The 49,811-nt window shown below is 37.3% G+C and carries 47 protein-coding genes and 3 tRNA genes; 20 read left to right on the top strand and 30 right to left on the bottom strand.

Annotated features, from left to right (window positions below; all coding sequences use genetic code 11):
* Positions 1–382: 382 nt before the first annotated feature.
* The 3 genes from GNY06_RS04455 to GNY06_RS04445 form a co-directional block, all read right to left on the bottom strand.
* Positions 383–466: transfer RNA gene (locus GNY06_RS04455), tRNA-Leu, on the bottom strand.
* Positions 467–475: 9 nt separating this feature from the next.
* A tRNA-Gly gene (locus GNY06_RS04450) sits at positions 476–548 on the bottom strand.
* Between the two features lie 5 nt (positions 549–553).
* A tRNA-Leu gene (locus tag GNY06_RS04445) sits at positions 554–635 on the bottom strand.
* A 177-nt stretch (positions 636–812) separates the two neighbouring features.
* Between GNY06_RS04445 and GNY06_RS04440 the strand changes: the two genes are divergently transcribed.
* Complete coding sequence (locus tag GNY06_RS04440) at positions 813–1,196, top strand: DUF3127 domain-containing protein (protein ID WP_166518982.1); 384 nt, start codon at positions 813–815, stop codon at positions 1,194–1,196.
* Positions 1,197–1,257: 61 nt separating this feature from the next.
* Positions 1,258–1,893: a leucyl/phenylalanyl-tRNA--protein transferase gene (gene aat / locus GNY06_RS04435; protein ID WP_166518981.1), complete on the top strand. Its 636-nt coding sequence runs from the start codon at positions 1,258–1,260 to the stop codon at positions 1,891–1,893.
* Positions 1,894–2,216: 323 nt separating this feature from the next.
* Here aat and mnmA read toward each other — a convergent pair whose 3' ends face one another.
* The 5 genes from mnmA to hemA form a co-directional block, all read right to left on the bottom strand.
* Positions 2,217–3,401, bottom strand: coding sequence for a tRNA 2-thiouridine(34) synthase MnmA (gene mnmA, locus GNY06_RS04430; protein WP_166518980.1), 1,185 nt, complete (start codon positions 3,399–3,401; stop codon positions 2,217–2,219).
* Positions 3,402–3,496: 95 nt separating this feature from the next.
* On the bottom strand, positions 3,497–4,522 hold the full coding sequence (hemE, locus tag GNY06_RS04425) for a uroporphyrinogen decarboxylase (protein WP_166518979.1): 1,026 nt from the start codon (positions 4,520–4,522) through the stop codon (positions 3,497–3,499).
* Positions 4,515–5,177 (bottom strand): uroporphyrinogen-III synthase, encoded by a 663-nt coding sequence (locus tag GNY06_RS04420; protein ID WP_166518978.1) that lies wholly within the window; start codon positions 5,175–5,177, stop codon positions 4,515–4,517. The genes hemE and GNY06_RS04420 overlap by 8 nt, the downstream gene beginning before the upstream one ends.
* Positions 5,178–5,180: 3 nt before the next feature.
* Positions 5,181–6,083 carry a hydroxymethylbilane synthase gene (hemC, locus tag GNY06_RS04415; RefSeq protein ID WP_166518977.1) on the bottom strand — a complete coding sequence of 301 codons (903 nt, stop codon included), beginning with the start codon at positions 6,081–6,083 and terminating at the stop codon, positions 5,181–5,183.
* Entirely contained in the window at positions 6,070–7,341 is a 1,272-nt protein-coding gene (gene hemA, locus GNY06_RS04410) for a glutamyl-tRNA reductase (RefSeq protein ID WP_166518985.1), read from the bottom strand. Before hemA ends, hemC begins: the two co-directional genes overlap by 14 nt.
* A 183-nt stretch (positions 7,342–7,524) precedes the next feature.
* Between hemA and GNY06_RS04405 the strand changes: the two genes are divergently transcribed.
* Positions 7,525–8,145, top strand: a complete 621-nt coding sequence (locus tag GNY06_RS04405) for a hypothetical protein (protein ID WP_166518976.1) — start codon at positions 7,525–7,527, stop codon at positions 8,143–8,145.
* Positions 8,146–8,577, top strand: coding sequence for a nucleoside deaminase (locus GNY06_RS04400; RefSeq protein ID WP_166518975.1), 432 nt, complete (start codon positions 8,146–8,148; stop codon positions 8,575–8,577). It abuts the gene before it with no gap.
* Here GNY06_RS04400 and GNY06_RS04395 read toward each other — a convergent pair.
* From GNY06_RS04395 to GNY06_RS04380, 4 genes are all read right to left on the bottom strand, one after another.
* Entirely contained in the window at positions 8,561–9,097 is a 537-nt protein-coding gene (locus GNY06_RS04395; protein WP_166518974.1) for a GNAT family N-acetyltransferase, read from the bottom strand. The two genes, GNY06_RS04400 and GNY06_RS04395, sit on opposite strands and share 17 nt — an antisense overlap.
* Positions 9,098–9,104: 7 nt before the next feature.
* Positions 9,105–9,863, bottom strand: coding sequence for a type III pantothenate kinase (locus GNY06_RS04390; RefSeq protein ID WP_166518973.1), 759 nt, complete (start codon positions 9,861–9,863; stop codon positions 9,105–9,107).
* Positions 9,864–9,867: 4 nt separating this feature from the next.
* A complete protein-coding gene (locus GNY06_RS04385) occupies positions 9,868–11,715 on the bottom strand; it encodes a M1 family metallopeptidase (RefSeq protein ID WP_166518972.1) in 1,848 nt (615 codons plus the stop codon).
* 109 nt (positions 11,716–11,824) lie between these two features.
* Positions 11,825–13,069, bottom strand: a complete 1,245-nt coding sequence (locus GNY06_RS04380) for a DUF445 domain-containing protein (protein WP_166518971.1) — start codon at positions 13,067–13,069, stop codon at positions 11,825–11,827.
* A 113-nt stretch (positions 13,070–13,182) separates the two neighbouring features.
* Between GNY06_RS04380 and msrB the strand changes: the two genes are divergently transcribed.
* Together msrB and GNY06_RS04370 are read left to right on the top strand one after the other, a co-directional pair.
* Positions 13,183–13,626: a peptide-methionine (R)-S-oxide reductase MsrB gene (msrB, locus tag GNY06_RS04375; RefSeq protein WP_166518970.1), complete on the top strand. Its 444-nt coding sequence runs from the start codon at positions 13,183–13,185 to the stop codon at positions 13,624–13,626.
* A 107-nt stretch (positions 13,627–13,733) separates the two neighbouring features.
* A complete protein-coding gene (locus GNY06_RS04370; RefSeq protein WP_166518969.1) occupies positions 13,734–14,519 on the top strand; it encodes a murein L,D-transpeptidase catalytic domain family protein in 786 nt (261 codons plus the stop codon).
* A gap of 189 nt (positions 14,520–14,708) precedes the next feature.
* Here the strand turns inward: GNY06_RS04370 and GNY06_RS04365 are convergent, their stop codons facing one another.
* The gene (locus GNY06_RS04365; RefSeq protein WP_166518968.1) at positions 14,709–15,251 is read right to left on the bottom strand and encodes an isoprenylcysteine carboxyl methyltransferase family protein; all 543 of its coding nucleotides are present in this window, start codon (positions 15,249–15,251) and stop codon (positions 14,709–14,711) included.
* Between the two features lie 462 nt (positions 15,252–15,713).
* On the opposite strand from GNY06_RS04365, the gene GNY06_RS04360 reads away from it, so the two are divergent.
* From GNY06_RS04360 to GNY06_RS04335, 6 genes are all read left to right on the top strand, one after another.
* Positions 15,714–16,043: a HesB/IscA family protein gene (locus GNY06_RS04360; RefSeq protein WP_166518967.1), complete on the top strand. Its 330-nt coding sequence runs from the start codon at positions 15,714–15,716 to the stop codon at positions 16,041–16,043.
* 68 nt (positions 16,044–16,111) lie between these two features.
* A complete protein-coding gene (gene sufB / locus GNY06_RS04355) occupies positions 16,112–17,560 on the top strand; it encodes a Fe-S cluster assembly protein SufB (RefSeq protein ID WP_166518966.1) in 1,449 nt (482 codons plus the stop codon).
* 28 nt (positions 17,561–17,588) lie between these two features.
* Positions 17,589–18,326 carry a Fe-S cluster assembly ATPase SufC gene (gene sufC / locus GNY06_RS04350; protein ID WP_166518965.1) on the top strand — a complete coding sequence of 246 codons (738 nt, stop codon included), beginning with the start codon at positions 17,589–17,591 and terminating at the stop codon, positions 18,324–18,326.
* Positions 18,327–18,383: 57 nt separating this feature from the next.
* Complete coding sequence (gene sufD / locus GNY06_RS04345; RefSeq protein WP_166518964.1) at positions 18,384–19,688, top strand: Fe-S cluster assembly protein SufD; 1,305 nt, start codon at positions 18,384–18,386, stop codon at positions 19,686–19,688.
* 43 nt (positions 19,689–19,731) lie between these two features.
* Positions 19,732–20,253 (top strand): hypothetical protein, encoded by a 522-nt coding sequence (locus GNY06_RS04340; RefSeq protein WP_166518963.1) that lies wholly within the window; start codon positions 19,732–19,734, stop codon positions 20,251–20,253.
* Positions 20,254–20,259: 6 nt separating this feature from the next.
* The gene (locus GNY06_RS04335) at positions 20,260–21,480 is read left to right on the top strand and encodes an aminotransferase class V-fold PLP-dependent enzyme (RefSeq protein ID WP_166518962.1); all 1,221 of its coding nucleotides are present in this window, start codon (positions 20,260–20,262) and stop codon (positions 21,478–21,480) included.
* Positions 21,481–21,628: 148 nt separating this feature from the next.
* On the opposite strand, the gene GNY06_RS04330 is transcribed toward GNY06_RS04335, so the two are convergent.
* Genes GNY06_RS04330 through mutL form a run of 4 tightly spaced genes read right to left on the bottom strand, consistent with a single transcriptional unit; the run spans position 21,629 to position 25,506 of the window.
* Positions 21,629–21,916, bottom strand: coding sequence for a hypothetical protein (locus GNY06_RS04330; RefSeq protein ID WP_166518961.1), 288 nt, complete (start codon positions 21,914–21,916; stop codon positions 21,629–21,631).
* Between the two features lie 53 nt (positions 21,917–21,969).
* Positions 21,970–22,956, bottom strand: coding sequence for an endonuclease/exonuclease/phosphatase family protein (locus GNY06_RS04325; protein ID WP_166518960.1), 987 nt, complete (start codon positions 22,954–22,956; stop codon positions 21,970–21,972).
* Positions 22,953–23,726, bottom strand: a complete 774-nt coding sequence (locus tag GNY06_RS04320) for a rhomboid family intramembrane serine protease (RefSeq protein ID WP_166518959.1) — start codon at positions 23,724–23,726, stop codon at positions 22,953–22,955. The genes GNY06_RS04325 and GNY06_RS04320 overlap by 4 nt, the downstream gene beginning before the upstream one ends.
* A 4-nt stretch (positions 23,727–23,730) precedes the next feature.
* On the bottom strand, positions 23,731–25,506 hold the full coding sequence (mutL, locus tag GNY06_RS04315; protein WP_166518958.1) for a DNA mismatch repair endonuclease MutL: 1,776 nt from the start codon (positions 25,504–25,506) through the stop codon (positions 23,731–23,733).
* 138 nt (positions 25,507–25,644) lie between these two features.
* On the opposite strand from mutL, the gene GNY06_RS04310 reads away from it, so the two are divergent.
* Positions 25,645–27,186: a glycine--tRNA ligase gene (locus tag GNY06_RS04310; protein ID WP_166518957.1), complete on the top strand. Its 1,542-nt coding sequence runs from the start codon at positions 25,645–25,647 to the stop codon at positions 27,184–27,186.
* Positions 27,187–27,482: 296 nt separating this feature from the next.
* Positions 27,483–29,168 (top strand): DUF6909 family protein, encoded by a 1,686-nt coding sequence (locus tag GNY06_RS04305; protein ID WP_166518956.1) that lies wholly within the window; start codon positions 27,483–27,485, stop codon positions 29,166–29,168.
* A gap of 66 nt (positions 29,169–29,234) precedes the next feature.
* Here the strand turns inward: GNY06_RS04305 and GNY06_RS04300 are convergent, their stop codons facing one another.
* From GNY06_RS04300 to GNY06_RS04270, 7 genes are all read right to left on the bottom strand, one after another.
* Entirely contained in the window at positions 29,235–29,624 is a 390-nt protein-coding gene (locus GNY06_RS04300; protein ID WP_166518955.1) for a hypothetical protein, read from the bottom strand.
* A 9-nt stretch (positions 29,625–29,633) separates the two neighbouring features.
* A complete protein-coding gene (locus tag GNY06_RS04295) occupies positions 29,634–31,031 on the bottom strand; it encodes a nucleoside recognition domain-containing protein (protein WP_166518954.1) in 1,398 nt (465 codons plus the stop codon).
* A gap of 150 nt (positions 31,032–31,181) precedes the next feature.
* Positions 31,182–31,691: a DUF6973 domain-containing protein gene (locus tag GNY06_RS04290; RefSeq protein WP_166518953.1), complete on the bottom strand. Its 510-nt coding sequence runs from the start codon at positions 31,689–31,691 to the stop codon at positions 31,182–31,184.
* 11 nt (positions 31,692–31,702) lie between these two features.
* A complete protein-coding gene (gene accD, locus GNY06_RS04285; RefSeq protein WP_166518952.1) occupies positions 31,703–32,560 on the bottom strand; it encodes an acetyl-CoA carboxylase, carboxyltransferase subunit beta in 858 nt (285 codons plus the stop codon).
* A 62-nt stretch (positions 32,561–32,622) separates the two neighbouring features.
* On the bottom strand, positions 32,623–33,693 hold the full coding sequence (fbaA, locus tag GNY06_RS04280; RefSeq protein ID WP_166518951.1) for a class II fructose-bisphosphate aldolase: 1,071 nt from the start codon (positions 33,691–33,693) through the stop codon (positions 32,623–32,625).
* A 221-nt stretch (positions 33,694–33,914) separates the two neighbouring features.
* Positions 33,915–34,775 carry an NAD kinase gene (locus tag GNY06_RS04275; protein WP_166518950.1) on the bottom strand — a complete coding sequence of 287 codons (861 nt, stop codon included), beginning with the start codon at positions 34,773–34,775 and terminating at the stop codon, positions 33,915–33,917.
* Between the two features lie 3 nt (positions 34,776–34,778).
* A complete protein-coding gene (locus GNY06_RS04270) occupies positions 34,779–35,432 on the bottom strand; it encodes a CBS domain-containing protein (protein WP_166518949.1) in 654 nt (217 codons plus the stop codon).
* Between the two features lie 495 nt (positions 35,433–35,927).
* Here GNY06_RS04270 and GNY06_RS04265 point away from each other — a divergent pair, with 495 nt between their 5' ends.
* On the top strand, positions 35,928–36,071 hold the full coding sequence (locus tag GNY06_RS04265; protein ID WP_166518948.1) for a hypothetical protein: 144 nt from the start codon (positions 35,928–35,930) through the stop codon (positions 36,069–36,071).
* 111 nt (positions 36,072–36,182) lie between these two features.
* Here the strand turns inward: GNY06_RS04265 and GNY06_RS04260 are convergent, their stop codons facing one another.
* From GNY06_RS04260 to GNY06_RS04245, 4 genes are all read right to left on the bottom strand, one after another.
* Positions 36,183–36,782 (bottom strand): 50S ribosomal protein L25/general stress protein Ctc, encoded by a 600-nt coding sequence (locus GNY06_RS04260; protein WP_166518947.1) that lies wholly within the window; start codon positions 36,780–36,782, stop codon positions 36,183–36,185.
* Between the two features lie 56 nt (positions 36,783–36,838).
* Positions 36,839–37,780, bottom strand: coding sequence for a ribose-phosphate pyrophosphokinase (locus GNY06_RS04255; RefSeq protein ID WP_166518984.1), 942 nt, complete (start codon positions 37,778–37,780; stop codon positions 36,839–36,841).
* 73 nt (positions 37,781–37,853) lie between these two features.
* Positions 37,854–39,416: an SGNH/GDSL hydrolase family protein gene (locus tag GNY06_RS04250; RefSeq protein WP_166518946.1), complete on the bottom strand. Its 1,563-nt coding sequence runs from the start codon at positions 39,414–39,416 to the stop codon at positions 37,854–37,856.
* A 10-nt stretch (positions 39,417–39,426) separates the two neighbouring features.
* The gene (locus GNY06_RS04245; RefSeq protein WP_166518945.1) at positions 39,427–40,662 is read right to left on the bottom strand and encodes an OmpP1/FadL family transporter; all 1,236 of its coding nucleotides are present in this window, start codon (positions 40,660–40,662) and stop codon (positions 39,427–39,429) included.
* A gap of 344 nt (positions 40,663–41,006) precedes the next feature.
* Between GNY06_RS04245 and GNY06_RS04240 the strand changes: the two genes are divergently transcribed.
* The 4 genes from GNY06_RS04240 to GNY06_RS04225 are packed head-to-tail and all read left to right on the top strand — an operon-like array spanning position 41,007 to position 46,769.
* Positions 41,007–42,347 (top strand): PSP1 domain-containing protein, encoded by a 1,341-nt coding sequence (locus GNY06_RS04240; RefSeq protein ID WP_166518944.1) that lies wholly within the window; start codon positions 41,007–41,009, stop codon positions 42,345–42,347.
* Positions 42,334–42,804 (top strand): gliding motility lipoprotein GldH, encoded by a 471-nt coding sequence (locus GNY06_RS04235; protein ID WP_166518943.1) that lies wholly within the window; start codon positions 42,334–42,336, stop codon positions 42,802–42,804. Before GNY06_RS04240 ends, GNY06_RS04235 begins: the two co-directional genes overlap by 14 nt.
* A gap of 6 nt (positions 42,805–42,810) precedes the next feature.
* On the top strand, positions 42,811–45,195 hold the full coding sequence (locus GNY06_RS04230) for a transglycosylase domain-containing protein (RefSeq protein ID WP_166518942.1): 2,385 nt from the start codon (positions 42,811–42,813) through the stop codon (positions 45,193–45,195).
* 35 nt (positions 45,196–45,230) lie between these two features.
* Positions 45,231–46,769 carry a protein adenylyltransferase SelO gene (locus tag GNY06_RS04225; RefSeq protein ID WP_166518983.1) on the top strand — a complete coding sequence of 513 codons (1,539 nt, stop codon included), beginning with the start codon at positions 45,231–45,233 and terminating at the stop codon, positions 46,767–46,769.
* A gap of 931 nt (positions 46,770–47,700) precedes the next feature.
* On the opposite strand, the gene nth is transcribed toward GNY06_RS04225, so the two are convergent.
* Complete coding sequence (gene nth, locus GNY06_RS04220) at positions 47,701–48,321, bottom strand: endonuclease III (protein WP_166518941.1); 621 nt, start codon at positions 48,319–48,321, stop codon at positions 47,701–47,703.
* A gap of 34 nt (positions 48,322–48,355) precedes the next feature.
* On the opposite strand from nth, the gene bcp reads away from it, so the two are divergent.
* Complete coding sequence (gene bcp, locus GNY06_RS04215) at positions 48,356–48,805, top strand: thioredoxin-dependent thiol peroxidase (RefSeq protein WP_166518940.1); 450 nt, start codon at positions 48,356–48,358, stop codon at positions 48,803–48,805.
* A 654-nt stretch (positions 48,806–49,459) separates the two neighbouring features.
* On the opposite strand, the gene GNY06_RS04210 is transcribed toward bcp, so the two are convergent.
* A complete protein-coding gene (locus tag GNY06_RS04210) occupies positions 49,460–49,798 on the bottom strand; it encodes an IS1 family transposase (protein WP_317163743.1) in 339 nt (112 codons plus the stop codon).
* Between the last annotated feature and the right edge of the window lie 13 nt (positions 49,799–49,811).

The following is a 49,811-nucleotide window of genomic DNA, read 5'->3' as shown; positions in this document are numbered from 1 at the left end:
TGTATGCCCCTTTTTCCTTTCATCCTCAATAATGGAATATGCTATCCTTACCAAAGGCTCTTCTTTATTGCCTTCGATAGATTTAAACAATCTGGTAAGTAGGGTTTGGTTCATTTATTTGGTATAACTTTAAAATGCAAATTTAGACATTCAAATTTACATTCTAAATATATATAAATAATTTAAGGTTAATTCAAAAATAAATTATCTGTCTTTTACGGGAGTAGTGTTTAAATTTTTCAGATAATGCTGTAAAAATTTCTTGATATGAGAATTACGGAAATATTTAGTAGAAACTAATTATATGGATAAAACAATAGCCTCTTTCGTTCCCCCTAAAAATAAAAAACCCTCTGTTAACCGAAGTTACAGAGGGTTTATGTACCCCAGACGGGACTTGAACCCGTACGCCCAAATGGGCACAGGATTTTAAGTCCTGCGTGTCTACCAATTCCACCACCAGGGTGTAGACTAGAGCGAAAAACGGGATTCGAACCCGCGACCCCAACCTTGGCAAGGTTGTGCTCTACCAACTGAGCTATTTTCGCAATTGTGCGGATGAAGGGACTCGAACCCCCACGCCTCTCGGCACCAGATCCTAAGTCTGGCGTGGCTACCAATTACACCACATCCGCATATCTTTAAAGAACGTCTCTTCTTTTTTGTGATTGCAAATATATAGACTTTTTGTTCTTACTTCCAAATGATTTTTTCTAAAATTTTATTTTTTACTAAAACCCATAAAAACCTGTTTCGACCTCCTTCTGCTTCACTGCAATTTTATTACCTTTACAACCGTAAAAAATATCGAAATGGAGTTAATAGGTACAGTGAAAAAAATATTTGATGTTCAGACTTTTAGCAGTGGTTTTCAGAAAAGAGAGCTTATTCTTTTGACGCAGGAGCAGTACCCACAGCCTATTAGTATTGAATTTTTATCAGATAAAATAGATTTGCTCAATACTATTTCAGAGGGTGAGCAGGTGAAGATTGGGATTAACATTAGAGGTAGAGAATGGCAGGCTCCGGATGGGCAAATAAAATATTTTAACTCGATTACCGGATGGAGAATGGAAAAGGTAACTCAAAATTTTAATGAGCCTACCCAGGCTACTCCACTTCAGTCGAACCAGTCTACGGCAAGTCAGGATACCAATGTATTTGGTGATGATGACGATGATGATTTACCATTCTAATTTAAGAACTTTATAAAACCTTACAAATCCTACCCAGCTAAAGTAGGATTTTTATTTTGCAATGTATCCGCTTAATCCTAATGAAATATCTTTTCCCGATCCGAGCTTGTATCACCCCCAAGATGGTCTTATAGCCTATGGAGGAGATCTCTCTGTGGAAAGAATTTGGTTTGCTTATCAGCAGGGAATTTTCCCATGGTTTAATCCGGGGCAGGAAATACTTTGGTGGTGCCCCGACCCACGCTTTGTGTTGTTTCCCTCGGAAATAAAAGTTTCCAAATCTATGCGTAAGGTTTTTAAAGATGGGATTTTTTCCTTTACCGAGAATCAGTGTTTTGAAGAGGTTATCCGGCATTGTAAAAATATTTATAGAGAGCATCAGGAGGGGACCTGGATTACCTCCGAAATGGAGCAGGCCTATATAAGGCTGCATAGATTGGGAAAAGCCAAAAGTGTAGAAGTGTGGAGAGAAGGTAAGCTCGTAGGTGGTTTTTATGGTCTTGATATGGGCAGTGTTTTTTGTGGAGAAAGTATGTTTGCCAAGGTGAGTAATGCTTCTAAAGCCGGCTTTATTTATTTTGTACATAAATACCAGTATCAATATAGGGTAATAGACTGTCAGGTCTATACGGAGCATTTGCAGAGTTTAGGTGCCAGAATGATTAATAAATTGGAGTATTTAAGCTTTTTACAATAAATCAAGCATGTTTTTTCCTGGCTAAAACAAAAAAACTGCTAGCGAAATTCGCTGCAGTTTGAAATAAATCTAATAAAAAGTAAAAATGAAAGGCTACAAATTTACGATATTCATAGTATAACTTCCAAATTTATTTTTAAAATTTTATTAATCCCTAATATATAGTTTGTTAGTGGTGGAAATCCATACTATAAATGACTTGAAAGAATAGAGCAAGGGGTTGTTTTTTAACAAAACGCCGTGTCTATTCTTGTTAAAAGACCTGAAATAAACTATTTTTAAAATTTCGGCATATTAAAATCCTCCAGTTGATCCTTACTTTGTTAGGAAATAACCCCACTTCCTAGGGTTTCTTCTCCGTCATACCATGCAGCAAATTGTCCAGCAGCAATAGCGGATTGAGGCTGATCAAAATCTATGTAAAAAGCCTCCTCAAATCTGTATATTCTAGCTTTTTGCAGGGCTTGTCTATAGCGTATTCTGGCCATCACCTCGCGACTCTCTCCTTTTTTCAAGCTTAGATCTGGCCTTACCCAATGTACCTCATCAGGATGAATTCTTAAGACACTTCTATACAGACCAGGAAAAGAATGCCCCTCCCCTACGTATAAGATATTGCGTTCCATATCTCGAGAGATGACAAAACAAGATTCTTTATGACCGCCGATCCCCAGCCCTTTGCTTTGCCCTATGGTATAATACTGTGCTCCTTGGTGTTTACCTATAACCTTACCCTCTTCTTTGCGGTATTTTATTTCGGAGGACAGAAATTCTAGCTCTTCTTGTTTTGAGCTAAAGGAGGGAAGGTTTTGTTGAAAACCCGAAAAATTTCTGAATATTTCTACGATATCGCCTTCTTTAGGTTGAAGCTGTTGCTTTAAAAATTCGGGTAAACTTACTTTGCCAATAAAACAAAGTCCTTGGGAATCTTTTTTATCGGCAGTGACCAAACCTATTTCTTTCGCAATTTCGCGTACCTGAGGTTTTGTGAGGTGTCCTATAGGGAATAAGGCTTTTGAGAGTTGCTCTTGGCTGAGTTGGCATAAAAAATAAGATTGGTCTTTATTCTGGTCTTTTCCGGCTAACAGGCGATAAATAGTCTCCCCTCCTTTATCTATAGAGTCTATTTGTGCATAATGGCCTGTGGCAACCTTATCCGCGCCAAGGGAAAGGGCGATATCCATAAAAGCTTCAAATTTTACCTCTCGATTACACAAAATATCAGGATTGGGGGTACGCCCTTTCTCGTATTCCGAAAACATGTAGTCGACAATACGTTTCTTATAAAGTTCGCTCATGTCGATGACCTGAAAAGGTATGCCTAACTTTTGTGCTACCATCAGGGCGTCATTACTATCCTCTATCCAGGGACATTCATCCTCTAGGGTTACCGAAGCATCGTTCCAGTTACGCATAAAAAGCCCCACCACTTCATGTCCTTGTTGCTGTAGCAAATAGGCCGCTACACTGGAGTCTACGCCTCCGGATAATCCCACTACAATCTTCATCTGAGAAAAATTTTTGCAAAGTTACGATAACTTAGCCTTTTCGAAGAAAGCCTTTCCATTGAAATCATCAAATCTTTACAATGGGAAAAACTATTTTAGGCCTTCCACTCTACTACTGCCTTAATAAAGGCTTCAGCATTTTCTAAGGGAATATTAGGCAGGATACCGTGCCCTAAATTGGCGATATAGCGATCTTTGCCGAAACGGCGAATCATGTCGTCAACCATGTTTCGAATGATTTTTGGTGAAGAGTGTAATCTTGCAGGATCGAAATTCCCTTGTAACGTGATTTTGTTTCCGGTTAGTTTTCGTGCGATTTCAGGCGTAACAGTCCAATCCACTCCGAGAGCTGAAGCTTTAGAATGAGACATTTCTTCTAAGGCGTACCAACAGCCTTTTGCAAAAACAATGACTTCCGTGATGGGGCGCAAGGCCTCTACAATCTGTTGGATATACTGCCATGAAAATACACTATAGTCTGCAGGCGAAAGCATCCCTCCCCAAGAGTCGAAAATCTGAACAGCAGAGACACCTTTTTCGACTTTCCTTTTTAAATAAGCAATCGTAGTATCAGTAATTTTTTGTAGTAAAAGATGTGCTGCCGAAGGATGTTGGAAACAAAATGACTTTGCCATATCAAAAGATTTACTGCCTTTTCCTTCCACGCAATAGCACAAAATAGTCCAAGGGCTGCCAGCAAAACCAATGAGTGGAATTTCATGATTAAGTTGTTCCAAGGTTAAAGTAATCGCTTCAAAAACATAGTTTAGCTTGTCGTTTACCTCAGGTACTTGAATTTTCTCCACAGCCTCAGGTGTCCGGATAGGTTCATCTAACCACGGGCCTATCCCCTCTTTCATTTTAAAATCTATTCCCATAGCCTGAGGGATCACCAGGATATCCGAAAATAAAATAGCGGCATCTAAAGGAAACCTTCTGATCGGTTGCATGGTGATTTCTGCTGCGAGTTCGGGTGTCTGACAACGGGTAAAGAAATCGTATTTATTGCGGAGCGCTATAAACTCAGGAAGATATCTACCTGCTTGCCTCATCATCCATACCGGAGGTCGCTCTACGGTCTCTCCCTTTAGGGCTCTTAAATATAAATCGTTTTTAATCATTATAATTGTCTTTTATGACCTGAAGAAGGTCTTCTAAAGTTTCTTTTTTACTGGTTATTACTTTATTGGAGGATAAATTTCGTAAAAATTTTGCGGTGGTTTCTCCAATAGCGAAGAGTCTTTGGTGGTTTATTTTATTTTTTTTCAAAAAACTCTCTACTCCCGAAGGGCTGAAAAACACCAGGGCTTCGGTGGGTTTGTGCCATTCTGGGTAGAGTAAAATAGTCTCATAAACCACATTCTCTATCCATTCAAAACCCGCTGCTGTTAATTCCTGTTTTAGGGTAGGTAATGCTTTTGAGCCGCAGAAATGCATGATTTTCGTCGGTCTCATACAGTTTTTCATTTTAGAGGAGAGTTCCTGGGCATTTTTTGCAGTGATTTCAACAGATAAGCCTAAACCCTTTAGGGCTTCTCGGGCTTTTTCACCTACCGTATAGCATTTCGTATTTTCGGGAAAATTAATTTTCCCTTCGACTGATCTTACGCCTTGGATGCTCGTAAAAACAAAATGATGGCAATCTCTGGTGTCCATTATTTCACTGGAAGATCTAAAGCCTATCACAGGCAGAAAAAAAAGCTCGAAACCATCGCCCAATTTTTGCTGGATATATGCTTTAGGCAATTCTTTTGTAAAAAGAATACGAGGTTCCATGTTTTATAATTGTTTTTTTAGCGCTTCCATAATCGCTTGTCCTCCTTGTGATAATGCTTTATGAGCGAAATGTAGACCTAAGCCCTTACGCCATTTCACCTGCTCTTTCAGTTCTATTTTTTTTAATCCATCAAGAGAAGCCAGTCGGCCTTCAAAATAGAGATCATTCCCCATAATAGTTGCACGTGCACCTATGGGAGCTGTACAGCCTCCTTCCATATGACGAAGAAACTCTCGTTCCACTTGAATGCACTGGTAAGTTTCCGGGTGAGTGATTTGATTTAAAATTTCTATCAGTTGTAAATTGTCCGCTAGAGCTGTACAGCAGATCACTCCTTGGGAAGGGGCTTGCAGAAGGAAAGGTACGAGTTCATATTCAATCTCTAGCTTCATTCTTTTGATGCCAGCCAGTGATAGTAGAGTCGCATCGGCAAGTCCCTCTTCTAACTTTTTCAGTCGGGTTTGTACATTTCCCCGAATATCATAAAAAAGGGTATTTGGATACTCGTTTTTCCAAAAAGCTTTCCTGCGCAGACTGCTCGTGGCAATTGACAAATCGGCGATATTCTTATTTTTTGCTTTAGAATTCCGAATTAAAATATCTTCTGGGTAATCTCTTTCCAGCACGGCAGCGAGTTTTACGCCTTCTGGGAGTAAGGTAGGAACATCTTTAAGCGAATGAACAGCGATGTCTACTTCTCTATTGAGCAGGGCAATATCTAAATCTTTAGTAAAAATACCCGTAATGCCTAGGCTGTAGAGAGGTTTGTTCAGATTCTTGTCTCCAGTTGATAGTACAGGCACCAATTCAGACGCATAGCCTTTAGATTGAAGCTGGTGGGCAATTTTTTCTGCTTGCCACATTGCCAGTGGGCTATTTCTTGTTCCAATCTTAATGTTCTTCATAACTATCTGCCTTAGGTTGAAGGTTGAGGATATCATCCAAAAGTTTGGAAACCTCATCTGATCGATGAGGGTTCTCTATGATATATTTTGCAAAGCGATTGGTGATTTTCTGGATCATTTTATGTGTTAGTAACAGATCGCTTTCATCCAGTCCTCCGTTTTTCTTAATCGCTTTTTGAATTTCATTTTGTTCAATTCTTTTAAGATTGTTTTTAAAGAAATGAATATGGGGAGCCATTTTTCGTTTTTTTTCCCATTCAATAAAATCTTTAGACATCTCTTTTATAATTATCTCTGCTTTAGGAATTTCTTTTTTTCGCTGTTCCAGGGTTTCCTGAATCTGAGCGGATAGGGTGTCGACATCAATTAACTCTATCCCCTTTAGCTGTGCGATATTTTTGTCTACATTCTTAGGGATAGATAGGTCTATTACAAGTAGATCTTTGGGGGGGATATTCTCCGCGAATAGAATAGGCTTTGCAGCTCCCGTGGCCACAATGAGAATATCAGTTTGCTTCAATTCTAGGGAGAAGTTCTCAAAATTAATATGAGGGATCTGATATTTCTGAGCAATTTTTTCTGCCTTTTCTGAGGTTCTGTTGGCGATTTTTACTTTAGGCTTATAAACATGTTTTACTAAATTTTCTATTGTATTTTGTCCGATCTCTCCTACTCCTAGAAGTAAAATGTTTTTCTCACCCAGCTGCTTCTGGGTCTTCAATATATAGTGTACAGCTGCATAGGATACGGATGCGGCACCATTACTAATGCCGGTCTCATTTTTTATTCTTTTAGAAACCTGTATAGAAGAGTTAATCGCTCGCTCTAGATAGGCATTAGAATGCTGCTTGTACTCTTTAAATCTCTTATAGGCATTTTTAATCTGAGAAATAATTTCAAAATCCCCTAAAATCTGACTTTCTAGCCCTGCTGCTACTCTGAAGAGGTGATCTAAAGCATCTGTACCTTTTTTGACGGTTACAAATTGCATAAAGTCCATTAACTGTACCCCTACTGTATCACAAAATAATTGTGCTACAAACATATAATTATGAGTCGTGGTATAAATCTCTGTTCTATTACATGTGGACACCACAAAGGCATCCCCCATATCGCGATCGTGAATTTGGTTGACAAAACTTTTGATATGATCGTCAAAAAAGGCGAATCTTCCTCTGGTAACAGCATCGGCCTTCTCAAAACTAATACTAAGAACCGCAAATTGTGAGGTTTGATATGTATTCAACTTAGCACCCATAATATCAGGCTGCAAATTTACGCTATTAATTCTGAAAAAGAATTGATATATGCCAACAGGTGAATGACTTTCATTATATTTCATTAATTTAGAATAGTTACAAATTACAACACCATTGAAGACCGTTTTTTTTGAAGTCCTATCATAGAAGAGTATTGCATATATTTGATACTACTATTTGATATGAAAAGAATATTATTTTTTTATTTTTTGCTACTTTCTATTATTTCATTTGGACAGCAAAATGAATATTTTAAGGAGGTTAAGCAATTGTATGACGACTATCAGTTAAAGATAGATCATGAATTTAAGCACCAATATGCGTTGATAAAAATTCCTGAAGAAAAAGTTAAGCTAGAGGCGGAATATCGTTACCTTATCTATCAATTGAATAAGGTTAGAAATTATGTGTATCTAGGGGTATTAATACGAACCAAAAATCAGGAGCAGCTTTCTCTTATTAAAAAATCGATTTCAGAAATAAAAGAATTGGCTATAGACAAGCAAAACGATCAGCAAGCAGAATTTCCCGGAGGTATGGAACGTTTAAAAAAAATAATTGAAGAATCTTTTTATTTTAATGCATTTGTCGATCCGCAAACCACTTTAAAAAGTATTACTACTTTTGTAGTCGAAAAAGACGGAAGCATTAGCCACGTAGAATCAGAGGGAGAGAACGCAATATTCAACAGACAAACAGAAATATGCTTATATCTCCTTCCAGAAAAATTTATACCGGCTCAGTCACAGGGAAAAGCAGTTCGATCCCTATTTAAATTGCCTATCACCATGAAATTTGAGTAGATGTTTACAGATGATTATTTTATGAATATAGCCTTTCAGCAGGCACAAATAGCATATGAAAAAGACGAAGTGCCTGTGGGTTGTGTGATCGTTCATAACAACCGCATTATTGCCAAGGCTCATAATCTCACTGAGCAGTTGAACGATGTCACGGCTCATGCAGAAATGCAGGCTATTACAGCAGCAGCCAATCTATTAGGAGGTAAGTATCTAATCGATTGTAGCCTATATGTAACCCTCGAACCTTGTGTAATGTGTGGTGGCGCTTTAACCTGGGCGCAACTCTCAAGATTAGTCATTGCGGCTGAGGATGCGCAAAGGGGCTTTCTTCATAAAGGGTTAGCACTACATCCTAAAACGCAAATAATCACCGGAATTATGGCAGAGGAGAGTGCTTTGCTCCTCAAAAATTTTTTCAAGTCGAAGCGTTAGCAATAAAAGAAAACATGAGTACATCCATATATTGATTTCCCTTTTTCACATGATCTTTTAATAAAGCTTCTCGTTGCATACCTATCTTTTTCATTACCTTTCCGGAGGCTATATTATGAAGTAAAAAAGAAGCATAAATTTTATGAAATCCCAGCTTTTTAATTCCAAAATCGAGGACGGCTTGGGCAGCTTCTGTAGCAAATCCTTTCCCCCAAAAAGGAAGGGCTATCCAGTAACCCAATTCTGCCTTATCATCTTCGGTATCATGTAGCCCTATGGAGCCGATTATTTTACCATTTTTTTTCCGAATAGCAAAGTTATAAGCCGTTTTTGCTTTAAAGGCTTCTTCCGACATTATAATCCAATTTTGTGCATCAGCCAAGGTATAGGGATAAGGAATATGGGAGGTGTTTTCTGAAATTACCTTTTCTTGCAGATATTCCACAATAAGAGGAATATCTGTTTTTTCCAGTGAGGAAAGGATGAGGCGCGGGGTTTCTAATTTGGGAAAATGCTTCATTTTATAATTATAAATTTTTTCCTAAGTAATAGAGCCCTTTAAGAGTATGCAGCCGGTCGGCCATATTGATTTTAGGAGTTAAGGGTTTATAGATATGGGATACGCCTCCTGTGGCGATAACAAAGCAATTCTCATTTACCTCTTCATTAATCCGGTCTATAAAACCTTCTACCATTCCCAGAAATCCATAAATCATACCGCTTTGCATGCATGAAACCGTATCTAAACCTAATATGGATTTTGGTCTTTTTAGTTCAATTTCCGGAAGCTGTGCTGTTTGATGAATAAGAGAGTTGAGAGAAGTAATAATCCCAGGTGCTATTATAACACCCATAGTTTCTCCATTTTCGGCAATACAACTCACGGTTAGCGCCGTACCAAAGTCTAAAATAATCTTTTTTCTTTCAGGATAGAGCATATGTGCTGCCACAAGGTTAGCATAGATGTCTGTGCCCATTTGCTTGGACTTTGCTTTTATCTGTGCAGGGGTATTGCGATCTACCAGAATAGGTTTCTTAGCATGAATTTTATGGATAGCTTTGGAAATATCATAAGTAAGCTGAGGTACCACCGATCCGATGATTACCTTCTCAATATCCTCAAGGGCTATATTATAATACTGGTATAAGGTAAGAAACTGCACAAAAAATTCATCACATGTATGGTAAGGCTTGGTATTGATGACCCAGGAGACATTACAATGGTCTTCCTCAAAAAAACCAAAACGTATATTGGTGTTTCCAATATTGATAACTATTGCTTTCATAAGATTATTTTACCTCGATAATATTGTCCTCAGGATTCACATCTGCTAAGCGCTGACTAAAGTCTATACCCATAGCTTGAATTTGCGACTTGGTATAGGGAACTGTAATTTCATATTCCTTTTGAGTCCAGTTCCAGTAGGGCATTACGTTAATAGAGCCGTAAATGTCTTTTTCTTTGGGTGTCCGCATCATATTGAGCGGAATATGGAAGGTGAGTATTTCTCTATTTTTGGTTAAGATATTAAAATCTATAGGCATGGGAAGGCTACCATTATTGACCAATGTGATGGTAGTGGATGCTATATTGTACTTAACGCTTTTTATACTATAGTCAATGGTTTTGGTCGTATTGATCCAGTAGTTGTGGAACCACTTGAGATCCATACCCGAAATTTTTTGTGCAATATGCATGAAATCTCGATCTGTAGGGTGTTTCATATTCCATTCTTCATAATATTGCTTCAATACTTTAGAGAGATTTTGCTCTCCCATAATATAGCCGAGTTGCACCAGAAAAAGTTCTCCTTTTATATAAGAGGCATAGGTATAAGCCGTTCCATCGTCGTGATGATCTCCCAGCCAGGAAGCAGGTTCTTCTTTTCCTGTTCTAATGAATTTACGGTAGTCGTAAAGGGTATTGATAAAGGGATTGGGCTCGGGTTTTAAAGGAGGGAAAAGCTGATTTAAAATATAATGTTGGGCATAACTTGCAAAACCCTCGTCCATCCAAGGTCTTACGCTTTCGTTGGTGGCTAGCATCTGTTGATACCAAGAATGAGCTCCTTCGTGAAACATAGTGTCGCAAAGATTCTTTAGAGAGTCTGTTTCCCCTAAAATTATGCTGCACATTCCATATTCCATACCTCCGTCACCGCCCTGTATAAAGGTGTAATTAGGCCATGCATAGGCCCCGAATTGTGTTTCCATCATTTGGAAAAACTTAGTCACATAGGATTTGGCCTCTTCCCAGTATTTGGTTTTATCCGATTTTTGGTATACAAAATATACCTTAGGCCCACCTAGTACTGAGAATTCCTCTACACTATAATCTCTGTCAGCGGCCCAAGCAAAATCTAGAATGTTTTTCGCTGTCCATTTCCAGACGACTTTATTTTTCTGATCAGCATTAATCGTAGCGGAACTGGTATATCCTAAGACTTCGGAAGGATTTTCCAGTTGACCTCCTGCTCCGATAATATAATTTTTATCAATTTTTATATGAACATCAAAGTCTGAAAACGGGGCATGAAACTCTCGGCCAATATAATCAAAAGTAGCCCAGCCATCGTAATCGTATTCGCTAATTTTAGGATACCATTGCGTCATGGTTAAATCTATGCCTTCCTTATTATTTCTACCACTTCGGCGGATTTGCATCGGAATATGGGCATCCCATTCCATTGATAAAACTGTAGAGCTACCCGGCGGTATGGTTTCGTTAAGATAAACCTTCATTAAGGTTTCCTGAATTTCAAATTTTACAGGCTTTCCGTTTTGGGTAACCCAGTGAATATGCTGGAATCCTTCTTGATCGGGCGGAATATTCGCTAAGCGCGAAATACCACCCTTTTGCAGTCTTTTATCACCATTTTTTGCTTGACTCCTTACCCTTTGATCCATCATAGAGCCAGACTTAAAAGCATTCCAGTAAAGGTGCATATAAATAACGTTGAGCTCATCAGGTGAGTTATTGGTATATTCAATATCTTGTTGGCCTTCATAGGTGAAGTTATTTACATCAATATCCACATCTATTTTATATTTTGCCTTTTGTTGGTAATAGGCTCCTTTCTGAGAAAAGCCGAGAACAAAAACAAAAATTAAAATACCCGCAAGTAAGTTTTTACCCATTTCAGATTAATTTTTTCAAAGGTAAAAAAATATAAGATATATAACAGTCCTCGATAGGTGTTTGATACGGTATCAATGCCCTTTGATTCGGAATTCATAAAGCATTTTTCTAGTTCATAAAATGGACTAAAGTGTAAATGATCACCCCCACTAATCCTCCTACGAGGGTTCCGTTAACCCTAATGAATTGTAAATCTTTTCCCACTTCAAGTTCTAATTTCTGACTGAGTTGTCTACCTTCCCAATTGGCCACTGTTGTCCTGATTAATTCCGAAACCTTTACCCTGTTTTTAAGGGAGATTCTATAAATGTGAAAGCGCATCCAACGGTCTATTTTAGACTGTTGTAATTTATTTTGACTGAAACTGACTACCCATTTTTGTATATTTTTTCTTGCGTATGTTCTCATTTTTGAGTCCTCATTATTCAGTTCTTCAAGCAGTGTTTGTCGGATAGAGTTCCAAATATCTGTAGCATATTTATCCAACTTCTCTTTATGCAAAAAAGATTTTTTTATTTTATTCAGTTCGCCTTCCCAGCGGTTAGAAGTCATTAGTTCATGGGTCAGTTGATAGAGATTTGAAGAGATTTCGACTCTTACTTGATGGTTCTCATTTTTCTCTATGTCTTCAAAAAAATCGGCTAAGCCTACCACAATTTTATGAGCGATTGTATGTTTTACAAATTTGGGAATCAGTGTAGAGCTATTTTGGCGTACTTTTTCCTGAATAAAGCTTTGATTTTCTAAAATGTAAAATTTAATCTTAGAGGAGAGAAGGCTTATAAGGGGTTGTTGTTCCTCTTTTTCCAAAAGATATAGAATACTATTGCCCAAAATATGATTTATTTTGATGTGATTTCCCACTTCTTCTATTTTAGAGGAGATGAAATGCTTAATTTCCTGATCATTAAATTGGTGAACAATGCTTCTTAACAAAATGAATACTTCGCCAATCAGCTCTTTTTGATTTTTATCCTTTATTAGCCAGGCGCTTAAATACTCGGAAATTTTCATTCGTTCAATAGGGGGGCGTAGGTTTTCTGCTGAAACAAAGTTCTCTACCACAAAATCACCCAAATTATTACCGATCTTTTGTTTACTATTTTCAATAAGGTTGGTGTGTGGGATCTTTATTCCCATAGGATAATGAAAAAGAGCCGTTACGGCAAACCAATCGGCTAAGGCCCCCACCATGGCTGCTTCTGAAAAAGCGTGGAGATAGCCCAGCCAGACATATGAGGTGTGCTTCTGAAAATAAGTGCTTAAAATAAAAATACAGACCATCAATACGAATAATCCTGTTGCAAGAGCTTTGTATTTAGTCAGTTGTTTTCTTTTTTCGGGTTCCGTCATCTTTACAAATTTAGTACCTTTGAAAGGTGAAATTAGGACTTTTAATTTTTAAAATACCCGTTTAGACTGTTTTTTATTCTACTCAGGTGCAAAAAGTCCCTTAAAATAAATATATGCCTGTTCAGCCTTCAAACAAGAATCCCTACTATTCTCGCACGGACAAAACAAAACTGAATATTTCAAACCAAGAGTGGAAAAAAATCCTTTCCCCTCAGCTGTATAGTATTGCCAGAGAAGCGGCAACCGAGCCTCCGTTTGTAGGAAAATATTACAATACAGAGAGCTTAGGAGAATATTATTGTGCCGCATGTGGAAATCACCTCTTCCGCTCTTCTTGTAAATTTTCTAGTAGCTGTGGCTGGCCCAGTTTTTTTGAATCTGAAAAAAAGGCATTAAAGTATAAAAGAGATCTTTCGCATGCTATGGAAAGAATAGAAGTGCTTTGTGCTCGTTGCGAATCGCATTTGGGACATGTTTTTAACGATGGTCCTCCCCCCACAGGCATGCGTTATTGTATGAATTCATTAAGCCTTGATTTTATACCAGAAGGTGAATAAGGCGTTAAAATTTCTTAAATAAGGTTAAAGTTTTTAGGGGTTAAAATGCTGATATTTAATTTATTCTAATTTTGCTTCACGTTTTTAAACATTGACACCAAACTAGAATGAAAAAATCCAGTCTCTTCTTTATTTTCGTGTATGTTGTTTCAACTTCTTTTTTTATTCCAGAGCGAACATCCGAAGGTTTTAAAAAAGTAGAGCAAACCACATCCCACAATACTCCCCCCAGTCAAGGGGACGATCATCAGGTTGCAGCACTTTATGATTCTATTGATTTTTCAGGCTTTCAGCCATTAACAAAAGAGGTTTTCGCAAAAGCTTATCAGGGTTATACCAACCTTAAAAAAGCGGGGCGGGTAAATGAAAGCAGTTGTCTTCTCACCATTTGTGATTTTAGCCTGTCCTCAAAAGTTAAAAGACTTTGGGTGATTGATCTAAAGCAGAAAAAAATTATATTTAACTCTCTTGTTGCTCATGGCAGAGCTACAGGGGATGAATTCGCTGAAGCTTTCTCTAATAGAGAAAGTTCACACCAGAGCAGCTTGGGTTTTTATATTACCGAAAATGCTTACAATGGAAGCAATGGCTATTCTTTAAAATTAGAAGGAGTAGACGCAGGCTATAATGATGCGGCTTATAAAAGGGCTATTGTGGTCCATGGAGCGGATTATGTGAATGAAGATTTTATAATAAAGCAAAAACGTATCGGGAGAAGCTGGGGCTGCCCAGCAGTCCCCAGACATGTAGCTGTACCTCTTATTGATACCATAAAGGATAAAAATGTATTATTCATCTATTACCCCGATCAGGGATATTTTGCCAGTTCTCAATGGTTAAATAACTCAGATGAAGATATGACTACCGAAAAACCAATTTTAGCCAATAATTAAAGGCTTCTTTCAAGAAGTATTCTCACTTTTACCCTTACCTATAGGGTGTTGTTTGCCCTCTTCAGACAATTGTTATATACTTCCCGCACTACTCTACTTAAGATGGTAGTCTATGTATTGTAAGAAGTGATGGTGATAAAAACAATAAAAAAGTATCTGTTATTAAATATTCCTACAAAAAAGCAGATTTTATTTTTCCGATCCTGTCACCGGAGGTACTGGATCTGTAATCTGTCTCATCGCATGTTCCTCCTGATAAATTCTGATTCCTAAAACAACAAGATAGACAGGTAGTAGCCATAGCATAGTTTTCCATGCGTGGCAAAGAAGCCCCACTCCAATAAGTTCTGGTATAATATTTAAAAAGTAGTTAGGGTGTTTTACCGTTCTGAATAAAAAAGATTTGACAATTTTTTGGTTGGGAAGTATGTAAAGCTTAACCGTCCATATTTCTCGTAGCTCGTATATCACATAAAACAGAATCGTATAAGCAAAAATTAATAAGCATAAGCCCACCTGGCTATAAATGTCGAATAAAGTATGTTGGATGTAAGCCTCGTAAAATGAAGCCGAATAGAAAGAAATATGAAGGATGGAAAGTAAAAAAGAATTGGCTCGTCCATATTGTACGGCCCCTTGTTTTAAGATTCTTTTTTCATTTGAAATAGAAATAAGAAGAGAAACTATTCTTATAAGGAAAAATAAGACTAGGGTATACAGAATAGCAGTCATATAAAATTGTTTTTTGAAGGTTATAGTTATAAGATTAGATTTAGTGAAGAATTAGGAAGAGAAGTTTTTTAATTCATATCAATATTTGGTGTGTTTTCTCATATTTTTGTATTTATTTTTTAATAAAAATCATTATATTTAAGTTTTTTATATAAAAATAGAATTATATTGCAAATATAAATTATTTTATAATTAATGTCTCCATTTTTCTTCTCTTAACAGGAATTGTAGTTTTAGCTCTAATTTTAAACCTTATCCTTTACAAGAAATAAAAATCAACTAAAGTCAAGCTAATCTTTCCATAAGTCCCATACATTTAAGTTTATCTAGCATAGGTGCTCCATATCTGGGGAAATTATAAGCTATCTATTCGTGTCATAGATAAATATGTGAGGGTGAAATTTGAATTTGGTATTATTTGTCTTAATTTTGTAATCTGAAATCATTCTAAATTATTAACTAATGATAAAAGTATCCGATCAAGCAAAAGCAAAGGCCATTCAACTAATGACTGAAGACGGTTTTGATCCTGCGCAGGACTACATACGCGTAGGAGTAAAGAGCGGCGGGTGCTCTGGGTTGGAGTATGTTTTAAATTTTGATAAAGAAAAACATGAGGTAGATCAGGTTTTTGAAAGCAACGGAATTAAAATTATTGTCGATAAGAAGTCCTTTCTCTATTTGGTGGGAACCACTCTAGAATATTCAGGAGGACTTAATGGTAAAGGCTTTGTCTTTAATAATCCTAATGCATCAAGAACCTGTGGATGTGGAGAGAGTTTCAGTTTATAAACGATAAAAGCAAGGGAGACAACGGAAATTCAGTTTTTTAAATTGTTATTTCCACAAAAAATAGATGAATGAGTAAATATACAGAAGATGATCTAAGGCTTGATCTCGAAAATAAAAAATACGAGTTCGGTTGGGAGACCAATATTGATTATGAAGATTTTCCAGTAGGGCTCAATGAAGATGTTGTCCGGGCCATTTCGCTCAAAAAAGAAGAGCCCGAATGGATGACAGAGTGGCGGTTGGAATCTTTTAAGATCTGGCAGAAAATGCAAGAGCCGAATTGGGCAAACGTTAAATATGACAAGCCCAATTTCCAAAATATACGTTATTATGCCGCTCCCAAAGTAAAGCCTGAGTTGGAAAGTCTGGACCAGGTAGATCCTGAATTGCTCAAGACATTTGAAAAATTAGGCATTTCCCTTGATGAGCAGAAAAGATTATCTGGAGTCGCTGTAGATATAGTGATGGATTCGGTTTCGGTGAAGACCACTTTTAGAGAAACCTTAGAAGAAAAAGGGATAATCTTTTGTTCTATTTCAGAGGCGATTAAAAAATATCCTGATTTGGTAAGGAAATATATAGGGAAAGTGGTGCCAAGAGGTGACAATTTTTATTCAGCGCTTAATTCTGCAGTCTTTTCCGATGGAAGTTTCTGCTATATTCCAAAAGGAGTGAGATGCCCTATGGAGCTCTCGACCTACTTTCGTATCAATCAGGCGGGAACAGGTCAGTTTGAGAGAACGCTTTTGATAGCCGATGAAGGCAGTTATGTCTCTTATCTGGAAGGTTGTACAGCGCCCTCTAGAGATGAAAATCAGCTCCATGCAGCTGTTGTAGAGCTAATAGCCATGGACAACGCAGAAATTAAATATTCTACTGTTCAAAATTGGTACCCTGGAGATGAAAAAGGTAAGGGAGGGGTTTTTAATTTTGTTACCAAAAGAGGATTGTGCGAGAGAAATGCAAAGATTTCTTGGACCCAGGTAGAGACAGGATCTGCTGTAACCTGGAAGTATCCGTCCTGTATTTTAAAAGGCGACCATTCCGTAGGAGAATTTTATTCTATAGCGGTTACCAATAATCATCAATATGCAGACACAGGAACTAAGATGATCCATATCGGAAGGAATACTAAATCCACTATTATCTCGAAAGGGATTTCCGCAGGCAAATCACAGAACTCCTACCGAGGCTTGGTAAAAGTGATGCCTTCGGCAAAAGGGGCCAGAAATTTTTCCCAGTGTGACTCTCTATTAATGGGCAATCAATGCGGAGCGCATACCTTTCCTTACATAGAAATTAAAGATCCTTCAGCTCAATTGGAGCATGAAGCTACCACTTCTAAAATCGGTGAAGACCAAATCTTTTATTGCAACCAAAGGGGTCTGGACACGGAAAAAGCCATCGCCCTTATCGTCAATGGGTTTAGCAAAGAGGTTTTAAATAAATTACCAATGGAATTTGCAATTGAAGCACAAAAGCTGTTGGAGATATCATTAGAAGGATCAGTAGGATAGAATCAATAATCATTTACCACATTTAAACATGTTAAATATAAAAAATCTTCATGCTAGGATTGAAGAAAGAGAAATATTAAAAGGAATCAATTTAGAAATAAATCCCGGAGAAGTTCATGCTATTATGGGGCCTAATGGAGCAGGAAAATCTACCCTATCCTCAGTAATCGCAGGAAAAGAAGATTATGAGGTTACAGAAGGCGATATTCTATTTTTAGGGAAGAATATTAATGAGGATGCACCTGAGGAGAGAGCTCATAAGGGGATTTTCCTCTCCTTCCAATATCCAGTAGAAATCCCTGGCGTTAGCGTTACCAATTTTATTAAAGCGGCCATGAATGAGACCAGGAAGGCAAACGGTTTAGAAGAAATGTCCGCAAAGGAAATGTTGGCGCTGATCCGTGAAAAATCGGAGCTATTGGAGATAAAAAAAGATTTTCTTTCCCGTTCCTTAAACGAGGGGTTCTCAGGTGGAGAGAAGAAAAGAAATGAAATATTCCAGATGATGATGCTCAATCCAAGATTAGCCATTTTGGATGAAACGGATTCAGGTTTGGATATTGATGCGTTAAGAATTGTTGCGGATGGGGTAAATAAATTTAGAAACGAAGGGAATGCTATTTTGGTCATTACTCACTATCAAAGACTACTAAATTATATTCAGCCGGACTTTGTACATGTTCTTGCAGATGGTAAAATAGTAAAAACAGGCGATAAAACTTTAGCATTAGAGCTTGAAGAGAAAGGTTACGATTGGCTTATTTAATCCCCAGGAGAATAAAAAAAATCGAAAACATCAACATTCAAACTTTAAACAAAAAAAATGTTACAAGAACAAGTTTTAGAGCAGCATACAGCATTTTTAGCCAGCCTCGGACATCGTTTTCTAGATCATAAGAGAAAGGAGGCATTATCAAAATTTAAAGAGCAGGGCTTTCCTAAAAAGAAAAATGAAGAATATAAATATACGTCTCTGGCTGAAATTGTAAATAAAGAGTATAATTTCTTTCCTACACAAGAGCATCATATTTCAAAAAGTCAACTCCAGTCTTTACATTTAGGGGAGGAGAATATTGATTTTATTATATTTATTAACGGAGAAGTATATCCGGAATTGTCGCAAATTTCCATTGAAAATGCCGAGTTTTTATCAATTAATTATGCATTGAATGATGAAAAGCGCAGAGGTGTTTTTGAAAAATATTTCGATAGCATTACGCATGAGGACAATCCTTTTGTTTCGCTCAATCTCGCTTATTGTAAATATGGGTTCTTTTTGCATGTTCCTAAGGATACGGTTATAGAGAAGCCTATACATCTATTTTATCTATCCCATAATCAGCAGGAAAATACGTTTTATAACGTACGGAATTTACTGGTGGCAGAGTCAGGAGCTAAAGTTGAGATTATCGAAAGTCATCATAATCTGGATGAGAGTTTTGCTTTTACGAACTCCATAACAGAAATATTTGTTCATTCCAATGCGAAAGCAGACTGGCATAAATTGCAAAATGATAGCGATACGGCTTATATGGTGGATAGTACGTATGTGGAACAGCAGAGAGATAGCGTCGGGACTGTGAATACATTTTCCTTCGGAGGAAAGCTGGTGAGAAATAACCTAGATTTTATTCACAAGGGAGAAAATATCAATAGTTTTATGAATGGTATTACCATTCTTAATAAGGCTCAATTAGTAGATCACCATACAGCGGTTCATCATAATTTCCCTAACTGTGAAAGCTATCAGAATTACAAAGGTGTATTCGCGGGGAAATCCCATGGTGTTTTTAATGGAAAGGTATTTGTGGATAAAATAGCACAGAAAACCAATGCATACCAGCAGAATAATAATGTATTGTTAAGCGAAGGAGCTACTGTAGATACTAAACCTCAGCTCGAAATTTTTGCAGATGATGTAAAATGCTCACATGGATGTACCGTCGGGCAATTGGATGAAGAGGCATTATTTTATTTGAGAGCCAGAGGTATCTCTAAAAATGAAGCCGAAGCTTTATTGTTATATGCATTTGCTCACGATGCTATGCAGAATATTGATATTGAAGCACTTAAACTTAAGATTTCTAAACTTTTAGCAGAAAAGTTGGATGTAGATATTGAATTTTAGTAAAAATCGGGGCTGTGTAAAAAAGTACATTTATAAAGAGAACATGAATGTAGAGCGCATCATTTTTCATATCAATGCTTATAAAGCCCATGGACAAATTTTAGATGCCGCAAACTTTGTAGTACGCGAATGGGAACTTGATAGCAGATATTTTGCTGGTTTTGGCTATCGGCAGGAGTGCGAAACCACTTCTATTTTGTTAACTACAGAAGGGGATTTTGGTAGTCCTCAGAAAATTAAGATTCCAGTTAATCTTTTCGACTTCGATCTGGGGCTGGTGATCAACCTAATCGCTCATGAAATGATGCATGTTGAGCAAAGAGCAGCTCAGAAATTTGTAGAGGACAAAAATGAAAGAGAGTGGCAGGCTTATTATGAAATGCTTTTTCACAAGCGATTTCCTAAAATATGGGACTTATCAAATTTTTATAAAAAATTCTTTATTGAAAAAGCCTTGGTCTATTATGGAAGAATGAGAGAAGGTTCCGAACTCCAACACAAGTATGCCGGGCAGAAAGCAGAAATGGAAGCTTATAAAAAGATTTTAACAGAACAAAAAAATTAAACTAAAATGCAGGATATACAAACAATACGTTCTCTATTTCCCATTCTTCAAGAAAAAGTGAATGGCCAAAATTTAGTTTACTTGGATAATGCAGCCACTAGTCAGAAGCCTTTAGTAGTTCTAGAAACGCTTCAGCACTATTATCAACATTTTAATGCCAATGTTCACAGAGGGATTCACACCTTAAGTCAATTGGCTACAGATGCAATGGAGGATGCACGTAAAAAGCTACAGCGTTTTATCAATGCAAAGCACGATTATGAAGTGCTTTTTACCAAAGGGACAACCGAAGGGATTAATCTTGTTGCTTATGCTTTGACAGATATTCTCTGTAAAGATGATGAAATCATTATCTCCTATCTAGAGCATCATTCCAATATCGTTCCTTGGCAGCTTTTATGCCAGAGAACAGGTGCAAAATTGCGTGTCATTCCCATGACAGAAGAAGGGGTTTTACAAATTGATGTATTAGGAGAATGGCTCTCCGAAAAAACCAAATTAGTATCAATTAATCAGGTTTCCAATGCGCTGGGAGTCATTAATCCCATTAATGAAATCATTAAAAAAGTAAGAGCCCAGTCTAATGCTTGGGTTTTGATAGATGGAGCCCAATCGGCACCGCATTTTGAAATTGATGTTCAGGCTATGGATTGCGACTTCTTTGCCTTTTCAGGCCATAAAATGTATGGGCCCACAGGCACGGGAATCTTATATGGAAAAGAAGCGGTACTCAACCAACTTAATCCATTTCATGGTGGAGGAGAGATGATAGATCGCTGTACCTTTGAAAAGACTACTTATGCAGGGTTACCCTTTCGGTTTGAAGCGGGCACACCTAATATTGCAGGAAATATAGCCCTAGGGGCGGCCGTAGACTTTATGAATGAAATAGGAGTCCGTAATATTGGCCAACATGAGAGCAAACTGCTAGACTATGCCCAGCGTCAGATTCTCGAAATTGAAGGTTTAAGGATCTATGGAGAGAAAGCCGCTCGTGCAGGAGTATTATCCTTTAATTTAGAGGGCATAGGTATCGCTTCAGATGTAGGAATGATATTGGATAAATTAGGGATAGCCGTTAGAACAGGACACCATTGTGCCCAACCGATTATGGAATACTTTGGCATCGCTGGAACTGTAAGGATAAGCTTTGCTGTCTACAATACCTTTGAGGAGATAGACCGTGTGATAGAGGGCATAAGGAAAGCCCAGAAAATGCTAAGATAAAAAGAAGAATATTGTAATAGGTTCTTCTTTTTATATCCCGCTTCTGTTACTTTTATGCTATACTGATAGCAGAGGAATGTAACTTCTTTTGGATAAAAAGCGGGGATCTTTCCGATACCCGCTGTTCTTCATTATAAAGAAAAACTGATTATTTTTTCAATTCTTCCTTTGCAGCATTGGCTGCTCTATCAATCTTATCTCCTGCTTTTTCCACCTCTTGTTTTAGGTTCTTCCCTACATTATTGACGGCATCTCCAGTTTTATCGGCAGCATCTTTTAGGGCATCTACAGTTTTATTAGCTGTGTTTTCAACAGAATCTACAGCAGCTTTTGTAGTGGAATCTATAGCAGGTTTTGTTATGGAGGCCACTTCTTTTTTACAAGAAATTAAGGCCATTGCAGCGAATCCTGCGATACATAAAATGGTTTTTTTCATATTGCGCTGATTAAAATGTGAATAATATGCAAGTTAGCATAAAAAAATGATATTTATTTTATTTTGAAATGCGAAATTACAGGAAAATGATCAGAAATTTCAATATCCCTTTTCACCCTATAGTGAGTCGCTTTTATAGAGGGGCTGCTAAAGAGGTAATCTATACGTATGGGCATCTTATAATCGTGAAAGCTGGTGCCTGATCCTGAGCCTACCTCCATAAAAGCATCGATTAAGTTTTCTCCCAGGTGATAATATTCATATGAATTAGGAACCGAATTAAAATCTCCTCCTAAGATAATAGGATAAGGGGAGTTTTTAATAGCGGGGAGTATATCTGCTATCTGATCCTCATGTAGTCTAAAGCTTTCCGCCAAACGGGCTTCCAGTTTCTTTGCTTTCTCCTCATTTACCTTTTGATCTCGAGTGGGGAGTAGCATTTCCTTATGGAGATAGAAAGGCTCTAGGTAAATATTAATAAAGCGAATAGTGGTACCGTTAATATCAATATCTGCAAATAAGGCATGTCCATTATTTTTATCCTTTACCAGTTCACCACTATTTTTGACTGGAAATTTGGAATAGATCTCCACAATCGTACTCTCTACAATATATTTAAAGGCGGAAAGTTCCAGTTTATTTTTACTATTAACAGCTTTTTCCTGAAGAAAGATAATATCTGGATTTTCACTCTCCAAAAAGGCTTTAAGCGCCGGAATACGAGGTGCCGAATGCACATTGTAAGTGATCACCTTTAGATTTCCCTTTTGGTGGGAGTTATCGTTATAGTTGATCCACCTCCTAATAGGATTAAAAAACATCAGCAGTCCTAATAGGAATACGATGGCACGTTTTTTAAAATTTAAAATCCATATAATGGTCAGCATCACATATACCGTTATCAAAATGGGAAAGGCAAGCGAAAGGAAATTGAGCCATTTGAAAACTTTAGGAGAGACCATACTGTTCAAAAGCATAGCTGATAGGGCAAAAAATACCACCAGATGCAGCAAGGTAAATATAAAACGTATAATTCTCATAGGTGATCTATCCTAAAACGATTTTTGGTCCATATTTTAACCAGTATAAAGGCAATGAGAGCACCACCTAGATGTGCGAAGTGTGCCACATTGTCCCCTTTGAAATTATTAGTTCCCAGATAAAGTTCTACTAAAATAAGCACCGGCATTAAGTATTTTGCTTTAATTGGGATAGGGGGTATCAGAAGCATAATCTTAGCATCCGGATACAGCATGGCAAAGGCTACCAAAAGACCATAAATAGCACCAGAAGCTCCCACCATAGGGGTAGATAGAAATGAGAAAAGCTGTTTGATATCCTGTACATCTCCTTTGAGGGACGTTTCTCCTCGCAGCTCATTAATATTTGAAAACATTCCGTTAATATTAACTTTGGACAGATGGTATATCTGTTCTATATCGGCCCCCTCAAGCCGCAAATTACCGATCAGGCGATCGATATCAATATAGTTGACAATATTAAATAAAATATAGGCGCCTATACCGCAAACAAAATAAAGAATAGCATATTTTTGAGGTCCCAATGTCACTTCAATAGCAGAGCCAAAGGACCACAAAGCGATCATATTAAATAAAATATGAGCGAATCCACCATGCATAAACATATGGGAGATTATTTGATAAAATTGAAAATTAGGTGAACCTGGAAAAAAAGCACCCAAGACCATCTCTAATTTTACTCCTGTAAACTCTAAGATATAGGTAGCAGCAAACAGCAAAACATTTACAATCAGTAAAGTTCGGGTAATGGGCGGAATATATCTTTGCATATTTTTACACTTTAAGTTTATTTTTTAACTCTTCAATAGGGAGTTCTATGTAACACCTCTTGTTATTATGATTATATTGTGGAAAATTTAGAGCCGAGAAGTCTTCGATAAGATTTTCCACATCTTCTTTTTGGAGAAAATCAAAATTCGATTTGGATTGTAATTTAACTTGTTTACTTTCAAAAAATTGAAAAAAATCTGATTCATCTTCTCTATATTCAGCAAACAGTTTTTGCAGTAGTGCTATAGCCTCTTTCTCGTTTAGATCTTCTGGGATCGCTTGAATATGCAGTGTATTTCCTCCCGCATCTAAATTGAGATCAAAACCTAGCTTTATCAAATTTTCCTTAACAGAAAGATAGGTTAATTTTTCAATTTCGTTGAGGAAAATCTCATGAGAAAATAGTAATTTCTGACTTGATGTAGAGGAGGTTTTCTTTTTTTGTTTCTTTTGAAAAAGAACCAGCTGGTGCATTCTTCCCAGATCTAGCATAAGGGTTTTGTTATGGTGATTATAGAGCCAGAATCCATTCGGAAGACGCATCAAATCACTATCCATATCCTCATCAAATAGATTAATTTTAGAAGGAGATGGAGAAATATTAGGCTGGTACATTTCTGTTAAATTAACCACTTCTTGGGGTTTGGGTGAAGAGGTGGATTCCGCTAGAAAAGGATTGTAATTTCTGTCTACCTGAATAGAAGGAATCACAAGCCTATCAGAACTAGGCTTAGAAGTAATCAGCTCATCCCGCATAGGGTCTCTGTCAAAATCCAAGCTAGGAGCGATATTGTACATGCCTAGAGATTTTTTTATGGAAGATCTTAGCATGGCAAAGATAACATTTTCATCCTCAAATTTCACTTCTGTCTTTTGAGGGTGGATATTGACATCTATTTTTTCCGGATCAATTTCTATAAATAGGAAATAACTAGGAACATGTTGAGGTTGTAATAGACCTTCAAAGGCTTCTTGTACTGCACGAGCTAAATAGGGACTTTTAAAATAGCGCCCATTTACAAAGAAAAACTGCTCTCCTCTATTTTTTTTTGCGGCTTCGGGTTTTCCCACATAACCAGTCAGTTTTACCCAATCGGTTTCCTCCTTAATCGGAACTAAAAGGGGGTGCAAACGTCTGCCGAACACATCAATAATACGCTGTATCTCGGTGCTTTTTCGCAGATGAAATACAAGATTTTCGTTATTGTAGAACGTGAATTCTAAATGGGGGTGTGCCAATGCAATCCGTTGAAATTCATCCATGATATGCCGAAGTTCGACGCTATCCGATTTTAAAAATTTTCTTCTCGCAGGGACATTATAAAATAAATTCTTAACCGCAAAATTACTACCGTCACTACTCTGTATAAGCTCTTGTTCACTCAACTCTCCTCCATGGATCATAATGTGGGTACCACAGGAAGCATCGGTTTGTTTAGTCTTTAGGTCTACCTGGGCTACAGCAGCAATAGAGGCTAAAGCCTCTCCTCGAAACCCCTTAGTTGCGATACGGAAGATATCTTCTGTTTGTTTTATTTTTGAGGTCGCGTGGCGCTCAAAAGCCATACGAGCATCCGTGGGCGACATTCCAAGTCCATTATCCACTACCTGAACCAAAGTTCGGCCTCCGTCCTTCACCATTAATTCTATAGAGGAAGCATGTGCATCTATCGCATTTTCCAAGAGTTCTTTCACCACGGAAGCAGGTCTTTGTACCACTTCTCCGGCAGCAATCTGGTTGGCAACATGATCAGGAAGGAGTCTAATAATATCCGGCATTGTAGATTTATTGATTTTTTTCAATGTCAAAAATACACATAAGATTTTGGAAAAAAAATTTTAGTTTTTGGGAATGTAATATCTTAAAAAATTGAAAGAACTCTCTAAAAAACTTACTTTTGCATTTTAAATATTATTATGGCTAAACAGGAAGACGTTTTCAAGAAAGTAATTTCTCACGCTAAAGAGTATGGCTTTATTTTTCCATCAAGTGAAATCTACGATGGACTTTCTGCTATATATGATTATGGGCAGAACGGAGTCGAGCTAAAAAACAATATTAAGCAATATTGGTGGAAGGCTATGGTACAGATGAATGACAATATTGTGGGAATAGATTCTGCAATTTTCATGCACCCTACCGTTTGGAAAGCTTCTGGCCATGTGGATGCTTTTAATGATCCACTGATTGATAATAAAGATTCCAAGAAGCGTTTTCGTGCGGATGTTTTGCTTGAAGATTATTGTGCAAAACTGGAAGACAAGGCACAAAAAGAAATCGATAAAGCAGAAAAACGCTTTGGAGAGACTTTCGATAGAGTTCAGTTTGAAGAGACGAACTCCAAAGTGATCGCTTACAGGGAAAAACAAAAAGCAATTCTTTCCAGGATGGCCAAATCTTTAGAAAATAATGATTTGGCAGATGTAAAAAGTTTGATCGAAGAATTGGAAATTGCAGATCCCGATACGGGTTCAAAAAACTGGACAGAAGTTAGGCAGTTTAATCTTATGTTCGGGACCAAGCTAGGTGCTGCTGCTGAAAATGCAATGGATCTTTACCTCCGTCCCGAAACAGCACAAGGAATTTTCATCAATTATCTGAATGTGCAGAAAACCTCCCGACATAAACTTCCTTTTGGAATTGCGCAAATCGGAAAAGCTTTTCGGAATGAAATTGTTGCCCGACAGTTTATCTTTAGGATGCGTGAATTTGAACAAATGGAAATGCAGTTTTTCGTAGCGCCAGGTACCGAACTTGATTTCTATGAAAAATGGAAACAAACAAGGCTTAAATGGCACTTAGCATTGGGTCTTGGAGAAGAAAACTATAAATTTCACGATCACGAAAAACTGGCCCATTACGCCAATGCAGCAGCAGATATAGAATTTAAATTTCCATTTGGATTTAAAGAGCTTGAAGGGATTCATAGTAGAACAGATTTCGATCTCTCTGCGCATGAAAAATATTCGGGTAAAAAGCTTCAGTATTTTGATCCCGAGAGAAATGAGAGTTATGTTCCGTATGTGGTAGAAACCTCCGTAGGATTAGATCGTTTGTTTTTGGCTATTTTCTCAAATTGTTTGAAAGAGGAAGTATTAGAAGATGGCTCTCAACGTACAGTTCTTTCTTTACCACCGGCTTTAGCACCTGTAAAGGCAGCGATACTTCCCCTCGTAAAAAAAGATGGGCTTGGAGAATACGCACAAGATATATTCAATGATCTGAAATACGATTTTAATATTATTTATGAAGATAAAGATAGTATAGGTAGACGTTATAGAAGACAAGATGCGATAGGGACGCCTTTCTGTATTACCATTGATCACGACTCCTTGCAAGATCATATGGTAACACTCAGGGATCGAGATACCATGAAGCAAGAGCGGGTACCTACATCTAAATTGAGAAGTATTATTGATGAGAAAGTAAACTTTAGAACATTGTTAAGTAAAATATAAACTAATATTTTTAAAAAAAACTACGCATCTTCATTCATATGGAGATGTGTTTTTATTTATAGAATTATAGGTAAAAATAATTTCTTTATAAAAATGCTTCTAGGGAGAGTCGTTATTTTTGTTAGGGTAATAGCCTTTAAATTTTAAAGATTAACAGACTATATAATTCGTTAAAATATTATTGAACTAATGATTATAAGCTGATGAGTAAGGATAGTACCAAGCTTTTGTCAGGTCATCCAGATTAATATTTTCACAGAATGATAATATCTCCTATCTTTGCTAAAAGAAATAGTATGGTAAATTTAAGAGCGAGAGAAACGACAGAAGCTATCGAGCGTATCTATGTTTCCATGCGACACTTATTCTACAGGGGCTTTTTTAAGCCTGGAGGTGTTTCCGGAGAAGCATTACGGAAACTTTTAATGATTATCCAGCCCGAAATATACGGGAGCATGGGCAATCTTAACAAAGTAGAGCTCAACGGACTTCTTTATGTCTTAGATCGTTTGCCAGAGGGCATTGAGGAATGTGCCTTTATTCATTTAAAATCGGATGAAGGTTTTAAGAAGGGGAGTTTTGAGCCTATCGTACCTAAAAAACGCCGCAGAAATTGTTATCGCATTGATGAACACCAAATGAATATTGAGGTTCTTTTAGGGAGATCCGAAATCTACGATATTCTGACTCATCTTACATTTTTATATCTTGAAGCGGATAAAATTAGGAATATAGGTTTTGATATCAAGGAAGGTGGACGTCCTAAGAGAATCTGGAAAATCATTGAAGAAGTAGCATTAGGAGAAAAAAAGTTTTCACGAAAAGAAAAAGAAGTGGCTCTTATTCACCTTTCTTCTTTACTAGGACGAACCTTTGATGAGACTTTAGAAGCTTATAATAATTTTGGAGACGATGACAATCCAGATCGCTTATTTAAAATCGTATATTGGTTAGGACAGGTAAGTGTTGAAGATTGGAAAGGAAATAGAGAGCGCGAAATTTATTTTAGCGCCATTCTGCAGGAGCGTGTAGGACATCACTTTTTTGGAGAAAAATGGGCCAACAATGTAAAGAGGGTTTTAATCGAACATCATCTTCATGAGAGACCCTTACATATTATAAGTGCCAATATGCATAGTGTCCAGAATATGCTTTTTGCCCATGATGCTCTTAAGAAGAAAGCGCCAAAGGAGGTAGATTATCCTCTTTATCAGAAGATCAGTAATACAAAAGATTTACGAGATACCATCTCCGATTATGCCCAAAGCAAAAGTCTTATTTATATTGATGACGATAGCGGAAGTAATATTGATGTTCAGATTATCGATCTTGCTAAAACAGATTTAAAAAATACACCATGGAGTCATTACCCTTATACCGGAGATGATGTTATTATGGTATTTGACTACGCTTTTGGAGAGCAAGCTTTTGAAGTTATGGACGAATTATTGAGACCTTTTGAAACCGATAAAATCACATTCAAAATGAATGTAAAATCCATTTCCGTAATGGGAAAAGCCGGGATTCTTACTGGAGGTAAGGGAGATATTATGATTCCTACCTCTCATATATTTGAGGGGACTGCCGACAATTATGTATTTAAAAATGCATTGAGTAAAACAGACTTTGTCGACGATGAACTAAAGGCTTTTGAAGGGAGTATGGTGACGGTGTTGGGAACTTCTCTTCAGAACAAAGATATCCTCTCCTATTTTATGAATACTTCCTGGAAATCTATAGGACTGGAAATGGAAGGTGCTCATTATCAAAAAGCGATCCAGATTGCCTCAAAAATCAGGAATCATATAGAAGAAGACTTGTTCCTGTGTTATGCTTACTATGCTTCGGATAACCCTTTGGAAACAGGAAGTACCCTGTCCTCAGGAGGTTTAGGGCTCACCGGAGTAAAACCCACCTATCTGATTACCTTGCGTATTTTAGAGAAAATAATTGAAAATAACTCGGGTAGCAAAAATAATTAAAAAAAAGCAGCTGATTTAGAAAAAAATCAGCTGCTTTTTTTATTTTCCGGACCACTATGTAGGTCTTTAAAAAATTGATTCAATACTTTTAATTCTATTTATAATAGGCAAGGAAAATACGCCACTGGTTTGTAAATATTTCTGGTACATGACTTTTGATTTCTGGGCAAAATCTAGACCTCTCCCCTTCTGAAAATGAAAATAAAAAAGATTGCCCAGTAATTCATAATAATCCGCATGATCTTTGGTTTCTCTCTCCTCTACCAGTTCAATAAGTTCTTCGCTGGTTTTGGACGAAACTTCCTCGAATTTTATTTTAAAGATATCCTTCATAAGGGCATCAAAATCTAATTCTTTTTGCATTAAACTTTCTTCGGGCTTACCCAGAAGTAATTTTTCTAATGACTGCGTCAACTGTCTGATTAACCGCAGTGTAAAATCTTTATCCTGAATCATAATTCAAATTTACCCAAAAAACCAATAAGCCAACAATATAGAGGTAAAAATACCCACTAAATCGGCTAAAAGCATAGCTCCTACGGTGTAGCGTGTGTCTCGAATGGAAATGGCCCCAAAATAGACCGCTATAACGTAAAATGTGGTGTCAGAGCTGCCTTGTAATATAGCCGAAAGCCTTCCCTGAAAGCTATCGGGTCCAAAAGTCTGCATTGCATCAACCATCATTCCACGAGCTCCCGAACCACTTAAGGGTTTAATCAGGGCGGTGGGGATACCATCTACAAATCGGGTATCTATTTGCGAGAAGCTTGCTAAATACTTTATACCGTCGATCAGGGCATCAAATACTCCACTAGTCCTCAATAGAGAGATGGCGATGAGAATTCCAACCAAATAGGGAATGATTTTTATACAGGTATAGAACCCCTCTTTGGCCCCTTCAATAAAAGCGTCGAAAATGTTTATTTTTTTATAGATTCCCCCGATTATAATGAAAAGAAAAATGAGCAGAATCATACCGTTGCTTAAAAGTTTACTAAAATCATTTAACTCGTCTTTGTTTAATTGGACCAGAAACACAACTAAAAGGGCAATGATGACTGATATACTGCCGAGATAAGCCAGAATAATAGGTTGCAGAAGGTTAATTTTTTGTTTTAGAGAAACAATAAGCAGGGAGGCTATGGTCGCAAAAAAGGTAGCGATCATGCAGGGGAGAAAAATATCTGTTGGAGTTGCAGATTGCATAGATGCTCGAATAGCAATAATGCTTACGGGAATAAGGGTAAGGCCGCTGGCATGCAGACAGAGAAACATAATCTGGGCATTGCTGGCACGTTGTTTATTGGGATTGAGACTCTGTAAACTTTCCATAGCCTTAAGTCCAAAAGGGGTAGCAGCATTGTCGAGTCCCAGAAGATTTGCACTAAAGTTAAGCATCATATGTCCAAAAGAAGCATGGCCTTTTGGAACTTCGGGAAATAATTTAGAGAAAAAAGGTTGTATAAGGCGACTCATGAAATTAATGCCCCCCGCTTTTTCTGCTATGCTCATAAAGCCCATAAATAAGGTCATGATCCCTACTAATCCAATACAAATATCGACCGCAGCTTTACTACTGCTGATGACCCCGTCAGCGTTCTGAATACGGTATATATGAACCTGTTGTCCACGTTGGATATAGTGTATTCTATTTTCTTTATACTCCCCATATTTCTTAATAGAATCTTGAAGATGAGGTGTAAGCTGCACGATATTTTTTTTCTTTATTTGTATGGTATCACCACTCTTACCGACAATCATATCGTTAAATATCGAGTTATAATTGCTTGAAGTGCAGTATTTAATACTTGCTATTCCAATTGCAACAATAATAAAGGCACTCCATATTCTGCTTAAAGCCATATTCTGCTAAAATTTCAGTAAAAGTAAGGATTTGAAGGGAGATTTTTTTAAAAAGAGAATCAATTGGTTAATAAGAGACTAGATTTCAATAGCTTCATCACGTTAATCAATGTAAAGATTCAAATGCTATTGATGTGTTTTAGGACTCTCCTAACGCTGGATGTACATCAAATGATCTCCGGGGTCTTCGTCCACATGAGAAATAAATACAGCTTTTTCTGTTTCTCTGATCAAGCTATCTACAAAAAAAGAGGTTTCGAAAAATTGACGATGAACGCCGGGTAATAATTTTTCAAATAGTTGTATCCCTATAGCATTGTTATGAAGATCCATTTGCTTTTGAAGGGGTTCATTCGGAAAGATTTCTTCATGTAATGAGGTTAATTTTTTACACCACGCTATACTTTTTTTGGGAGAAGAAACTTTACAGCAATACATGAGAATCAGGCAGCACCATAAGGCGTGCCTAAAAGCATTTCCTTTGCCATCTGTACTATTGGTTTGAGGGAAGTATTGCGCTGAGATTTTGTAGGCTTTGTATGTAGCTATAAAGGAAAGTATAGAAAAAATAGGGTTGCCTAAAAATAATCTAAGCAACCTTATCAATTTATTAAATGTTAATTTTCTACAAGCATTAATAAAAACTTTCAGAGTCTTCATTAATCAGATTTTTAAACGTTTGTATTTCTTAAAAGTCGCATCGCTTGAGATACGGTTTCCTTAATTTGATTTCGTTTAACAATAAAATCTACAAAACCTTTCTCTAATAAGAATTCCGAAGTTTGAAATCCTTCAGGTAAATCTTTACCTATGGTTTCTCTGATTACACGCGGTCCCGCAAAACCGATAAGGGCTCCGGGTTCTGCCATGATAATATCCGCAGTCATAGCAAAAGAAGCTGTGATTCCACCAAAAGTAGGGTCTGTTAAATAGGCGATATAAGGTAACTCATGATCCGAAAGCTGGGCTAGCTTGGCCTGTACTTTTGCCATTTGCATCAATGAGTAAGCCGCCTCTTGCATTCTAGCGCCTCCTGACTGACAAATCATCATAAAAGGCAGTTCGTGATCGATTGCATAATCAATTGCTCGACTGATCTTCTCCCCCATCACGGATCCCAAAGAGCCACCTATAAAAGAAAAATCCATGCAAGAAACTACGATTTCTAAACCATTAGTTTTTCCTACAGCATTACGTACAGAGTCGGTTAATTTTGTTTTGCTTTTCACTTCTTTTAAACGATCAGCATAGGTTTTGGTATCCTTAAATTTAAGAATATCCACACTCTCTACTTTAGCATTTAGCTCTTTAAACTTGCCATTATCAAATAGAATTTCGAAATACTCTTTACTTCCAATTCTTACATGAAAACCGTCTTCAGGAGATACGAAGTTATTGTTTTTTAGCTCTTCTTGCTCTATAATTTTTCCTGTAGGAGTTTTATGCCACAGTCCCTTCGGTGAATCTTTCTTTTGATCCGTCGGCGTATTAATATTTTGTTTCTTTCTTCTAAACCAGTCAAATGCCATCTTCTAATCTATTTGTGAATAGCAACAGAGCCCATTTAGGATCTCTGTTGCTATCAATTTAATTATTTAAGGGTATTAATATTGTTTAAATCTTCGAATGCCTGAACTAAACGCTTGGAAAAAGTTTGCTCTCCTTTTCTTAGCCACACTCTAGGGTCATAGAACTTTTTGTTAGGGATCTCTGGACCCTCTGGATTTCCTATTTGTGTTTTTAAATACTCTATTTTATCGCTTACATAATCTCTTATACCTTCTGTATAGGCAAATTGGAGATCAGTATCAATATTCATTTTAATTACCCCATAACTTATGGCCTCACGAATTTCCTCAAGACTAGAACCAGAGCCACCATGGAACACAAAATTTACAGGCTTCTCCCCGGTTTTAAATTTTTCTTGTACAAAGTCCTGTGAGTTTTTCAATATTTCAGGAGTAAGCTTTACATTTCCGGGTTTATATACACCATGGACATTTCCAAATGCGGCAGCAATAGTAAAGTTTTCAGAAATAGCCTTTAGCCTCTCATAGGTATAAGCCACATCTTCGGGTTGTGTATAAAGTTTGGAGTTGTCTATATCCGTATTATCAACCCCATCTTCTTCACCACCGGTAACCCCGATTTCTACTTCTAAGGTCATCTGCATTTTTGCCATCCTTTCATAGTACTGAATGCTAAGATCTATATTTTCTTCTAATGTTTCTTCAGACAGATCCAGCATGTGAGAGGAGTACAATGACTTTCCATTTTGCTTATAAAAGGCCTCATTAGCCTCCAATAATCCATCCATCCAAGGGAGTAGCTTTTTAGCACAATGATCGGTATGTAGGATAACCGTAGCATTGTAAGCTTCTGCTAATGTATGAATGTGATGGGCGCCTGCAACAGCTCCTAAAATGGCTGATTTTTGCGCATCGTTAGAGAGGCCTTTTCCTGCATTGAAGCAGGCTCCCCCATTGGAAAATTGTATAATTACAGGAGCGTTTAGTTTGGCGGCTGTTTCCAGTGTCGCGTTCACGTTGCTGGAGCCGATAACGTTTACTGCCGGTAAGGCAAATTGGTTTTCTTTTGCATACTGAAAAATCTCGGTGACCATCGAACCCGTAGCCACACCCGCTGGAAACATTCTGCTCATTTTTTTATTTTATTTGATTTAGTTTGTCCTTCCAAATTTTATTGGGTAAAGATAAGAAAAATCTGCTTCTTTTTGTCTTATTATTCCGGATATCAAAGTTTAAAGCAGTCTGTTCTCCCTCTTCTTCTATAATCTGAAAGCTTTGTAATAAGATTTTATTCCTGTTAATAAAAAGTATTCCTGTGGCGGATTGTTTTAAGAGTTCATAGCCTTTCAGGGGTTTAGTTTCTCTTGTCGTTGCCCCAAAGTAATTTATGTCTTATCGTTTCAAAAAAACTAATATCTCTGGGTTGTACAAGAGAAAGGGTAAAAGGCGCTTTTTCAAGAGAGATTTCCTCTAGGGTATCGATATGATATAGTCGGGAATCTAGTGAAAGTGAGTATTGGGGGACCCTGCTTTCTACCTTAAGGCGTATTTTCACATCATCCTTTAGAATGAGAGGGCGTACATTCAGGTTATGCGGAGCGATAGGTGTTATCACAAAATTATCGTTCTCCGGAGAAATTATAGGCCCACCACAGCTTAAAGAATAGGCTGTAGATCCCGTAGGAGTAGAAACGATCAGCCCATCCCCCCAAAAAACATTTAGAAACTCATCGTTAATATAGGAATCTATAGTAATCATAGAGGTGGTTTCTTTCCTAGAGATGCTGACGTCATTTAAAGCAAAAGGGAAATCGATATTTACATTGTTAACTTTAATCACCGATCGTTGTGTAACCGAAAGTTCATGATCGAGGATTTTATCCAGATTGGTGAATATTTCTTCTTTGGTAAAGCAGGCCAGAAATCCAAGTCTTCCTGTGTTGACACCGATAACAGGAATACCCAGATCCTGAATAAAGATTAAGGCGTTAAGGATGGTACCATCACCTCCGAAACTAAAAAAATAATCGATTTCCTGTTTTTTAAGATCTTCTTTATTAGAAAAGGTGGCAAAAATTTTAGAAAATCGAAGCTCTTCGGCTGTATCTTTATGAAGTACAGCCGACACATTTTTGCTGTCGAGTTCTGAGATAAACTTACTTAGATATAAAAATGTATCTAAATCTCGTTTTTGTGTATATATCGCTGCCTTCATACGTCAAAAATCCATATATTTTTGTAAAAAAACAAAACGATTTTTTAATAAATTATCTTTTTGGTCATGGTAAAACTTGTAGACCACGATATAGTTATAGCGGGCGAAGGTTTCTCCAATGGAGCTCAGATTCTCATGGCTAATTTTAAGAGCTATTTGTATGATCTTGTCTGTCATATGGTAAATAAAAGCACCGTAGATTTTCCCATTATTACTTTCTATAATTTTTGCAATTTCAGTCATGGAATAATTTTGAGGCGAGGTTTCTATGATTAAGACGGCTCCATTTTCTGAGAATAAAGGAAATTTAGAAAAATCGGAAAAAACATCTTCATAGGTAATATAGCCTAAATATTTTTCATTTTTGCTAATAACAGGGATTATATTAGCATTAAAGGCACTCAGTAAGCGAATACTATCGAGTGAGGTACTGTTTTCAAGTAGAGCGAAACGTTCCAGATGCTCGCTTATCTCAGCTAGTGTTTTAGCATCGGTATTTGTGATGATTTCATAGCGAAGATTCCCGGCTAATATTCCATCTTTTTGGATAAAAATATGAGAATAGCCAGTATCACCTACTTTATTGCGTACTTGGTCTAGGGAATCTGATAGACTGAATATTGGGTAGTCTGTAGAAATATATTTTTTGATAAACATTACAGCTAATTTAGTGGTATATTAAATCCTTGGTGTAGGAAAATGTGCATAAGAAAACCCAGTACCCTCGATAAGATATCAAATTTCAGGCTATAAATTCACCTGCACAATTGGCAAATTACAAAAAGAATTTTACAAGTCTTCTAAAAATACTATAGTTTGCATGATTTTCCTTTCTTACACCCTGCTGTGATAGCTTTCGATTTCTACATCTAATCTATACTTTTATTCTGCTTTTTTAGTATAATGAATATTAAAAAGTTTCAAGTGAATAAGCGGTAAAACTGAATGAAACAGATGGATTTTTGTTGTGAATATACACGAAAAGAGTTTATTTTACGAAATTATAAGATTAGTGATGGAAAAAATTATCTAACCAAACTAGTAAATAATAGTAGCCTATAATGGTAAATAGATCCAAAATGTAACTCTTTCGGTGTGATCAACCGAATCATTGCAACATTATCTGTCTTGTTCAAATAGGAGGGAATTAAAATGAATGAAAGCGCTGTAGAGAATGTTCAAAAAAGCGATGATGCAGAGGGTACGCTACAGATTATGATCGGAATATTTATGTTAATGCACGAGGAGTCGAATCGGGAGTCGAATATAATTAGCTATTTTATCAGAAGAGGTTAAATACTCATAAGGTATCTCCGATGAGTTTATGAACATTTTATAATATTTTCTCTATAAAAGTAAAAATCCCGTATCACGGGATTTTTACTTTTATTAATAGAGGCTAATTAATTATGCTTCTGTTGTTTCTTCTTCATCATCATCAGCTGCGATTCCTCCCTTCATTGCATTTCTAGACATCTTAACTGCTGCAATAACGGCATTGTCTGGATGCATGAATGAGTAAATATCAGATTGAATGTCTCCTACATAAAACTTGTTACCAATATTTAGCTTTGTAACATCAATAACAATCTCATCAGGTAAATTCGCTGGAATAGCTTTTACCTTAAGTTTTCTGAAAGATTGACGTAAAACACCACCTCTGACAACTCCTTTTGAGCGACCTGTAATTCGTACAGGAACCTCCATAATGACAGGTTTGTCGTCGGATAGTTGATAGAAATCAGCATGTAAGATTTTGTCCGTAATTGGATGGAACTGAATATCCTGAAGAACAGCCGGAATGATCTGACCATCAATTTCAATAGATACCGTGTGTGCTTCAGGAGTGTAAACTAAACTTTTAAAGTGCTTTTCAGGTGTAGAAAAGTTTAAAGGCTCTGCTCCTCCGTAAACAACACAAGGAACTAATTCAGCATCACGTAAAGCTTTTGTAGACTTTTTGCCCACGCTTTCTCTTTTTGCACCTTGAATTGTAATAGATTTCATTATAAATTATTTAAGACATTTAAATTTTAAAGGTGTGCAAAGGTATTAAATATTTTTTAAATAATAAACTTGTCGCTGATCGATTGATGTTTGTGTACACTTCTCATAACATCAGCAAACAATGGAGCACAGGAAAGTACCTTTATTTTAGAGGATAATCCAGCCTTTACAGGGATGGTATCGGTAACAATTACCTCAAGCAGTTGTGATTTTTGGATGTTTTCATAAGCTTTTCCCGAAAGTACAGGGTGTGTAGCCATGGCGCGTACCGTTTTGGCTCCTTTTTCCATGAGTATATCAGCAGCTTTACATAATGTTCCAGCTGTATCTATCATATCGTCTATCAAAACCACATTTCTATCTTTTACATCCCCAATCAAGAACATTTCTTCTACCACGTTCGCTTTTTTTCTTTCCTTATAAGCAATTACCACTTCAGCACTCAGGTAGCCGGCGTAATTTCTAGCCCTTTTTGCTCCTCCCATATCTGGAGAGGCGATAGTTAGATTGTCGAGATTTAAAGACTTTATGTAATCTATAAAAATAGAAGAAGCATATAAATGGTCAACAGGGATTTCGAAAAAACCTTGGATTTGATCCGCATGAAGGTCCATTGTCATAATTCTTGTAGCGCCTGCAGCCGTTAAAAGGTTGGCTACTAGTTTGGCACCGATCGGGGCTCTAGGTTTATCCTTTCTATCTTGTCTGGCTAAGCCGTAATAAGGGATAACCACTGTAACACTTTTAGCAGAGGCTCTTTTAGAGGCGTCAATCATCAAGAGGAGTTCTAAAAGATTATCAGCAGGCGGGAAGGTCGACCCTATTAAAAATACGCGGCCACCTCTTACCGATTGTTCTAGAATAGGTTCAAATTCACCATCACTAAAATTTAAGATATTAATAGCACCCAGACTTTGACCATAATGGCTTGCAATTTTTTCTGCTAATTCTTTGCTGGTTCTTGTGGTGAAAAGATAAGTCGACTGTTTTTCAGACATCATTACATTTATTTGCTGCAAATTTAAAAAAAAAACCTCTCAACTGCTCAAGAGGTTTTTTAGGTATCTAAAATTAAGGGAATTTAATCCCGGAATAATCGTTCGGATTTACTTGGGGTAGTGTCGATTTGTATTGTGCGTTGATGGTTTTTATAAATTCATTGGCGATGGCCGCATAACCACGTCCCGTTAGGTGAATACCATCAAGTGAAAAGGCTCCCCCGGTAACAAATGTATTGGTGTATTTTACGCCATTATACTGAATGCCTGACAGGGTGTTCAGTTCTTTCATTTTAGCATACGCATCCACTAATCCGATTCCATATTTTTTGGCTAATGCCGAGATTGCAGTATTGTATGCGGTTACAGCATTTTGGATGAGTTTTTGCTCATTTGGAGTCAGAATATATTGATCTTCCATCGGAAAGGTTACTCCGTTGATTGCAAGCTGGCCGGCTTCATCATCAGAGAGGCCTAGTTTTTTAAAATTTTTATAGGCTTCAGTATTTACTTTTCCAATTTGGGAGGAGGCGGTGAGTAATACGAAATCTGAAGCTGTAGCCGGACGAGCCTGTCCGTAAAGTGATCCTAATAACTTGGCTTTTTGCGCACCTACGAAAGGTGTGAGAGCGAAGCTTAACAGAGGTCCTATATCTTTTATGTCTCTATCCTTTATAATGATTTCACTGGCTTTTGTATTAGAAAATGAAATGCTTCTTTCTGGCACTCCTAAGGCTGTAAATGCTTTATTTAGAGCTGAAAAATTTTCATTTAGTTTTGGAATCATCGGCCCAAATGAAGGATTGGCAGGAGAAAGTGGATTGTAAGGTACGGTTGTAAAAAACGGGATTGAGCCTATATCGGGGATATTGGCAATCACCCCTTTAGTGATACCTTCAGCTTTAAGTGAAGCGAGAACGCGATCGATAGACCCTGCGACCACTGATGGGTCGGATATATCGTACATATCGTATGTTTGTGCATTGGTATTGCCTTTTTGGTCCTTGCCTACCCCTCCGCTGGTCGCGTATAGCAATACATCATTGTTACCAATCCATAGCGAAAAAAAACTAGGTTTTTTTGCGATTACATCTTTAATGATACTTGTATTGGGAGAACTCGCAAATCTTACAAAATAAGGATTTGCTTTTTTACTAGGGAGATTTGCTGGGTTGCCATAGCCTTCTACCAATAAGTGATAAGACTTGGCGGCTGGAACCCCTACATTGTTATACAACTTCCCGGCTGGGGTGTGTTTCAGTTCGCTTCCTGCGGATTTTGGGATAGGAGACAAACTTCCGTTCACCAATTTTAGTTCTAGTTTTCCAGGGAAGCCTGGTAAATTCGAGAAACCACCATCATTGTTGGGCATTAAAGGTTGTTCAAAATCTCCCCCACCAGCACGTTTCATCTGCGTAGCAATAATAGAAGGATAGGATTCCTTTTGGCCGTCAAGATACAGAGCATTGTCTCTAAAACCTGAAGTAAGAGAGTTGCCAATGGCTACATAAGTGCTGAAATCTGCTTCACCACTAGTGGATTGCATATCTGCAACGTCCTGCTCGAACCCAGTATTGCAGCCTACTATAGAAACAAGCGAGATAGCAGCGAGTGATGTGAATAAGTATTTTTTCATTTTGTTACGTTTAAAAGGGATTATATGAAAGGCCTAGCCCAAATATTAAAGCATTACCTTTTATTTGACCATTTATACCGTAGAAGTCGTTGCTAACGTTTCTAGATTTAAAAAAGTTATAACTAGCAGCTAGGTCTATGCCAAAGTTTTTGAACTTAAAACCTATACCTCCGGTTATCGAATTATTGTTCATCGAGGGGGTCTCAGGGCTAAAATACTGATCGTCATAAGGAGACTCATCGTAATAATAGCCTAATCTACCGGCCACTATATTATTAAACCAATATTGGGTACCTATGCGATAAGATTTTGTGTTTTTAAAGTTTTTTGGACTAGAATAGACGTGGCTATTTGAGCTGGGATCCGGTCTCATGTTGGCGAAATGGATATCTAGTTTGCTGTACTGTTCCCAACCATAATAATTAAAATCGCCAGAAACCGACCATTGGGGAGTAAGCTTGTAAGTTAAGCCTATCGTATACTCGTCTACCAAAGGTAAGTTTGCGGTAAAGCTATCCGATCCTTGACTATTCAATCCTAAATTAGGATATAGTGCAGGAGAAACATTGGTGAGTTTTACGATGCCATTCGAGGCTTTCATGTTAACCGGTGAACGATAGGCCACAGAAATGTCCAAGTTTTCATTGGGACGAAAGTAAAATCCTAGTCCAAAGCCATTTCCTTTTGCCTTTTCATCTTTTAAGTTTGCCACGCCATTTACTTGAGTGGCGGTTTTAGTCCAATCAAGTTTCCCGGTTGCATGGATATAGCTTACCCCTACCGCAATCCAAGGGGCTAATTTTACAGAAACCATAGGTTGAAAGAAAAAGGATTGTAGATTGAGTTCTTGTACTATTTCTCTCCCGCTCCAATCCTTATCCCATATTAAATGGCTTCCATAGGGAGTAGTAAAGCTAAAACCAAGAGATACATTATCTACAATTTTATAGGCTACGGCAGCATAAACCGGTGTTCCTAACGGACTTTCGGTTTTATAAGATTGTAAAGTGGAAGGATTCTGGAAGGTCATAGAGGTTGATACTCCAAATCCTCCAGCGGCTACACTCAGTTTGGAGGGGATAAAGGCGATCCCTGCTGGATTGAAAAAAGCAATGCTGGCATCTTCTGCATGAGCACTTGTATGAGCCATGGCAAGCTGTTTTACCCCTTGTAGAGATATACGGAAGCCTCCTGCGTAGGTTGCCATACTGGCAAATAGCGTTATAGATAAAAAAACTTTTTTCATAATCAAGGGAATATTAATTTTGCCAAATATAAAATTATTTTATTTATAATTACTAATTTTTGTTAAAAATTAAGCATAATGTGGTAAGTTTAAACAGTGTTTGAATAAAATATCTCTGATATTCTTTTATAAATGGACGACTATGTAGTTAGTGTAATTATGTTTAATTTTTGTTTTTATGAAAATAAATAAATTTTACAAAACGCTTTCATTTTCATTATTTCATAAAAATATAAATTTAACCGCTAAAATGTCATTTAAATAGTGATTCATTTGCGTATTATTAAATATAGGTTGCATAAAAAAATATTATAACTTTGCAATAATTTTATAAGTAAAAAAAAATGAGTTGTGGATGTAAAACATCCGGCGATTCTTCCCATTCTTGTGGAACGAAGGTTTCCTCGAATGGCTGTGAGAATGTAGATACCTGCGGGAATAGTTATAAATTAAGTGTTTTTGACTGGCTATCTAATGTAGCCCAGCCTACATCGAATCAATGTAATTATATAGAAGTGAGGTTTAAAAATGACCGCAAGGCTTTCTATCATAATCTAAATCAACTGCCGCTTCGTATCGGTAGCATTGTCACAGTAGAGTCAAGTCCCGGATATGATATAGGTGTAGTGAGCCTCACCGGGGAACTGGTGAAAATTCAAATGAAAAAGAAAAAGTTTAACGAAGAGCAAACGCTCAAGGTATACCGCTTGGCCTCGCCAAAAGATATTAACCTCTGGCAGGAGCTTCGTAAAAAAGAGGAAACTATCAAATTACAGGCGCGGAAAATAGCCCGTAGGTTGAATCTTGAGATGAAAATCACCGATGTGGAATATCAAGGCGATGGTGCAAAAGTCACCTTTTACTATACAGCTGAAGGAAGAGTAGATTTCCGTCAATTGATTAAAGATTACGCAGCCGCTTTTCGTACTAAGATTGATATGAAGCAGATAGGTTATCGTCAGGAAGCAGCTAAAGTAGGGGGTGTTGGCTCTTGTGGAAGGGAGTTGTGCTGCTCTACATGGTTAACAGATTTTCGGTCTGTGAATACCCAAGCAGCTCGCTATCAGCAGTTAAGTATTAATCCCCAAAAACTGGCTGGACAATGCGGTAAATTGAAGTGTTGCCTTAATTATGAGCTGGATAGTTATGTAGACGCTTTGGCCGATTTTCCATCTTCTTCTACGGTTTTGGATACCGAAAAAGGGAGAGCTTTCTGCATAAAAATTGATGTTTTCAAAAAGAAGATGTGGTTTGCTTATGTGGAAAACTCAATGAGCTGGTATGATATTGATGTTCAGATAGTAAAAAAGTGCATTGAAATGAATAAAAGAGGAGAGAAAACGCCTCCTCTTGAAGATTATAAAAGCGACGATAAATCTGTAAAACCTGTAGATTTGATCCAGGAGAATAATGTGGACCGTTTCGAAAGGAAGAATAAAAATAATCGGAATAGAAATTCGCGTGAAAAACAGAAAAATCAGAGTATAAAAGCTCCAAAACAAGGGGAAAGGAATAAGCAAGTGAAAGCCAGGACAGGTCTTGCTGCTAAGCCTAAAGATGGGAACGGAGCCAAAAATCCCGCTAAAATAGAACAACATAGTGAGAAAAATCAAAATCAATCCCATAGAAAAATTACCCCTTCTAAAAATAAAAAACATTCGTCCAAGCCTGATGGGGAGATATAGTTTTGTTTGGATATTGGTATGGGTATCCATATTAATAGCCTGTATATCTCCACTTGAGCAGGTAAAGACGATAGCGCTTGATGGGCACTGGGCTTCCGAAAATCCGGCGCGTTTTGAGTTTGATATTCAAGATGCACAGAACCTAAAAAACATTATATTTGTTATACGTAATAATAACCAATATCCGTATATGAATCTACGTTTGCAAGTTTCCATTTCGGGTATGCAGGAAAAAAAGCAACATAAGGATATACTCAACTATACTCTGGCACGGTCCAACGGCCTATGGAAAGGATCTCAATTTGGAGGTACAAAGGAAATCCTAGGTTTATATAAAACCCATTATAGATTTCCAAGTAATGGTAAATATAAAATAGAGGTTATGCATTTAATGAATAGAAATCCATTAATTGGCTTGGAAGATATAGGAATAAAAATAGAAACGGTTAAACCATAACGATCAATGGGAAGTAACAATAAAAATAAAGGCAATATATTTCCGTTGGGGAGTAAAAAGAAAAAGCGATCCTCAGACAAAGGAGTTCAAAAGGTTATTCGGTGGGTATGGTTAGGTCTTTTGACTATAGTGTTAGGCATTGCAGGGCTTTTCTTTTTAGTTTCTGAGGGTTTCTTGGGAGAAATGCCCAATATGAAAGAGCTTGAAAATCCGGATATCTATGTAGCCTCTGAAATTATTTCCTCAGATGGAGTTTCACTAGGAAAATTTGAAAAGGAAAAAGTAATTCCCATTAAGTATAGCGACCTCCCCCCTCATCTTGTTTTTGCCTTGCAGGCAAAGGAAGATGAACGATTTAAAGAGCACTCAGGAATTGATATGAAATCCATTTTTCGTGCTATACGGTTTGGTGGGGGCAGAGGTGGAGGCTCTACCATTACGCAGCAGTTGGCAAAACTTCTTTTTACAAAGAATGTTTCTAAAAATAAACTACAGAGGATTGCTCAAAAGCTTAAGGAGTGGTCTGTAGCCATTAGCTTAGAAAAACGTTATACAAAGGACGAGATCATCACTTTATATTTTAATAAATTCGATTTTACTTATAATGCGAATGGAATTGAGATGGCTTCTCGTATTTATTTTAACAAACATACAAAAGATCTTACTTTACCAGAAGCCGCGATGTTTGTAGCGATGTTAGAAGCGCCTAATGCAAATAATCCTTTGAGAAATCCTGAGCGAGCAAAAATCCGCAGAGATGTGGTCTTAAAGCAGATGGTAGATATAGGCTATATTGATGATACCACTTATAGGCAAGCCATCGACACGCCTATTGTAACCGATTTCCATCCGGTTAAAAGTGTAAATGAAGGTTATTCTGCCTATTATAAATTCTATTTGAGAAAAGAAATCAATGCTTATCTTAAGGAATATGAAGAGAAGACGGGCAAATCGCTTAACTTATTTAGAGATGGGTTGAAAATTTATGTAACCTTAGATTCTAAAATGCAGCGATATGCGGAGGAAGCGATCAAGAGGCACTTAACTGAGTTGCAGAAAAATTTTGATGCTGAGCAGGCTCGAAATCCAAACCGTCCTTATTATCTTATTAGTAAAAAGATTGCTAATGATCTGATGATGGCAGCTGTAAGAAGAACAGGTCGTTATAAGCAGATGAAGGCAGAAGGGATGCCTGAAGACTCTATAATAAAGGATTTCAAAAAACCTATAAAGCTAAGTCGTTTCACTTGGAATGGAGAAGAGGAAGTGGTGATGTCACCTTGGGATTCTATACGTTATCATAAGCAAATAGCACAGGCGGGCTTAATGTCTATGGAGCCTATGACAGGGAATATCAAAGCTTGGGTAGGAGGAATCGATTGGCAGCATTACCAATATGATCACGTGAAGCAAGGAAAGCGGCAGGTGGGTTCTACGTTTAAACCTTTTGTATATGCTGCTGCTATTATGAATCTGGGGTATACTCCTTGCACGGTGGTCTCTAATGCGCCATTTGAAAAAGGTAATTACAGAGTTAAAGGACGAGGAGGCGATATAGCTATTAAAGATGCATTAGCTTATTCTCAAAATACAGTATCCCTCAGGTTGATAGAATCTACAGGAGTGGATAAGGTTATTCAGCTCGCGAGAGATCTTGGAGTAAAGAGTGATATTCCTCGGAATATTACCATAGCCCTAGGTTCATCAGATATCACCCTCTACGAAATGTTAGGTGCCTATAGTGCCTTTGCTAATTTTGGGACCTATACTAAACCTGAAATGGTTTGGAGAATTGAAGATACCAATGGACACGTGATTAAAGAAGTAAAAACCGAATCTAAGGAGATTATGAATGAAGTATATGCCTTTACGATGATTGACATGATGAAGGGAGTAGCTGAATATGGAACAGCTTCTGGAGGGCTTAAACGATTAGGGATTAATGCAGAAATCGCCGCGAAAACAGGTACCACCAATAACAACTCAGACGGTTGGTTTATGGGGGTTACTCCTAAATTAGCTACCGGGGTTTGGGTAGGATGGGAAGATCGAGCCACGCATTTCCGTAATACAGGAGAAGGTCAGGGGGCTAGAATCGCTTTGCCGATTTGGGGATATTTTATGCAAAAAGTATATAATGATAAATCTTTGGGAATCTCTCAGGAGGATAGATTTGTAAAACCAGCTAGCTATGATGGTTGCAACTCTCTCAAACGCATCGGGGGGTATGGAGACGAAAAAGGTCTTCGAACCATTGATGAAATTAGGAACCCCCGACCAGGTGTAAACAGAGAAGGAACCCTTGAAAACAAAATCCCTGGAGAGACCGACAAAAAAGAAGATATTAATAAGGATATCAATCAAACGGACGATATAGATTTTAATAAATAAAAACAAAGCTGGGGATCATCTCCAGCTTTTTTATGATGCCAGATTTACCTGAAATACGACAGCCTTTTAAAGAAGCCTTTCCTGGGGATTATTCTTTTAATAACTATCCAAGGCATACACCTCATGTTTTACATGCAGTAGTGGAGCCCATGAACTCCCCTCATCCTCAACTTATTTTATTTAATGATGAACTAGGCAAGGAATTGAAGATTTCTAGAGACCACTTAGATTTCTTCAGTGCTCAGCGCTTGCCCCAAAAATTACAGCTTTATGCTACTGTGTATGCAGGGCATCAGTTCGGAAATTGGGCAGGGCAACTCGGAGACGGGCGCGTGATGAATATTGGAGAAATGAGCTCATTAGAAGGGAAAGCACTAGAATTACAATATAAAGGAGCAGGGAGTACCCCTTATTCCCGTAATGCAGATGGCAGAGCCGTGTTCCGCTCTTCACTAAGAGAGTATCTTATGAGTGAAGCTATGCATTATTTAGGTGTTCCTACAACGAGGGCTTTAAGTTTAGTAAAAACAGGTGAAGAGATTCTGAGAGATATCCTTTACCAAGGGGATCCACAGATGGAGGAGGGCGCTATGATCATCCGAACGGCAGAAAGTTTTATACGTTTTGGGCATTTTGAACTCTTGGCAGCAAGGCAGGACTGGGATTTATTAAGACAATTGATCGATTGGACAATAAAAAGGTATTTTCCCCAAATAAAAGGATTTTCAAAACAGCAGACATATTTATTGTGGTTTCGTGAAGTATCCCAAAATATAGCAAATATGCTCGTGGAGTGGTACCGTGTAGGATTTGTGCATGGGGTAATGAATACCGATAACATGTCTATTCTTGGGCTTACTATTGATTACGGGCCCTTTAGTATGCTCGATGAATACGATCTTAATTTTACCCCTAATACCACGGATTTGCCTACCAGGAGATATGCTTTTGGGAAACAAGCTAATATAGCCCATTGGAATTTAGTTCAGCTGGCCCATGCTATTTTCCCTATTATTAATGAAGCGTCTGCTCTGGAAGGGATATTAGAAGAATTTTCAGAATACTTCTGGCAACAATATGATCAGATGATGGCTCGTAAATTAGGCTTGGATGAGTTAAAGCAGGACGATCAGCCTTTTCTGTTGGAATGTCAGAAATTGATGAGTGAGCTGAATTTAGATTACACCTTGTTTTTTTCACTTTTAGAAAAGGTAGATCAACAAACTCCAGTATTAACTCATTTTGCACCCTGCCTCTATGATCAGTTGGAGAAGAGTCAGAAAAAACAGCTTCAAGATTTTATTCAACGCTATATTACCAGGAAACAGGATAATAAAATTTCTAGGATCCAGTCTTTGGAAATGATGCAAAAAGCGAATCCCAAATTTATCTTACGAAATTATTTGTTGTTTGAAGCGATTAAGACTGCGGATGCTGGAGATTTCAAACTTTTAGATAAACTAGTCCAGGCGTTAAAGCTTCCCTACCAAGAACTTTATCCTGAATTTTCGGTCAGGCGTCCCGAGGGAGCGTCAGATCAACCAGGAGCATGTATGTTATCCTGTAGCTCATAAAAGCTTTTATAAAGTCTCGTGGGCTTGGCTTATGGGGGGAGGTAGCCAATTATACTAAAGAGTGATCTGTTTTGCGGCATAAAAATGATCCTAAGCCTCCCTAACTTGATCTTTTTTGTAAAAAACTTGCTGATTGAGATAAATCAGGTATTTAGATTGTACAGATGATGAAGTCTCTTTAAGGTTGGGGTATCCAGGGTTTTCATATGGGAATAGATATGAGTGTATTCATAGCTTTATAATATGAGTAACTAGAGATATAGTTGATAAAATGAAGTTCTAGATCAATATGATAGATTCACACTTCAAAATTTACTATAGATACCTAATAAGATTTGAATGAGCCTAAGGTTTATGGGATAGCAAATCAATTGCATGATAAACCTGAAGGTGCTTTCTTTTAGGGTTGAGCACTAAGCCAGGCATTTCATAAGAGAGATACTCAGGATGAGCACAGATCTTTAGTTAGATAACCGAATAAAGTCTTTTTAACCGTGGAGAATATAAGGAAACGGAGATTTTCCCAATCAATAAAGAGAAAAAGAGTGGTTTGAGAGAAGTTTCCAAAAAATAGAAGAAATAAAAGTTAAACAGTGTATTTTTACTAAAAACAAGTACAGGATCTCCTTCTCAAGCTGGAAGCAAAGATCTTAGTCCTGCATTTTAAAAAGTTTACGACAGTCTGTAAATATACAACTAAAATTAAGCCGACTCATCCATGCTAAATTTCTTATAGACAGGATAATGAATAAAGTTTATTGTTTTGTTTTTTTTAGAATCTTATTCAAAGTGTCCGATGTACAGTGTTTTGCCGATCAAATATCCAGAGAAGGCTTCTAAAGTGAGATCCCACAAAATCAATGCCAGTAGGCTCATAAATTTAAGTGATCCTCCATTTATAAGATTAATGACAGAAGGAAGATGAGCTCTTCTATGAGTTAAAAAGCATTTTGGTTATAAAATCTTTTTCCCCTTTTCCGCGTGCCGGAGAATATTCTCTTCCATAAAAAATAATTTGGAGGTGGAGCTTGTTCCATTTGTTTTTTGGGAAAAGTTTCTTGGCATCTGCTTCTACCTGTACTACGTTCTTACCTTCAGAGAGCTTCCATTGTTTCATGAGACGATGTATATGGGTATCCACGGGAAAAGCCGGGTGACCGAAAGCTTGAGACATTACTACAGAAGCAGTTTTATGGCCTACTCCAGGTAGGGCTTCTAAGGCTTCAAAGCTCTCCGGTACTACGCCCTGGTGGTTTTCAATAAGAAGTTCTGCCATTCGCTTCAGGTTTTTGGCCTTCGTATTGGATAAGCCAATTTCTTTTATTAATTCTTTAATCTCATATTCCTCTAATCTTGACATTTGTTGAGGGGTGCTCGCTTTCGAAAAAAGCTCAGGAGTGATTTGGTTTACTTTTTTATCCGTGGTTTGAGCAGAAAGGCTTACAGCAACTAATAAAGTATAGGAATCGAAATGATCTAAAGGAATGGGGACTTGCGGATAAAGCTTCTCCAATTCATTCATCACAAGGTTTGCTCTTTGCTTTTTGGTCATAGAATTAGTAATTTTAGAAACAAAAATAAAGAATATGTTAGGAATAGGAGATAAACTGCCCGATTTTAAAGCGATTAATCAGTATGGTGAACAGAAAGAGGCAAAAGATTATAGAGGAAAAAAGCTCATTGTTTTCTTTTATCCCAAAGCCAATACCCCAGGCTGTACTGCGGAAGCTTGTAATCTGAAAGATCATTATGAGACATTAAAGCAGCAAGGTTACTATTTATTGGGGGTGAGTGCAGACGATGAAAAAAGCCAAAGAAAATTTTCAGATAAATATAATTTTCCTTTTGAACTCTTAGCAGATACGGATCGGGTGCTGATTGATGCATTTGGCGTTTGGCAATTAAAGAAATTTATGGGAAGAGAATTTATGGGAATTCTTCGCACCACTTTTGTTTTTGATGAACATGGCGCATGTGAGAAGGTCATTAGCAAAGTTAAAACTAAAGAACATGCGCAGCAATTATTAGAAGATTAAGCGATTCCTAAACAGAAGATAGGATAATAAAATCTGGCATGTCAGATACACGGCATCAATTTTATTTGCAGTAATGCATTCTTATATCGGAGACAACTCTCCCGTTGGCGTAAGGGATGAGAGGTCTATTAAAGCGAGAAATACCTGAGTCATCAGTATTTTTAGGATATAGGATATTTCGCGAATAAAGATGTCCGGCTATAAAATGTCTCTGTCTTTAAGAATAATGATACAATATATGTTCCGATTTTTTTAAAGTATGCCATCACTTGGCGTTGTCGGAGATAAAAATTGCATGGATAATGTCTACATTACGAAGCGTTTAGGTGTTTTGAAATGATTAAGGATTCTGTACAAGACATTCTTCCTTGAAGGATGTTAAGACGTCAATTTAAAGATGTTATTATCCTAATGAATTGACTTGTATAAGGGTAATTGTTTAATTATCATAATATTAAGATGTGTTTTCCCAAGAAAATAACAAAACATCACCTTATATTTTGAGAAAATGTCCAAAATTAATAGAGATTTTGCACTATAGGTTCTCTATCAATGTAGGATTAATAGAAGCTACGCAAAACCTTTTTACGGTAATTCTACCTAAAAATAACAGCTCTAAACTGTATACAGCGGGTTAATAAAAAATAGGTGTTGCTAATCAAATATAGATAGTGTTTTATTACGATGGTGCATTAAAAGAAGTATAGATAATCTGGGCATTTCTATTTTTTTAGAATAGCATTTGGACTTTCTTCTCATTCTTGCTAAAAAATGCCCAAACAAACTATTATAAGCTTCTACGGTAAATGTTTCTGCCTTTGTCTGAAGATGCTTCTCTTTAGGAACAATGCCTTGGTAGCTTTTCCAGTGATCACTTGAGATCTTCTCCATTTTGTGTTGTTTTATTGTTTCCCAAAACTCTTCTGCAGTTTGATGACTTCTGTCACCAATAACGAAATTGATGAATCTTTTTCCAAATCTATCAACAGCAATCCAGATCCAACCG

Source organism: Elizabethkingia argenteiflava (assembly GCF_009904105.1).
GTDB classification, from domain to species: domain Bacteria; phylum Bacteroidota; class Bacteroidia; order Flavobacteriales; family Weeksellaceae; genus Elizabethkingia; species Elizabethkingia argenteiflava.
This window is presented reverse-complemented; position numbering and strand designations above follow the sequence as displayed.

Coding starts and splice junctions, on each gene's coding strand:
- mnmA (WP_166518980.1), bottom strand. CDS start 3,401: ATGAAGATTGTAGTGGGATTATCCGGAGGCGTAGACTCCAGTGTAGCG.
- GNY06_RS04390 (WP_166518973.1), bottom strand. CDS start 9,863: ATGAAAGCAATAGTTATCAATATTGGAAACACCAATATACGTTTTGGT.
- GNY06_RS04295 (WP_166518954.1), bottom strand. CDS start 31,031: ATGGCTTTAAGCAGAATATGGAGTGCCTTTATTATTGTTGCAATTGGA.
- GNY06_RS04225 (WP_166518983.1), top strand. CDS start 45,231: ATGCCAGATTTACCTGAAATACGACAGCCTTTTAAAGAAGCCTTTCCT.
- GNY06_RS04230 (WP_166518942.1), top strand. CDS start 42,811: ATGGGAAGTAACAATAAAAATAAAGGCAATATATTTCCGTTGGGGAGT.
- GNY06_RS04420 (WP_166518978.1), bottom strand. CDS start 5,177: ATGGAACCTCGTATTCTTTTTACAAAAGAATTGCCTAAAGCATATATC.
- GNY06_RS04400 (WP_166518975.1), top strand. CDS start 8,146: ATGTTTACAGATGATTATTTTATGAATATAGCCTTTCAGCAGGCACAA.
- GNY06_RS04330 (WP_166518961.1), bottom strand. CDS start 21,916: ATGAAAAAAACCATTTTATGTATCGCAGGATTCGCTGCAATGGCCTTA.
- GNY06_RS04360 (WP_166518967.1), top strand. CDS start 15,714: ATGATAAAAGTATCCGATCAAGCAAAAGCAAAGGCCATTCAACTAATG.
- sufB (WP_166518966.1), top strand. CDS start 16,112: ATGAGTAAATATACAGAAGATGATCTAAGGCTTGATCTCGAAAATAAA.
- GNY06_RS04240 (WP_166518944.1), top strand. CDS start 41,007: ATGAGTTGTGGATGTAAAACATCCGGCGATTCTTCCCATTCTTGTGGA.
- GNY06_RS04380 (WP_166518971.1), bottom strand. CDS start 13,069: ATGACGGAACCCGAAAAAAGAAAACAACTGACTAAATACAAAGCTCTT.
- GNY06_RS04320 (WP_166518959.1), bottom strand. CDS start 23,726: ATGCAAAGATATATTCCGCCCATTACCCGAACTTTACTGATTGTAAAT.
- GNY06_RS04235 (WP_166518943.1), top strand. CDS start 42,334: ATGGGGAGATATAGTTTTGTTTGGATATTGGTATGGGTATCCATATTA.
- bcp (WP_166518940.1), top strand. CDS start 48,356: ATGTTAGGAATAGGAGATAAACTGCCCGATTTTAAAGCGATTAATCAG.
- GNY06_RS04260 (WP_166518947.1), bottom strand. CDS start 36,782: ATGAAATCTATTACAATTCAAGGTGCAAAAAGAGAAAGCGTGGGCAAA.
- GNY06_RS04365 (WP_166518968.1), bottom strand. CDS start 15,251: ATGACTGCTATTCTGTATACCCTAGTCTTATTTTTCCTTATAAGAATA.
- GNY06_RS04290 (WP_166518953.1), bottom strand. CDS start 31,691: ATGAAGACTCTGAAAGTTTTTATTAATGCTTGTAGAAAATTAACATTT.
- GNY06_RS04385 (WP_166518972.1), bottom strand. CDS start 11,715: ATGGGTAAAAACTTACTTGCGGGTATTTTAATTTTTGTTTTTGTTCTC.
- GNY06_RS04275 (WP_166518950.1), bottom strand. CDS start 34,775: ATGAAGGCAGCGATATATACACAAAAACGAGATTTAGATACATTTTTA.
- GNY06_RS04300 (WP_166518955.1), bottom strand. CDS start 29,624: ATGATTCAGGATAAAGATTTTACACTGCGGTTAATCAGACAGTTGACG.
- GNY06_RS04305 (WP_166518956.1), top strand. CDS start 27,483: ATGGTAAATTTAAGAGCGAGAGAAACGACAGAAGCTATCGAGCGTATC.
- GNY06_RS04310 (WP_166518957.1), top strand. CDS start 25,645: ATGGCTAAACAGGAAGACGTTTTCAAGAAAGTAATTTCTCACGCTAAA.
- GNY06_RS04405 (WP_166518976.1), top strand. CDS start 7,525: ATGAAAAGAATATTATTTTTTTATTTTTTGCTACTTTCTATTATTTCA.
- GNY06_RS04395 (WP_166518974.1), bottom strand. CDS start 9,097: ATGAAGCATTTTCCCAAATTAGAAACCCCGCGCCTCATCCTTTCCTCA.
- msrB (WP_166518970.1), top strand. CDS start 13,183: ATGCCTGTTCAGCCTTCAAACAAGAATCCCTACTATTCTCGCACGGAC.
- GNY06_RS04250 (WP_166518946.1), bottom strand. CDS start 39,416: ATGAAAAAATACTTATTCACATCACTCGCTGCTATCTCGCTTGTTTCT.
- sufD (WP_166518964.1), top strand. CDS start 18,384: ATGTTACAAGAACAAGTTTTAGAGCAGCATACAGCATTTTTAGCCAGC.
- nth (WP_166518941.1), bottom strand. CDS start 48,321: ATGACCAAAAAGCAAAGAGCAAACCTTGTGATGAATGAATTGGAGAAG.
- GNY06_RS04265 (WP_166518948.1), top strand. CDS start 35,928: ATGAATGAAAGCGCTGTAGAGAATGTTCAAAAAAGCGATGATGCAGAG.
- hemC (WP_166518977.1), bottom strand. CDS start 6,083: ATGAAGAACATTAAGATTGGAACAAGAAATAGCCCACTGGCAATGTGG.
- GNY06_RS04325 (WP_166518960.1), bottom strand. CDS start 22,956: ATGAGAATTATACGTTTTATATTTACCTTGCTGCATCTGGTGGTATTT.
- hemE (WP_166518979.1), bottom strand. CDS start 4,522: ATGATTAAAAACGATTTATATTTAAGAGCCCTAAAGGGAGAGACCGTA.
- GNY06_RS04245 (WP_166518945.1), bottom strand. CDS start 40,662: ATGAAAAAAGTTTTTTTATCTATAACGCTATTTGCCAGTATGGCAACC.
- GNY06_RS04270 (WP_166518949.1), bottom strand. CDS start 35,432: ATGTTTATCAAAAAATATATTTCTACAGACTACCCAATATTCAGTCTA.
- aat (WP_166518981.1), top strand. CDS start 1,258: ATGTATCCGCTTAATCCTAATGAAATATCTTTTCCCGATCCGAGCTTG.
- hemA (WP_166518985.1), bottom strand. CDS start 7,341: ATGGGTGCTAAGTTGAATACATATCAAACCTCACAATTTGCGGTTCTT.
- mutL (WP_166518958.1), bottom strand. CDS start 25,506: ATGCCGGATATTATTAGACTCCTTCCTGATCATGTTGCCAACCAGATT.
- GNY06_RS04335 (WP_166518962.1), top strand. CDS start 20,260: ATGCAGGATATACAAACAATACGTTCTCTATTTCCCATTCTTCAAGAA.
- GNY06_RS04370 (WP_166518969.1), top strand. CDS start 13,734: ATGAAAAAATCCAGTCTCTTCTTTATTTTCGTGTATGTTGTTTCAACT.
- GNY06_RS04340 (WP_166518963.1), top strand. CDS start 19,732: ATGAATGTAGAGCGCATCATTTTTCATATCAATGCTTATAAAGCCCAT.
- GNY06_RS04440 (WP_166518982.1), top strand. CDS start 813: ATGGAGTTAATAGGTACAGTGAAAAAAATATTTGATGTTCAGACTTTT.
- fbaA (WP_166518951.1), bottom strand. CDS start 33,693: ATGAGCAGAATGTTTCCAGCGGGTGTGGCTACGGGTTCGATGGTCACC.
- sufC (WP_166518965.1), top strand. CDS start 17,589: ATGTTAAATATAAAAAATCTTCATGCTAGGATTGAAGAAAGAGAAATA.
- GNY06_RS04255 (WP_166518984.1), bottom strand. CDS start 37,780: ATGTCTGAAAAACAGTCGACTTATCTTTTCACCACAAGAACCAGCAAA.
- accD (WP_166518952.1), bottom strand. CDS start 32,560: ATGGCATTTGACTGGTTTAGAAGAAAGAAACAAAATATTAATACGCCG.